Source organism: Lutibacter sp., from assembly GCF_033723435.1.
In the GTDB taxonomy this organism is placed as follows: domain Bacteria; phylum Bacteroidota; class Bacteroidia; order Flavobacteriales; family Flavobacteriaceae; genus Lutibacter.
Genome location: NZ_JAWVXC010000011.1, coordinates 1 through 52,199 on the forward strand (window position 1 = coordinate 1; position 52,199 = coordinate 52,199).

Consider the following 52,199-nt stretch of genomic DNA (forward strand, 5'->3'; position numbering starts at 1 on the left):
CCACTGTTAAGGTATTGGTAAATGGATAATCTGTCCCATTTATAGTAGCTACATAATCGTGAGTTTCATTTGTGGTAATGAATATCTGTCCATTATTTTTATCTGGACACGTTTCACTGGTTACCTGAATGTTGAAATTATCTGTAGGCAATGAAAATATAGGGCATCCAGATGTCGTTACAGTAGTTCCAGCAGGTGTATTTGGGCATAAATCATTAGTGTCAACAACTCCATCTCCATCACTGTCATCAGCACTAGTTCCTCCTCTTGGATCTAATAATTTTACGGTTGAATATAATTTATATTCGCCTGGAGCCAATGTTAATGATTCATTAACGTCTGTTACTGTTTTTTCTTGTCCTGTAAAATATTCATACCAAACACCTGTTTGTGTAAATTGAGGAGCAATAGTTTTTGTTGTAACATCAAAATTACCCACTAAAACAACATCCATACTTGGGTCTTTTAATGTTATTGATTTTACAAGCCCACTAACATTTAAACTAAAATCTGTGCTGTTAAAAACAGGTTGTTGTTTTTTAAAAGCCATTAATGTTGCCCAAGTATTGTAAATTTGTTTTCTATTTGTATCATCAAAATATTCCCAATGTATTGGTTTTCTAGATAATCTACAATCGTTACTTACGGTACCATCGGTACAAGTATTGATTGAGAAATCATATCCTAATTCCCCAAATTGCCAAATCATTTTTGGACCTGGTATAGTAAAAAAGAACATTCCAGCTAATTCTTCTCTAGCTAATGCTGTATTTAAATTTTTGACATCGTAATTTCCGCTGCTATTACCAGAAGTTAAGTTTTTGTACATTAATCGCTCTTCATCATGACTTTCCATATAACCTACAACATTAGGGTTATTCCATCCTCTATTTAAATATGACATCCAACTTATATCTGCTCCAGAAGGATATCCCATGGTGTTTTGACCGTAGCTATAATTGCTATTCCCCCAAAGCATAAAACCATAATTAGCCAATTCAGTTTCTTCTGAATTATCGGCAAAATGTTCTAAAATTAGATATTCATCATTAGATGTATTTGTCCAAATATCATTTGCATAATCTTCAAGTATTGCAATTCTTGATGCGTCATAATTTCCCCAAGCTCCAACATCTGTATTTACAGTTTGCGTAAAACCTTTAGACAAATCAAATCTAAAACCATCTACTTTAAATTCATTTACCCAATGTTCTAAAGTTTGTTTTACATAGGTTTTTGTGTACGTGCTTTCATGATTAAAATCGTATCCAACACTATATGGATGTGTAGCATCTTGATTAAAATAAGGACTATTAGCTGCAGGTTTGTTAATACTGCTATCCCAGTACATTTGCACTAGAGGACTTTGTCCGAAAGCGTGATTATAAACAACATCTAAAATAACGGCAATGCCCCTTGAATGACATTCATCTACAAATTGTTTTAAATCGTTTTTTGTTCCATAAGCTTTATCTAAAGCTCCGTGGAATGAAGGGTTATAGCCCCAGCTATCATTGCCTTCAAATTCGCTAACGGGCATTAGTTCAATTGCATTAATTCCTAAACTTTTTAAATAATCTAGCTTGGTTAAAGCAGTTTTTAAATCGCCTATATCATTGGTGTTAACTACTGTAAAATCTCTTAATAATAATTCATAAACTATTAAATTGTGTTCATTTGGTTTTACAAAATTTGTAGTTTGCCAAGTATAAGTGGGATCATTAATTAGGAATGTAGAAACAATGCCAGTGGTTAAATTTGTTGGATATGCTTTTAAGTTAGGATAAGTTGTAGTTGGTATATATTGGTCGTTATTGGGGTCTAAAATTTTTGTGCTGTAAGGATCAGCAACTTTAATATTGTAATCAATTAAATATTGGTAAGCATATTCGGTATTAATATCTAACCCAGACAAAGTGATCCAAAAATCATCACCATCTTTTGCCATTTGATAATTAGAATCTAAAGTCCAGTTGTTAAAATCTCCAAGAAGAAATACATCATTTTTTAATGGCGCTTGTAATAGAAAAGTAACCGTATTATCAGGATTTATATTTGCACCATATTTTAATCCTGTTGGTTTTGTAGCGTTTACTGTTTGGGTTTTTACATAAACATTTATGCTTGTTTCTTTAGTTTCAGCTGTTGTAGTAGTAACAGCTTTAAAGGTATGTGAACCAGTTGTTGTAAATGTATAATTAAAAGTTATAGTTTTGGTATTGGTTGCAGTTTGTTGCGATACACCATCAATAAATAGTTCTAAATCTGAATTTATGGATGATTCAGCAGAAATAGTAACGGTATCGTTTAAATTAAAGACACTTTCGTTTGAAGGGTTTGTAAAAGTTATATTTAAACCAGCGGCATAAATAGGTACAAATATGTCTGCAGATTGAGGGGAGCCAGAAGATGCTCTAAAAACAAAATCTAATTCAGTTATGGTATCGGTTGTTGCTACACCATAAAAAGTATAAACATCGGGTGTTATTATTAAAGTATAAACATCAGGATTTGAACTATCACGTGTTAGTTTAGGTTGTATAGCGTTATCACCCCAAGTTCCAATTACGTTTTGCCATTGCGTACCATTTACTGTAACTCCAGTATGTGTGTATACGTCTCCAGTATAGCCTTCTAAAGCAGTCCCAGTAGCATTAAAAGTAACTGTTATTTGGTCGTTAGCAGTAGGCAATGCAGGATTAGTAGTTACCTGAGAAAAAGCAACTGTACCAATTAAAAATAATACTAAGTGTAATAGTTTTTTCATTTTTTGAATTTAAATAATTTCTTAGGAATTAAATGGTCAATAAATAAAAATCTGCATAGATTTTTTCTATGCAGATTTTTTACTTATTAATTTATACTAAGCATAAAAGTATTTGTTAACTTGCTGTTATTGTATAAGTTGGTGCGTTTGGATCACTAAAATCTAGTACGATGTCATAAGTTCCAGCAGTAACAGGAATATTTGCTCCTCCTGATTCTAAAGTCCCGTCATTACCATCATCGCCATAGTTAACATCCCAACTATCATTGGTTCTAAACTTAATTGTTCCATCTATTAAAGTAACTCCATTTAAATACCAAACACCATCAGTTCCATAATCAGGAGTAAAACGAACATTTGGACCATCCCATCCATTTGGAGCTGCATCTCCTACTAAGCCCCAAATATCAATTGGTTCAATTGTATATACTAAATTGTTTAAATCTAAGGTTACTAAATAATTTCCAGCAGTAACAGTAATATTTGCTCCTCCGTTTTCTAAGGTTCCATCAGCACCATCATCTCCATAGTTTAGAGCCCAATCATTATTAAACCTAAATTTAATATCTCCGTCAGCTAATGTAACAACAGCTTTCCATGTATCAGAATAAGAATCATAAGACATAGGCATATCAGGTCCATCCCAGCTATTAGGAGTTGCATCTCCTACTAGTCCCCAAGTATAAGTTTCAATAGTATAGGTTAAATCAGTAATATTAAAAGTAATTTTATAAGTACCAGCATTAACAGGAATATCTGCTCCTCCAGCTTCTAAAGTGCCATCATTACCATCATCTCCATAATTTAAATCCCAAGAATTATTAGTTCTGAATTTAATAAAACCATCTGCTAAAGAAACGTATGCAACTAATACATTAGCATCACTAGTTGTATAGAAAGGCATATCAGGACCGTCCCATCCATTTGGTGTAGCACTACCTACAACACCCCAAATAGTTGATAAATCTAGTTTATCAGCATAAACAGTAGCGTTAAATGTAGTTGTATTTGAAAGTATTTCGCTAGTTGCACTTAAAACTGCTTTTACTTGTACGGTTACTTCAGAAGATTCTCCTGCTGGTAATCCTAAACCAAGTAAAATTTTATTTAACTCAACATTTTCAAAAACTTTACTTAAATTGTTACCTATGTTAATTACTTTAGGGTCACTTCCTGTGTAGGTTAAAATAACTTGATAATTTACACCTGCATTAAATCCAAAATCAGGTTCAGTCCAATTAACAGTTAAAACATCTTGTCCAGCATTATTAGGGTCTAAAACCACATCGCTAGCAGAAAGGCTTACTGTAGTAGAAGCATTAGGATCTAATACAGTTAAATCTTGGCTATCACAAGCTACTAACAAAGTAGTAGCTGTGAATAGCATTAATATATTTTTAAATATTTTTTTCATTGTGTCTAATTTAAAAGATTAATACCCAGGGTTTTGAGTTAAATTTGGATTTGCATTTAAATCAGTTGATGGAATAGGTAAAATGTTACGGAAGCTAGGTGTTGAAGTCCCTTCAGCTACTCCACCTTTCCAAGGCCAAACATAATTGCCATCTGTAAATCTACCATATCTAACTAAGTCAGTTCTTCTAGTTCCTTCCCAGTATAACTCTCTTCCTCTTTCATTAAGAATTAAATCTAAATTGATTGAAGAAACTGGAACGGCGTTTGCTCTAGCTCTAAGTTGATTTACATAAGATAAAGCAGTAGCTTCATCTCCACCTCCACCTCTAAGAACAGCTTCAGCATACATTAAATAAACATCTGCTAATCTGAATAAAGGGAAATCAGTATCTGTAAAATTACCACTAGTATCCGAACCAGCAACTCCATTTTTATCTACATTTTTAAATTTAGTAATTGCATAACCATCTGTAAAAGTTGGTACTGATTCAATTTCTAAATTTTGTCCATCAGTGTAGAACATAGCTCTATCATCTTTTTCTAAAGTATAAGTTTGATCAGCCGTATTAATGGTAACTTTATAAATACCAGCTGTTACACTAATATTACTACCATTGTCGCCAAAATCACTTCCCCAAGTATTGTCAGGTCTAAATTTAATTTCACCATCAGCCAAATTTACGTAACCTTGGTAAACGTCAGTAGTTCCAGTTTCATATAAAGTTAAATCTGGTCCATCCCAACCATTTGGTGTTGCAGAACCAACTACTCCCCAATTAGAAGCAGGACCTATAGCTGTATTTGCTGTAGCAATATCTGTAGCAGAAACATCAGCACCAAATAGATTAACTAAGTTTTTGGTGGTTCTGTTACCTCCCCAACCACCGTTGATACCAAAGTCTGCTGGATCCATACTTCCACCAACTTCCGCGTGGATTAAGAAAGTTGTTCCTCCATAAGATTGTGTATGTAAGCCATCAAATGCTATTGGGAAAATTACTCCACCTGCTGTATTATTATCTGCTAAAAACAAGTTTTTATATGCAGGTTCTAATGTGTACCCTGCGTTAATTACTTTATTTGCATAGGTAATACAATCACTATATCTAGCAGTACCTGTATAAACTTCAGCATTTAAGTACATTTTAGCTAATAATGTCCAAACAGCAGCTTGATCAGCTCTAGCATATTCATTAGATTTTGGAGCAGGCATACTGCCTTCAATATCTAATAATTCATTTTCTACAAAATTGAATAACTCTGTTCTACTTTTTTGAGGAGGGAAGAAATAACCTACCTCATCAGCTTCAGTTACAAATGGGAAACTACCAAATAAATCAACTGCATGGTAATAACTTAATGCTCTTAAAAAACGAGCTTCATTTCTGTACTCATGTACGTCAGTTAATAATTGTCCAGTAACACCTCTAGCGCTTAACTTATCATCTGTAGTTTCACGTAAAAATGCATTACAAGAAGTAATTTGATACATTATTCTATTGTATAATGCTCTTACAAACTCATTATTAGAATTCCAATCTTGTTCATGGTAATCAGGTAAACTACCATCTGCCCAGCCTATAACAGCTTCATCAGTAGTTACTTCTTGAGCTAACCAATATTGACGTAAATATTGACTAAATCCTTCGTCAATACCTGAAATATCAGGTAAACCAGCAGGACCTTGTTGTCCGCTTATTGCTAAGCCAGCATATAATTTAGCAAGCACTTGTTTATAGGCCGCAGGATCATTAAATAAATCTGAAGCTAAAACAATATCTTTATCTTTAGGAGTGGTGTTTAAATCATTTAAACACGAAGTCATAGTAAGCAAGGTTACAATGGTACCTAAAAAGAATATTTTAAAAGAATATTTTTTCATTTTTTATTAATTAAAAGTTTAAATTAACACCAAGCATATATACTATTGGTCTTGGATAAATATTATAATCAATACCTCCGCTAACTTCAGGATCTAGACCTTTGTAATCTGTAATAGTTAAAACATTTTGTACTGTTCCTGAAATAGTGAAGTTTGTATTTTCTCCTAATACACTTCCTAAATTGTAACCAACAGTTACATTGTCTAGTTTTAAGAAGGAAGCTTCTTGAATATAGTAATCAGATAAATATCTTTCAGTACCTCCATTAATGAATCCTGATTCTAATACATTAGCTACACCATTTGAAATTACATCTGGAAAAGCTGGATTTAATAATTGGAATTCAAACCCTAAGTTAGAGTCTATATTATTATAAACATAGTTTCCAATACTTCCTCTCCAAGCCATATTAAAGTTCCATTTTTTATAATTTAAATTAGTGGTAAATCCAAACGTATAATCTGCTGCAGGTTTTTTATATCTGTATTTATCAGCAATAGTTATTTGTCCGTCGTTATTTCTGTCTACATAAACGCCTTCAATCGGTTTACCATTAGCATCATATACTTGTTGGTATACAAAAAATGAATAAGGAGCGAATCCTACGGAATGTCTTTGAATGTAGTTACCAACACCACCATTAAATCCACCAACTTCAACTCCTTCGTAATTAGGGTCATCATTAGTAGTTAATTTTGTGATTTTAGTATTAGCCCATGTAAAGTTACCTCCTATGTTTAATTTTAAATCATCAGTATTGATAATATCTGAGTTTAAAGTAACTTCAATCCCTTTATTTTCCATTTTTCCAATATTTGCATTGTCAGCATTAGATAGTGAAGACCCTGCAGGGAATGGGATAAAGTTTAATAAATCTTTAGTTTTTCTAAAGTAAGCATCAACCGTTCCGTTTATTTTTCCATCAAGTAATCCAAAATCTAAACCTGCATTATAGGTTTCTGTTTGTTCCCATTTTAATGAGGCATTATATGGTTGAGCTCTATAGGTATTTATGAAGGTTGAACCAAATTGGTATTGAGCAGTAGCAGTACTTCCTAAATAAGTTGGAATATAAGGATAATAATTATCATTTAAATTTTGTTGACCTGTAATACCCCAGCTTAAACGGAGTTTTAAATTAGAAAACGTTTTAGAATCTTTCATAAAAGGTTCATCGTAAATTTTCCAAGCCAAAGCTGCAGAAGGGAAATCACCCCAACGATTTTGTTTACTAAATCTTGAAGAACCATCGCGTCTGTATGTTAAGGTTAGCAAATATTTGTCAGCAAATGTATATTTTAAACGCCCAAAATAAGATTGTAAATTTGATTCATTATAATAATCATTATTTTCATTTCCACTTGCTGCAACTCTATTATTAAATCCACTATCTTTAAAGTTTTGATAGGAATAACCTGCCATTATATCGATTGTACTATTTATAGATTTCAAATCATTAGCATAGTCTAAATAAAAGTCCATTAACTTATTATCTTTAGTTTGCTCGTAATGGTTTGTGCTTCTAAATATAGTTCCATCACTTAAAGTTGAATTTGCTGAGTTATCTACAATATCGTCGCCTTTACTTTTTGATTGATCAAAACCTAGGTTAAGGTTAGCTCGTAATTCAGGTAAAAAATGCATTTTATAGTCAAATTGTACATTACCAATAAGCCTTTTAGCATTTGAAGTATCATCTCTTTGGCTTAATAAAGCAACTGGATTTTTTGGCGCACCAACAGCAATTGGAGCTCCACCAGGCGATTGTAACCATTCAAAATATCCTCCATAAGGAGATGTACTGTCATATACAGGTTTTGTTGGGTCAAATGAAATAGCATTACCAATAGCTCCAGTATCAGCAAAGCGATTATTTACTAATGCAGCTTTTGTGTTTACATCAATTTTCAAATGATCATCAAATAATTTTGATCCAATGCTAATGGCATATGTAGCTCTTTCTAATTTTGAGGTTAACAAAGTACCAGTTTGATTTGTGTACCCAATAGAAGTTCTATAATTAAGTTTTTCAGTTCCATCTGAAACACTCAAATTATGATTTGTTCCATAACCTGTTTTAAAAATTTGATCTTGCCAGTTTGTGTTGGCATTACCTAATAAAGCTATGTCGCTTGATAATCCATTTGCATTTACATATGCTCTGAATTGAGAAGGAGATAAGGCATCAACAGTTTTAGAATTTTCATTTACTGAAAAATTAGCACTATAATTAGCTTTAAATCCATCACCTTTACCTTTTTTTGTGGTTATTATTATTACTCCATTAGATGCTCTAGAACCATAAATAGCAGTTGCAGAGGCATCTTTTAATATAGTATAAGATTCAATATCATTTGGATTAATGGTATTTAGTGGATTTCTCATTCCTGAAATACCATTATTATCAACAGGAACACCATCAATAATAAATAGCGGATCATTTGTAGCTGTTAATGAAGCTCCACCTCTAATTCGGATAGTTGATCCACTACCAGGAGCACCACCGCCAGAAGTTACTTGTACACCGGCTAATTTACCAGTTAACATTTGGTCTGGAGAAACAATGTTTCCTCTATTTAAATCTTTTGTTTTTACTGAAGTTATTGAACCTGTAGCATCTTTTACAGTTGTTACACCATAACCTACAATTACAACTTCATCTAATGACTCAGTACTTTCAACTAGAGCAACGTTAATTGTAGTGTTACTTCCAACTTTAATTTCTTGAGTTTTAAATCCTACATAAGAAAAAACCAATACATCACCTGTTTTTACTTTATCTAAGGAGTAATTCCCATCAAAGTCTGTTGAGGTACCTGTAGTGGTTCCTTTAATTAAAACGCCAACGCCAGGTAAAGCCGTTCCACCTGTAGCTTCTGTAACCGTCCCTTTAATAGTTTGTTGACCAAACATAACTAAAGGAAAGAGAAGAATGACATTTAACAAAAAAAGTCTAAAATTTTTCATTTATTTTAAGTTAATTAATAATTAAGTTTTTAATTGTTTTTACTGTTTTTATTACATTTCACTCTGTGAAGTTAAGGAGTTAACAATTATTTAACAATGACTTATATTAGTTTCTGAGTTTCGAAAACGTTTTCGTGTTTATAACTTTTTTACGCAAACGTTAGAGTTTGAGAGTCATTTTTAATGTTTTTTTCAAAAAAGTTAAGACATAGTTAATTTAATAAATTTTTAATGAAAATTATATAGTTTCAGTTATTAGTTTATATTTGTATAGATGATGAATTTTGATTGATTTTTTATATGAAACCAAGAATTACTTTAAAAAAAATAGCAAGTGAATTTGGAGTGTCTATTTCAACAGTTTCCAAAGCTCTAAAAGATAGTCATGAAATAAGTGAAGAAACACGCGAAAAAATAAAAGCATTTGCAGATTATTATAACTACAAACCAAATAGTTTAGCATTACAATTACGCAATCAAAAAACATCTGTTATTGGCGTAATTATCCCTGAAATTGTACATCATTTTTTCTCAACAGTAATTAATGGAATTGAGCAATATGCAACGAAAAAAGGTTACAATGTAATGGTCTGTGTATCTAATGAATCTTACGAAAAAGAAGTTTCTAATTTTAGTGTGCTTACCAATGGAAGTGTAGACGGTTTAATTGTTTCTATAGCCAGAGAAACTCAACAAAAAAATGATTACTCACATTTTGAAGGGTTAATAAAAGATGATTTTCCACTAGTGTTATTTGATAGGATTAATGAAAATTTAGCTTGCGATAAAGTTATTATTGATGATGCCGGTGGGGCTTATAAAGCTACTAATCATTTGATAGAGATTGGTTCTGAAAAAATTGCATTACTTACCACTCAAGATTTTATTACAGTTGGATCGTTACGAAAAGAAGGTTATTTAAAATCTTTACGCCAAAATGGAATTGAGGTAGATGAAAATTTAATTTACAAAATAGATGATACTAAAGATTTATACGAGCAAATTAAAAAAGTAATTTTTGTAAACAATCCGCCTGATGCTATTTTAGCCGTAAACGAAATTTATGCTGCAAACGCTTTAAAAATAGCTAAAGAAAGAAAGCTTTCTATTCCAAAGGATATAGCTATTATTGGTTTTACTGATGGTCTTATTTCCGAATTTACATATCCACCATTATCAGAAGTTGTACAGCACGGTTTTGAAATGGGGCAACAAGCTGCAGAGTTATTAATTAAAAGGATAGAACAAATTTCTCAAGGAGAATTTAGGAAAGAAGTAATTTCAACTAATTTAAAAATTAGAAAATCCACACTATCTACAGATTAATATAATTTTTTTATCAATTTTTTATAGAACTCAAAGGTTGTAGTTTGTTATTTAGGGTGTTTGTAATAGAATCTGACTTTTAAAAAAGTTAAAAATTCATATTAATTTAATATATTTGTCCTGTAAAAGTAATTTTACAACTACTGTTTTTCACACTTCACACAAGCAATTATAAGATTTTTCTTATAGTTGATATATTCTAACATATTTAATTTATGGAAAAACGGAAACTAAGTTTCTGGGAAATCTGGAATTTAAGTTTCGGGTTCTTGGGAATTCAAATGGGCTTTGCATTACAAAATGCAAATGCAAGTAGAATTTTACAAATTTTTGGAGCTCACGTAGAAGAATTATCATGGTTTTGGATAGTAGCACCATTAACAGGTTTAATTGTGCAACCAATTATTGGTTATTATAGTGATAAAACTTGGACGCGTTTAGGACGAAGAAGACCTTACTTTTTAACAGGTGCCATTTTAGCATCTATGGGACTTATTTTTATGCCTAATGCAGCTATGTTTACTGCCTTTTTACCTGCTTTATGGGTAGGTGCAGGTATGTTAATGATAATGGATGCTTCATTTAATATAGCTATGGAACCTTTTAGAGCTCTTGTAGCAGATATTTTACCTTCTGATCAAAGAACTTTAGGGTTTAGTATTCAAACTATTCTAATTGGTATTGGAGCAGTAGTTGGATCGTGGTTACCTTATGTATTAACAAATTGGTTTGGTGTTGCAAATAATACACAGCCAGGTGAAGTACCTTTAAATTTACTTTTATCTTTTATAATTGGTGCAATTGTGTTGTTAGTTAGTATAATTATTACGGTGGTAACTACCAAAGAGTACTCTCCTGAAGAAATGGCTCTAATTAATGCAAGTAAAGATGAAATTATAGAAGAAGAAAAAAAATCTAGTATTTTAGACATTTTTACTGATTTTAAAGAAATGCCATTAACAATGAAACAATTGAGTTTTGTTCAATTCTTTTCATGGTTTGGTTTGTTTGGCATGTGGGTGTTTTCTACTCCAGCAATAGCACATCATATTTATGGATTACCATTATCAGATTCCAGTAGTGAAGCATATCAAAATGCAGGAGACTGGGTTGGTGTTTTGTTTGGCGTTTATAATTTAGTATCTGCAATATATGCCTTCTTTCTACCTGCAATTGCAAAAAAAGTGGGAAGAAAAAAAACACATAGCATTTCTTTAGTTATAGGAGGGTTAGGGTTAGTGTCTATTTTTATTATGCCAAATCAATATTGGTTAATACTTTCTATGATTGGAGTCGGAATTGCTTGGGCAAGTATATTAGCAATGCCATACGCAATTTTAGCAGGTGCAATACCTGTAAAAAAAATGGGTGTGTACATGGGCATTTTCAACTTTTTTATAGTGATTCCACAAATAATAAATGCTTTAATAGGAGGTCCTATTGTTAAGTATTTTTATGGAGGCGATGCTATTTATGCGTTAATCGCAAGTGGAGTTTCTTTTTTAATTGCAGCCATGTTAGTTTATAAAGTTAAAGATGTAGATGATAACGTTCAATAAGTAACTAGTTATAATGAATAATAAAATAGCATTTATTTTTGATTTAGATGGTGTAATAGTGGACACTGCAAAGTATCATTTTTTGGCTTGGAAAAATTTAGCAAACTCGTTAGGGTTTGATTTTACCAAAGAACAAAATGAACAATTAAAAGGAGTTAGCAGAGTGAAGTCACTTGAAATATTACTTAAAATCGGAAATATAGAATTAACCGATGAAAAAAAACAAGAACTGCTTTTAAAAAAAAATGAAGAATATCTGTCCTATGTTAATAGAATGACTTCAGATGAGATATTACCAGGAGTAACTAATATGTTGAATTTTTTAATAGAAAACAATGTGAAATTTGCATTGGGTTCAGCAAGTAAAAATGCTCCTTTAATTCTCGATAAAGTTGGGTTGCTTAATAAGTTTACTGCAATAGTAGATGGAAATCATGTTAGCAAAGCAAAACCAGATCCTGAAGTGTTTTTATTAGGAGCAGAAAAATTAAAAATGGATCCAATAAAATGTGTAGTTGTTGAAGATGCAATTGCAGGTGTTGCAGCAGCTAATGCTGCAAATATGATAAGTATAGGTATTGGAGATTCAGATGTATTAAAAGATGCAAATTATGTTTTTGAGGATACCTCAAAAATAACTACAGCATTCTTAAAAAGCTTAATTAAAAGAAATGAATAAGAATTATATTATACCTAATGAATGGTCAATTATTGAAGAAGGGTTTAACAAAGATAATGTTAAATCATCTGAAAGTTTGTTCAGTATTGGAAATGGAGCATTAGGGCAAAGAGCAAATTTTGAAGAAGATTATTCAGGACCTTCTTTTCAAGGAAGTTATATAGGAGGTATTTATTACCCTGATAAAACAAGAGTTGGTTGGTGGAAAAATGGATATCCAGAGTACTTTGCTAAAGTGCTAAATGCACCAAATTGGATTGGGATTCAGATTAAAATTAATAAAACCAATTTAGATTTAAACACGTGTAAAATACAAAATTTTAAGCGTGAGTTAAATATGAAAGAAGGTTGGTTAAGCCGTTCTTTTAATGCAGTTTTAGCAACAGGTGAAGAAATTGAAGTAATTTCTAAACGAATTATAAGTATTGCTCATAATGAAGTTGGAGCAATAAAATACAGTGTAAAAGCAGTGAATTTTTCAGGAGAAATTACTTTTAAACCATATCTAGATGCAGGTATTGTTAATCAAGATTCTAATTATGATGAGTATTTTTGGGATATTTTAAATATTGAAAAAGGAACAAATGAAGGCTGTATTTTAGCAAAAACCTTAAAAACTAATTTTTATGTTGGTACTGCAATGTCAGTATCATTTTCCCATAATAATAAAAAGGTTGATCTAGAACAAACCACTAATGTTCAAGAAAAAAAACTAACCTATTCCTACAATTTAAAAATAAATCAAGGAGATACAGTTACTATTTATAAATATGCTAGCTACGTTACTTCTTTGAATTATAAAGAAGAGAAATTAGTAAAAGCAGGTTTAAAAAATGTACAACAAGCTAGTGAATTAGGTTTTGATATTTTATTGCAAGAACAAGTAAATTCTTGGGCAGCTATTTGGAAAACTTCTGATATAAAAATAGAAGGAGATATAAAAGCACAACAAGGAATTAGATTTAATATTTTTCAATTAAATCAAACCTATTTAGGCACAGATTCTCGTTTAAATATAGGGCCTAAAGGATTTACAGGTGAAAAATATGGAGGAAGTACTTATTGGGATACGGAAGCCTATTGTATTCCTTTTTATATGGCTACTAAAGATGCAAGTGTAGCTAAAAATCTACTTTTATATAGATATAATCAATTAGATAAAGCTATTGAAAACGCCGAAAAATTAGGGTTCAAAAACGGAGCAGCGCTGTATCCTATGGTTACTATGAATGGGGAAGAATGCCATAACGAATGGGAAATAACTTTTGAAGAAATTCATAGAAATGGAGCAATGATTTATGGTATTTATAACTATGTAAATTACACTAAAGATTTTGAGTACATTCCAAAATATGGGTTAGAAGTTATGATTGGAGTTGCCAGATTTTGGCATCAAAGAGCCAATTTTTCTGCAGCAAAAAACAAATATGTAATTTTAGGAGTTACTGGTCCAAATGAATATGAAAATAATGTAAATAATAATTTTTACACTAACTATTTGGCAAAATGGTGTATTGAATATGCTATTGAATCATTACAAAAAATAAAAACAGAGTACGCTCAGGATTATAAAAGAGTACTTGCTAAAACTAATTTAACGGAAGAAGAAACCAAGCAATGGTTGCAAGTAGCTGATAACATGTATTTTCCATACAGCGAAAAAAATAAAGTTTATTTACAACAGGATGGTTTTTTAGATAAAGAATTAATTCCAGTTGCTGAATTATCAGTAGAAGATAGACCAATAAATCAAAAATGGTCTTGGGATAGAATTTTACGTTCTTGTTATATAAAACAAGCAGATGTTTTGCAAGGAATGTTCTTTTTTGAAGATCAATTTAGTAAAGAAGAAATAGAGCGTCATTTTGATTTTTACGAGCCATTAACCGTTCATGAATCATCACTTTCACCTTGCGTACATTCTATTTTAGCGGCGTCAATTGACAGAATTCCAAAAGCTTACGAACAATATGTGCGAACTTCTCGGTTAGATTTAGACGATTATAATCATGAAGTTGATGAAGGTTGCCATATAACAAGTATGGCTGGAACTTGGATGTCTATTGTTCAGGGATTTGGAGGAATGAGAGTTAAAAATGGTCTTCTTTCATTTAATCCTCAAATTCCAAAAAAATGGAAATCATATACCTTTACTATTAATTTTAGAGGTAACGTAATAAATGTTTATAAAAGTCAAAATGAATGCAAATTCTCTAATGAATCTGGCAATGAAATGACTATTTTAGTAGACAATGAGAAGATAAAAATACCCTCAAAACAATTAATAACCGTTTAAATGAAAAAAAGTTTCCTATTAGTTATTTTGTTTTTGACCTGTAGTTTACAAGCTCAAAACATAAAAAAGATTGAGCCACCATTTTGGTGGTCAGGCATGAACCATAATCAACTTGAGTTGTTAATTTACGGCGATAATATTGCCAGTTTTAATCCTTCTGTAGATAATAAAGACATCATAGTTACAGGAGTCAAAAGAACTGAAAATAATCATTATTTATTTGTTGATCTAGATGTTTCAAAAGCAAAACCAGGGATTTTTAAAATCAATTTTTCTAAAAAAGGAAAACGAAATAATTTTTCAGTGAATTATGAACTAAAACAACGTAGTCCAAATTCAAAATTTAGAAAAGGTTTTAATAGTTCAGATGTTGTTTATTTAATTATGCCAGATAGATTTTCGAATGGTGATGTTACTAATGATTCTTCAAAAGAGGTTGTTGAAAAAGGGGATAGAAGTATAAAAGGAGGGCGTCATGGAGGTGATATCCAAGGAATTATAAATCATTTAGATTATATTAAACAGTTGGGAGCTACCGCAATATGGAGCACACCTTTGTTAGAAGATAATCAGCCAACATATTCTTATCACGGTTATGCAATTACGGATGCTTATAAAATTGACCCAAGATATGGAACGAATAAATTGTATAAAGGTTTAGCGGAGAAAGCACATCAAAAAGGGTTAAAATTAATAATGGATTATGTTACAAATCATTGGGGTAGTGAAAACTGGATGATAAAAGATTTACCAACATATACTTGGTTAAATCAATTTCCAGGGTACGCAAACTCTAATTATAGAATGTCTACACAATACGATCCAAATGCATCAAAAATTGACGCAAAATATTGTATGGATGGATGGTTTGTAAAATCTATGCCAGATTTAAATCAACGGAATCCGTTAGTTTTAAATTATTTAATTCAAAATGCTATTTGGTGGATAGAATATGCAAATTTAGATGGATTTAGGGTTGATACTTATTCGTATGCAAATAAAGAAGGTATTTCAAAATGGACTAAAGCAATTATGGATGAATATCCAGATTTTAATATAGTTGGAGAGGTTTGGATGCATAATCAGTCATCAATTTCTTATTGGCAAAAAGATAGTAAAATAGGCGCTATAGAAAGCTATAATTCATATCTGCCAAGTGTAATGGATTTTACGTTGCAAGATGCAATATCTACTATGTTTAATGAAGAAAATGCAACTTGGAATGATGGAATGATTAAAGCATATAATAATTTCACGAATGATTATTTATATCCTAATATAAACAACCTATTAGTATTTGCTGAGAATCATGATACACAACGAATTAATGAAATTTTTAAAGGAGATATTCAAAAATATAAACTGGCGTTAACTTTAATAGCAACTGTACGAGGTATTCCACAAATTTATTATGGAAGTGAAATAGGAATGCGAGGCAATAAAAATAATGGCGATGGAGATATTCGTCGTGATTTTCCTGGTGGTTGGAAAAATGACACCAATAATGCATTTACAAATTCAGGAAGAACAAAAGTTCAGAAAGAGTTTTTTAATTTTTCAAGTAAGTTATTAAACTGGCGTAAAAATGCAGAAGTAATTCAAACTGGAAAAACGACGCATTATATACCTCAAAATAATGTGTATGTTTATTTTAGATATAACGAAAAAAAATCTGTAATGGTGGTTATTAATAATAATCCAAAAGCACAAACTATATCGTTAAAAAGATTTGCTGAAAATTTAAAAAATTACACTTCTGGAACAGATATTTTAACCAACACCAAATTTGATGTAACCAAAAATGATTTGTCAGTTCAAGGAAAAACATCATTAGTTATAGAATTAAATTAAATATATAGTTCTAATTTCCAGTTGAATTTTTATTAAAAAAATAAATCATGAAGTTTAAAAACCTACTGTTAGTAATTTTTTATGGGATATCTATATCCTTGTTTGCTCAAAATGCAAATAGAAAGTTTGTGAGTTTGTCTTCAAACAAATCTTTTGTAAAAGTTCAAACAAATGATGGTTGGTATAGAATTCTGCCTTATTCTAATCATATAATTGAAACTTCGTTTATTCCCAACAACGAAACTTACAATCCACATTCAGATGCTGTGGTTTTAAAACCTAAAAATATTCCTTTTAAAGTTGTTGAAAACAAACAAAATATTACCATTACCACCAAAGGAATTAAAGCAACTATTACTAAATCTCCTTTTCAAATAAGTTATTATTATAAAAATGATTTTTTAATTTCGGAAAGAAAAGGGTATGAAAAAACTAATAAATATGAAGTAATTGATTTTAATTTAAATCCTACGGAAGTTTTATATGGCGCAGGTGAACGAGCTTTAGGAATGAACCGACGAGGTTATAAATTACAGTTATATAATCGTGCTCATTATGGTTACGAAACACATTCTGAATTAATGAACTATACTATGCCTTTGGCATATTCATCAAAAAAGTATGCAATTTTGTTTGATAATGCTCCAATTGGTTATTTAGATTTAGATAGTAAAAAGGATAATAGTCTTCAATATGAAACTATAAGTGGAAGAAAAACATACCAAGTAATTGCTAGCAATAATTGGGATGATTTAGTAAATCAATATACAACTTTAACCGGTAAACAACCTTTAATTCCACGTTGGGCTTTAGGTAATTTTTCTAGTCGATTTGGTTATCATTCCGAAAAAGAAACTGAAAATACAGTTCAAAAATTTATTGATGATAAAATTCCTGTTGATGCTGTAATTATAGATTTATATTGGTTCGGGAAAACCATAAAAGGAACTATGGGAAATTTAAAATTTTATAGAGATTCTTTCCCAAATCCCAAAAAAATGATTGCCAATTTTAATAAAAAAGGCATAAAAACAATATTGGTTACTGAACCTTTTATTTTAACAACTTCAGATAGATGGAAAGAAGCTGTAGATAAAGATATTTTGGGAAAAACAAAAGAAGGTAAACCTTATACGTTTGATTTTTATTTTGGACATACAGGTTTAATTGATATTTTTAAACCATCTGCAAAAAAATGGTTTTGGAACGTTTATAAAAACTTAGCTAAAAATTATGGAGTTGCTGGTTGGTGGGGCGATTTAGGAGAGCCAGAAGTACATCCTTCAGATTTAATTCATGTAAATGGTACAGCCGACGAAGTACATAATATTTATGGACACAATTGGGCAAAATTAATATATAATGGTTATCAAAATGATTTTCCAAATCAGCGCCCATTTATTTTAATGAGAGCGGGTTATGCAGGATCACAACGCTTTGGACTTATTCCTTGGTCAGGAGATGTTAATAGAACTTGGGGAGGTTTGCAATCACAACCAGAAATAGCGTTACAAATGGGAATGCAAGGATTAGCTTTTTCACATTCTGATTTAGGAGGTTTTGCAGGAGCAAATTTAGATGATGAGTTATATACTCGTTGGCTACAATATGGAGTTTTTCAACCTATTTATCGACCTCACGCTCAAGAAGAAGTTCCATCAGAGCCAGTTTTTAGAGAGGCCAAAACTAAAGAATTAGCAAAAGAATCTATAGAATTACGATATCAGTTATTACCTTATAACTATACTTTGGCTTTTGAAAATCATACCAAAGGAACTCCATTAATGCGACCAGTATTTTTTGAAGATACAAGTTCAAATAAATTATTTTCTTATGATAAATCGTACTTGTGGGGTAATAATTTTTTAGTAAGCCCAGTGTTAAAATCTGGAATTAATAATCAGGAAGTTTACTTTCCAGTAGATGCTAATTGGTATGATTTTTATACAGGTGAAAAAGTAATAGGTGGACAAACTAAAAATATAGTTTTGCATAAAAATTATATTCCAACTTATGTTAAAGGAGGTGCTTTTATTCCAACCATAAAAACTATTCAAAACACTACAAAATATAGCCTAAACTCTTTTAATTTAAACTTTTATTTTGACAAATCTGTTAAAGAAAGTAAAGGAATGTTATACAATGATGATGGTGAAACTCCACAAGCATTTGAAAATGGAATGTATGAAATTCTTAATTTTGAAAGTGAGTACAATAACAATAAATTAACTATTGAAATTAAAACTGAAGTAGGAAAAAATTACCATTCTTCGCCAAAAAATATTACATTAATTATACATAACATTCATAAAAAACCTAAACAAGTAAAAGGATATTCTTATACTTGGGACAAAGATTCTAATATACTTAAAGTTAAATTCACGCAACAAAATCAAAAATGTATAAAAATTAAGTTCTAATGAAAAAAATAGTTCTTATATCGTTAATAATTAGTTTATTATTTTCCTGCACTAATCAAAATGATAGTGTAAAAACTATTTCTTCCCCAAATAATAATATTGTTGTTAAATTTAAAGTAACTTCAAGAGGCGAACCTTCATACAGCGTAGCTTATAAAAATAATGAAATAATTAAAACTTCTACTTTAGGTTTTGATTTAAAAAATGCACCATCTTTAAGTCAAAATTTTAAGATTATAAATACTACTTTAAGTAATTATAATAACACTTGGAAAATGCCTTGGGGAGAACAAAGTGAAGTTGTAAACAATTACAATGAGCTTAAAATAAATCTTCAAGAAACTACTAACTTAAAAAGAAAATTAACGATTGTTTTTAAAGTTTATAACGATGGTTTAGGATTTAGATATGAATTTCCTAAGCAAAAAAATCTAAAAGAAGTATTAATTAATGATGAAAACACAGAATTTAACCTAAGAAGTAACCCAACTGTTTGGTGGATTCCTGGGGATTGGGATAGTTATGAGCATCTTTATAATACTACTAAGTTTTCAAAAATAAATGCAATTAGCAAACGAAATAATGCAAATTTAGGTGCAACTTATATTCCTGTAAATGCGGTAAATACACCTGTAACTATGAAAACAGAAAAAGGTATTTATTTGAGTTTTCACGAAGCTGCTCTAATAGATTATGCAGGAATGACTTTAAAAGTGGATACTTTAAATTTAGCAATGAAAAGCGGTTTAGTTAGTTCAGATATTAATGGGTATGCAGTTAAAAGAAACTTGCCTTTTAATACTCCTTGGCGAACTATACAAATTGCAGATAAGCCAGGAGATTTAATAGCTTCAAAATTAATTTTAAATTTAAATGAACCTAATAAATTAGGAGATGTATCATGGTTTAAACCAATGAAATATGTAGGTATTTGGTGGGAAATGCACTTGGGAAAATCCACTTGGGATTATGAATCTACACAAAATACAAATTCAGCAACTGGTAAGATTATAAAAAAAGGGACGCATGGAGCTACAACTGCAAACGCTAAACGTTATATAGATTTTGCTTCAAAAAATAATATTCATGGCTTATTAGTTGAAGGATGGAATACAGGATGGAAACATTGGATTGGTTTTGATGACCGAGAAGGTGTATTTGATTTTGTAACACCTTATTCAGATTATGATTTAAAAGAAGTAGTACGCTATGGAAAAGAGAAAGGAGTTACGCTTATAGTTCATCATGAAACTTCCGCTGCTCCAAGAACCTATAACAAGCAAATGGATACGGCTTACGCTTTAATAAAATCGCTAGACTTGCATGCAATTAAATCAGGCTATGTTGGTAAAATCATCCCAAAAGGAGAATATCATCATGGGCAATGGATGGTAAATAATTATAACAAGGCAGTTATAAAAGCCGCTAAATATAAAATTGCTATTGATGCTCATGAGCCTATAAAAGCAACAGGGTTAAGAAGAACTTATCCAAACATGGTTTCAAGAGAAGGTTTGCGTGGACAAGAATTTAATGCTTGGTCAGTTGAAGGAGGTAACCCACCAGAACATACAACTATAGTTCCTTTTACAAGGATGTTAGCTGGACCAATAGATTTTACACCAGGAATATTTAACATTAAACTAAATCCTTACAAGCCTAATAATCAAGTTAAAACTACAATTGCAAAACAATTAGCGTTGTATGTAGTTTTATATAGTCCAATTCAAATGGCTGCTGATCTTCCTGAAAATTATATAGGTAATCCAGCTTTTCAATTTATTAAAGATGTTGGTGTAGACTGGCAAGAAACAAAAATATTAAATGGTGAAATAGGTAAATATATTACCATTGCCAGAGAGGAGAAAAACACCCAAAATTGGTTTGTTGGAGGAATAACTAACGAGAATGCAAGAGACTTAGATATTTCATTTAACTTTTTAAGTCCAAATAAAACTTATGAAGCAATTATTTATGAAGATGGTACAAATGCGAATTGGAATAAAAACCCAACATCCATAAATATTAGAAAAGAAAACATAACCAACCAATCAAATTTAAAATTTAAATTAGCTCCAGGAGGAGGTTTCGCAATAAGTATTAAACCAATTAATCATTAATAATGAAAAAAATTCTTTTTATTCTTACAATTGCTGCTTTAGTTTCTTGTAAACCAGAAAATAAAAAAGCAGACAAAACAGACACAAAATTAGATTCAATGCAACCTATTTCAGATAAAGCATTAGAAAATGCAGTTATTTACGAAGCAAATATTCGTCAATATTCACCAGAAGGTACTTTTAATGCTTTTACTAAAGATATTCCTAAATTAAAGCAATTAGGCGTTAAAATAGTTTGGTTAATGCCTATTTATCCAATTTCTAAAAAAGATAGAAAAGGACCTTTAGGAAGTTACTATGCTGTTGCAAATTATACTAAAGTCAATCCTGAATTCGGAAATTTAACAGATCTAAAAAAATTAGTAAATACAGCTCATGAAAATGGCATGTATGTAATTTTAGATTGGGTAGCAAACCATACAGGAAGAGACCATCATTGGTTAACAGAGCATCCAGATTTTTACGTGCGTGATGATAAGGGAAATCCAGTAGCACCTTTTGATTGGACAGATGTTGCAAAATTGGATTACTCTAATCCAAATTTAAGAAAAGCTATGGTTGGCGAAATGCAATATTGGTTAAAAAATGCAAATGTTGATGGATTTAGATGTGATGTAGCAGCTGAGGTTCCTGTTGATTTTTGGAATAATGCTATAAAGCAATTAAAAGAAACAAAACCAGTTTTTATGTTGGCTGAAGCATGGGAACCTAAATTGCTTAAAAATGGATTTGACATGGTTTACAGTTGGGATACTCACCACTTAATGAATAGTATTGCTCAAGGAAAAAAGAATGTTAAAGATTGGGATGCAAGAATGAAGCAAATAGATACCATGTATCAAAAACAAGATATTTTAATGAATTTTGTAACTAATCACGATGAAAACTCTTGGAATGGTACAGTTAAAGAACGTATGGGAGATGCATCACAAACAATGATAGCATTATCGTATTGCACACCAGGAATGCCATTGATTTATAATGGTTTAGAATATGATATGAATAAACGTTTACGTTTTTTTGATAAAGACACTATTAATAAAACTAAAGGTAAAGTTTGGCCGTTGTTAGAAAAATTAGGAAAGTTAAAAAATTCGGATGAAGCATTAAATGGAGGTAAAAAGGCTGCTTCTTACACAAAAATAAACTCTTCAAATAATGATGATATATTAATTTTCAAAAGAGAAAAAGATAATGATAAAATAATTTTTATGGCAAATTTATCTGATAAAGAAGTAACATTTACAACAGATTTATCTGGTGAATTTTTAGATTATCTTACTCAAAAAAAGATGGTTATAAACAAGGATGAAAAACTAATTTTTAAGCCTTGGGAATACAAAATATTAGTTCCATAAAATAGATTTTAAAGTATTGATAATAAATATTTTATTGAATTTTAAAGGAATGTTTTTCACATTCCTTTTTTTATTTCTAATAGCGAAATCGTTTTAGTGAATATTTAATAGTTTTATAGGATAAATTTTGACAATATTGTAATTTTGACAACATAAATTAACGTATGAATCAACCTATAAAAAAGATAGCTGTTTTAACATCAGGAGGCGATGCCCCAGGGATGAATGCCGCAATTAGAGCGGTAGTTAGAGCTTGTACTTATTATCGTATTGACTGCGTAGGTGTTTATAGAGGTTATCAAGGCTTAATTGAGGGCGATTTTGAACAAATGTCTGCTCGTCACGTAAGTAATGTTATCAATAGAGGAGGAACTATATTAAAATCTGCTAGATCTTTAGAATTTAAAACTAAAGAAGGTAGAGTTAAAGCATATGAAAATCTTAAAAAAGAAGGTGTTGGAGCTTTAATTATAATTGGTGGAGATGGAACTTTTACAGGAGGATTAAAATTTATTAAAGAATTTGATTTTCCTATAGTTGGAATTCCAGGAACTATTGATAATGATATATATGGAACAGATAACACTATTGGATACGATACCGCGTTAAATACAGTAGTTGAAGTAATAGATAAAATTAGAGATACTGCAAGTTCTCATAATCGCCTGTTTTTTATTGAGGTAATGGGACGTGATGCAGGTTTTATCGCTTTAAATACAGGAATAGGAGCAGGAGCAGAAGAAATTTTAATCCCTGAAGAAAATATTGGTTTAGAAAAATTAGTTGATTCTCTAAAAAAAGGTAGAGAAAAAGGTAAAACTTCAAGTATTGTTGTTGTGTCTGAAGGAGATAAAATTGGTAAAAATGTTTTTGAATTAGCCGATTATATTGGTGAAAATTATCCAGATTACGATATTAGAGTTTCCGTTTTAGGACATATGCAACGCGGAGGATCTCCAAGTTGCTACGATAGAGTTTTAGCTAGTCGATTGGGAGTTGCAGCAGTTGAAACATTACTAGATAAAAAATCTGGGGTTATGGTTGGTGTAACTAATAATGAAGTTTCTAAAGTTGGTTTAGAAAATGCTATTAAAATGAATCACGAAATAAATAAGGAATTGCTCAAAGTAGCAGAAATAACATCCATTTAATTAAAAGTAAAAAATTATAAAATGTCAACAATTAAAATAGGAATTAACGGATTTGGTAGAATAGGAAGAATTGCATTTAGAATAGCAGTTAGCAGACCAAATATTCAAGTAGTTGGAATTAATGATTTGTTAGATGTAGAACATTTGGCATATTTATTAAAATATGATTCAGTTCATGGAAGATTTGATGGAACCATTGAAGTGAAAAACGGTAATCTAGTTGTTAACGGTAATGAAATAAGAGTTAGTGCAGAACGTAATCCGGAAGACTTAAAATGGGATGCTGTAAATGCAGATGTAGTATTAGATTGTACAGGTATTTTTACAACACTTGAAAAAGCACAAGCACATATTAAAGCAGGAGCTAAAAAAGTTGCAATTTCTGCACCTTCTGCAGATGCTCCAATGTTTGTAATGGGTGTAAATAATAAAGAAATAACTGCTAAAGATACAATCGTATCTAACGCTTCTTGTACAACCAATTGTTTAGCTCCTTTAGCTAAAGTTATTGATGATAATTTTGGAATAGTTGAAGGTTTAATGACTACAGTTCATGCAGCAACAGCAACTCAATCAACAGTAGATGCTCCTTCAAGAAAAGCATATAGATTAGGTCGTTCAGCAATAAATAATATTATTCCTGCTTCTACAGGAGCTGCAAAAGCAGTAACTAAGGTAATTCCAGCATTAGAAGGTAAATTAACTGGAATGGCTTTTAGAGTTCCAACTGCCGATGTTTCAGTAGTTGATTTAACCGTTAGAGTTGAAAAAAGTGCATCTATGGATGCGATTAAAAAAGCACTAAAAGATGCATCTGAAAATGAAATGAAAGGTGTACTTAGTTATACAGAAGAAGATGTTGTTTCACAAGATTTTGTTTCTGAAGCACATACAAGTAACTTTGATGCAGGAGCAAGTATTGCGTTAAACGATAATTTCTTTAAATTAATTTCTTGGTATGATAATGAGTTTGGATATTCAACTAAATTAGTTGATTTAGCAACTTATATACACGAAGTAAAGTAATTACTAAAAAGTAATAAGAATGATTTTAATAGCAGATGGTGGATCAACAAAAGCCGATTGGATTTTATTAGATCTGTTGGGTAATCAAAAATTTAAAACTAGAACTGAAGGATTAAATCCGGCAGTTTTTAGCGAAAATGCTTTGCACCAACGATTAGAAGCCAATGCTGAATTAGCGGAAGTGAAAAATGCTGTTACAGAGTTGTATTTTTATGGTGCAGGTTGTGGTACCGAAAAACCAACATTGCTATTAAAATCAATTTTTGAAAAATATTTTAAAAACGCTAAAGTTACTGTAAAAGAAGATACTTATGCAGCAGCCTTTGCGGTAACTACAAAACCAGGTATAGTTTGCATTTTAGGAACAGGTTCTAATAGCTGCTATTTTGATGGAGAACACGTTGATGTTAGAATTCCATCGCTTGGTTATGTATTAATGGATGAAGCAAGTGGCAATTATTTTGGTAAAAAATTAATAAGAGATTATTACTATAAAAAAATGCCAAAAGAAATTTCAGAAAAGTTTGAATCTGAATTTAATTTAGATGCAGATATAATAAAGAAAAATTTATATAAAGAAGCAAATCCAAATACGTACTTAGCTCATTTTGCAGAGTTTATACTTAAAAATGAACGTAATGCTTATTTTAATAAAGTATTACACAAAGGCATAAAAGAATTTTTTAAGAATAGAATTTTACCTATTGAAGAATCAAAAGAATTACCAATTCATTTTGTTGGATCCATCGCTTATTTTTCACAAGATATTATTAAAGATGTTGCAAGATACCATATGGTTAAGTTAGGTAAATTTGTTAGAAGACCTATTGATGGTTTAATTGAATTTCATAGAAATAAATTAAAGTTAGAGCAGGTCTAAAATGCGTTCTAGAGCCATTCCTCTAGAACCTTTTATTAAAATTGAAGTATTATTAATATTTATATAGTTTTGTGATTTTTTGAAAGCTTCAAAACTTTCAAATTGGAAAGCATTTTTTACGGTAACAGTAGAAAATGCTTTTCCAATTAAATACACTTTATTAAAGTTAAAAGAAGTAGCTAATAATGCAATTTTTTGATGTTCTTTCAGGCTTTCTTTGCCCAATTCGAACATATCTCCTAAAATAGCAATTTTATTTTCCGATTTCAATAAATTAAAATTCTCTAAAGCTTCTTTCATACTGCTAGGATTAGCATTATAAGCATCTAATATAATTTTATTACTGTTTTTTAAAACTATTTGTGATCTATTATTAGTTGGAATGTAATTTTCAATAGCAGTTTTAATATCTAAAGGCTCAACTTTAAAATAATCTCCAATTGTAATTGCTGCAGCAATATTTGTAAAATTATATTTTCCAATTAAATTACTGCTTATCGTTATGTTTTTAAAAGTAACTTTTACGTATGGATTAACTTCTTCTAATGCAATTACTTTTTGATTATAACTAATCTTTTTTATTCCTTCAGATTGTTGATTTTGAAGTTTGTCATCAGAATTAACAAAAACAATTCCATTCTCTTTTTTTATGAAATTATATAATTCAGATTTTCCTTTTATAATGTTTTCAAAACTACCAAAACCCTCTAAATGGGCTTTTCCAAAATTTGTGATATATCCATAATTTGGTTCGGCAATGTTGCATAAAAATTTAATTTCCCCCATATGATTTGCACCCATTTCTACAACGCCAATATCTGTTTTTGGAGTCATTGAGAGAATGGTTAATGGAACACCAATATGATTGTTTAAGTTTCCTTGAGTTGCAACGGTATTATATTTGGTAGATAATACCGCATTTATTAATTCTTTAGTTGTGGTTTTTCCATTGCTTCCTGTTAAAGAAATTATAGGTATTTCTAACTTTCTTCTATGATAATTAGCAAGTTTTTGTAATGTTTCTAAACCGTTTTTTACCTTTATAATGTTAGTGTTATCCGTTTCAATTATTTCATCTATGACGGCATATGATGCGCCTTTGGCAATTGCTTCATCCGCAAATAAATTGCCATTAAAATTTTCACCTTTTAAAGCGAAGAAAATGCTTCCTTTTCTAATTTTTCTTGTATCAGTATCTATAAGAAAACTTTGAGAGTATAAGTTATATAGTTGTTCTATTTCCATAATTTAAATATAAAAAAACCTCGCTGAATTTACAGCGAGGTTTTTATTTATTTTTGAGATATTTTAATATCTAATTTTTGTTGTTGTAGGTTTTCTTCTTTTATAAGTCATAGGACCTAGCCTATCTGTTGCGCATCTAAAACCAATATAATTTGTAGACATATATTCAGGTAAGTATCTGCGTTGTGCAGGATCTAACCAATATTCCCTATCTCTCCAAGAACCTCCTTTATATACACGTGTTTCATTACTAATTAAAGTGGTTCTCTTTTTAGTGTCATATTGTTGCATCATTAAACCACTCTCTCCTATAGCTCTTGGGTTTTCTGGAGAATTATACATTCTTGGTTTTTTGTCTAATTCATCTTCGTTTTTATTATAAAGTTTGGTAGATGCTAAATCGCCATCACGTGCATCTACATTATAAGCTTTTTCATAATTATTTCGCATGTATGCATCTCTTTTAGTAATAGGGATGTATTTTACATCTCCAGGTAAGGCTTTAGGTACTAACTTTCCATTATCTAAAGTGTCATATTCTACTGAATTATCATCTACAATAACTACTTTTCCTTCAGCATCAATCATTTTTTTTGTAAAAATATTTCCTCTAAAATAATTGAAATCGTTAGCGTCATTATCTACAATCGGTCTGTAAACATCAGCAACCCATTCAGCTACATTGCCTGACATATCATAAAGTCCAAAAGCATTTGGTTTGTAGGATTTTACTTTCATAGTAATATCTCCTCCATCACTACTCCAACCAGGCACACCACTATAATCTCCTTTTCCTTGTTTAAAGTTTGCTAATTGGTCTCCTCTATATCGTCTAGATTTATTGCGAGTATATTTACTATTCCAAGCATATTTTTTTCTTCCTTTAATATCATTATACTCCCTATTTTCAACAATTGCTTTTGCTGCATATTCCCACTCGGCCTCTGTTGGTAATCTGAATTTTGGAGCTAAAATACCGTCTGAAACTTTTACTTGTCTACCAGTAAAAGAACCTCTTGAAGGACGTGATTCACCTTTTTTACGTTTTTTATTAGATCGAAGTCCTTTATTGTAAATTGAAGAATCTCCTTCAAATAAAAGATATGGATTAGCTAAATAGGTATCTGTAGTAAAATGATCTTTACCTTCAACTTTTAAAGAATCCATTTCAAATAATGGATTTAACACGCCTTTTTTCATTAATAATTTCTCATTAACTCTATCACTTCTCCATTTACAATATTGATTTGCTTGCAACCAACTTACACCAACTACTGGGTAATCAGCATATGCAGGGTGTCTTAAATAATTTTCGGTTAATAATTCATTATTACCTAAAACATCTCTCCAAACTAAAGTGTCTGGTAATGCAGATAAATAAATCTCCTTATAATTTGGATCGCTTGGAGGAAAAACTTTTTCCATCCATTGTAAATAAAATAAGTATTCTGCGTTAGTTACTTCTGTTTCATCCATATAAAATGAACGAACTTGTTGTTTTACAGGAGTAGTATTCCAATCAAACATAACATCATCTTGAACTTCTCCCATTGTAAAAGTTCCTCCTTCAATTAATACCATTCCAGGAGGTGCTTGTTGTCCTTTGTAATTTTCACTTGAACTAAAACCACCTGCAGCTTTATCTTTTGAATTCCAGCCTGTTAATGATGATTTATTACGTGAAGATCTATTATGACAGCTAACAAACATAACTGTAGTTATTACAAGTAGTATAAGTTTTGAAACTTTAAATAAATTTTTCATATTCATTTATCAGTAATTAGGGTTTTAATGTTTTGCAATTTACATTAAATATATATTTTCACAAGAAATTTTTTCAGTAAAACTATTTAACTAAGTTTTTAACGATTGTTTTTCTTTATTATTATACGTAATGTTGTATTAAATTAAAAATAACCTATAAAATTGGTGTTACTGCAATAATGAAACTTAGAATTAGACTTTATTTTTTAATTTGTTTTTTAATTGTAAATTCAATTTTTGGACAACAAAAAATATTAAAATCATTTCAACTTAACTGGCAAAATAATGTAAGTTTTAAAGTTGGTAATAAGCAAAAAATCACCACTAGTATTGTTGCTGGAAATTTTATTGATAAAAATTTAAATCCAACATTCAACACAACATGGAAAGTTAGTGATGGCAATGTGTTGAGTTCGTTTTTAATAAAAAATGTTAAGTATCAGATAGTTTCAAAAAAAGAATTTAACTCACTTTTACTCACCAAAATACCAAATAAAATAAATGCTAGTTTTCATATAGTACATGCAAGAAATAAAACTTTAGCGGTTTTAAATTTAATTCCTTTAATTTATGAGAATTCTCAATTAAAAAAGATTGTTTCTTTTGATATTGAATATATTACTAATATAAAGGCAGGAAAAAATGCAGCAAAAACATCAACACTTAAAAACTCTGTTTTGGCAACCGGTACTTGGTATAAATTTGCTATTGATACTACAGGCGTTTATAAAATAGACAAAACATTTTTACAAAAGTTAGGAATAAATACTGCTAACATAAACCCTAAAAACATTAAAATATTTGGAAATGGCGGACAAATGTTGCCATTTAAAAATAGTGATTTTAGGTATGATGGATTACAAGAAAATTCCATTTACGTTAAAGGGGAAGATGATAATAGTTTTGACGATTCAGATTATATTTTATTTTATGGAAAAGGACCAAATACGTGGAAAAGTAAAGGTTCAGCAAGTTTACAAGACATGTACCATCAGGAAAATATTTTTTCAGATAAATCCTATTATTTTATTACAATTGGGGAGGATAATGGTAAACGAATTATAGCACAACCTCAGGTTGTAACAGCAGCAAATCAACAAATTAATACTTACGATGATTTTACTTTTTTTGAAAAAGATGAGGTAAATTTATATGCGGCAGGTCAGCAGTGGTTTGGGGATTCTTTTAATATAGAAAATACACATACGTACTCTATTCCTTTTGAAAATATTGATAATTCACAAGATATATTGGTTAGAGCTCGTGGAGTTGCGGAATCTGGGTTAGCGTCTCAATTTCAAATTTCTGTTAATAATCAACCATTATTTGATATTAATATTCCAGCTAATAGTGGCTTAACAAAAGCTTATGCTATTGAAAATTCTAAATCTGTAAATGTTTCTGGAAATGCTGTAAACGTTTCTGTAACTTACAACAATGGAGGTAATCCTTCAGCAAAGGCTTATTTAGATTACATTGAAATTTTAGGAAAAAGGAAACTAATAGCAAATGGAAAACAATTTGGATTTAGAAATTTTAATATTTCCAATTCTAATGATGTATTTGAATATGTAATTGAAAATTCAAATAATATTAGTAAAGTATGGAATGTAACCGATTATATTAATCCAACAAATATTGAAAACCAATCTACTACTTCTTCAAATTTCACTTTTAAAGTTAATGGAGGAAGTAATAAAGAGTATATAGTTTTAAATGAGGATGATTATTATACGCCTGAAATTATTGAAAATAATCTAGTAGAAAATCAAAACCTACATAGCTTAACTAATTTAGATTATATTGTAATTACTCCAGATTTTTTAAAAGATGAAGCACAACGGTTAGCAACTTATCATCAACAAAATGACAATCTAAAAGCTAAAGTAATATCTCTTAATCAAATTTATAATGAATTTTCTTCTGGCTCTCCTGATATAACTGCTATTCGCGATTTTGTTAAACATTTATATGATAATTCCACCACTAATACAATTAAATATGTTTGTTTATTTGGGGACGCTTCTTATGATTACAAAGATAGAATAGGAGGTAATAATAATATTGTACCAACCTTTGAAGCATATGATAGTTTTAATTTAGCTACTTCATTTGTTACCGATGATTTTTACGGAATGATGGATGCAAATGAAGGAGAAATGCAAAATTTTGAAAAGCAAGATGTGGCTACAGGAAGAATTCCAGTTTCAGATGCCTTACAAGCAAAGGAAGTTGTAGATAAAATATTAAATTATAATAGTGCAAATGCTTTTGGAAGCTGGAGAAATCAGATCACTTTAGTTGCAGATGATATTGATGCCTCTGGAGAAGAAACTTTAGAAATAAATTTAGAAAAATTAGCAGATACTATTGCATTTAAAAAACCAATATTTAATTTAAAAAAGATATATATAGATGCTTATCAACAAGAATCTTCAGCGGGAGGTAATAGATACCCAACGGTAAATACAGATATTTCAAATCAAGTAGAAAAAGGAACATTAGTAGTAGATTATTTTGGACATGGAGGAGAAGATGGTTGGGCTGCTGAACGAATTTTAGAAGTTCCAGATATCCAAAATTGGAAAAATGAAAATAAATTACCATTATTTGTAACAGTAACCTGTGAATTTTCACGATTTGACAATCCTTTGCGAAAAACGGCTGGAGAATATGTTTTATGGAATTCTAAAGGAGGCGCAGCATCATTAATTTCTACAACTCGAGAAATTTTTATAAGTGTTGGAGAAGCTCTAAATAAAACGTTAATGAAACCACTTTTGCAATTTAATAATGAAAATTATTCTATTGCCGAAAGTTTAATGATTACAAAAAATCAGTTTTCAACTAATCAACGTTATTTTATCTTTTATCTAGGCGATCCAGCAATGCGTTTAAATGTACCAAAACCTTCAGTTAAATTAACTAAAATGAACGATGTTTTATTAACGCAAAGTATAGATACTATTAAGGCGCTTTCTCATATTAAGTTTGATGGAGAGGTAACTAATTTGTCTGGTTCAAGAATAAACGATTTTAATGGAGAGTTTGAAGTTACGGTTTATGATAAACCAGTTTCTAAAACAACTTTAGATAATGATCATCATAATATTACGATGCAATTTGACGCCATTGAAAGTAAAATTTTTAGTGGCAGATCTAAAGTAGAAAATGGCTTGTTTACTTTTGATTTTGTAGCGCCGAAAGATCTGAAAATAGCATATGGAAAAGGTAAATTAAGTTTGTATGCATTTGATGCTGTTCAAGATAAATCTGGAGCAAATTTTAATGTAGTAGTAGGAGGTATAAATGCCAACGCTCCAGAAGATAACACAGGCCCAACCATACAATTATATATGAACGATCTAAATTTTGTAGACGGTGGAAACACTAATGAATCTCCATTATTTATAGCAGTTCTTCAAGATGAAAATGGAATAAATACTTCGTTAACAGCAGTAGATCATGATATAGTAGCAATTTTAGATAATGATGAAGCAAATCCAATTGTATTAAATGATTACTATCAAACCGAATTAAATAACTATAAAAAAGGGCAGGTAAATTATCCGTTTAGAAATTTAGCACCAGGGTTACACACAATAACATTAAAAGCTTGGGATACATACAATAATCTTACCGAAGCATCGTTTACCTTTTTTGTAGTTGATGATAGAGATTTAGTTTTAAGTAATGTGCTTAATTATCCAAATCCGTTTGTAAATTATACCGAATTTTGGTTTAATCACAATAAACCAAATGAAGAATTAAATGTTCAAATTCAAATTTTTACAATTTCAGGTAAATTGGTTAAAACAATTAATGAAACGGTACAAACCGTTGGAAACTTAACTAGAAGTATTTCTTGGAATGGTCTAGATGATTTTGGAACAAAAATTGGAAAAGGAGTTTACGTATATAAATTAAAGGTTAGTTCACTTAATTCAAATACAACGGCACAAAAAACAGAAAAATTAGTAATACTTCAATAATAATTAAGATATTTGTTAAGAAAAATTACCCAATAAATGAAAAAAATAATTGTATTATCTTTAATGATTTTAGTAACCTATACTAAAAGTAACGCACAAGATACCCCAAATCCAATTACAACTGCAGCTCCTTTTTTATTAATAGCACCTGACGCTCGAGCGGGAGGTATGGGTGATATTGGTGTTGCAACTTCACCAGATTCGTATTCTCAACATTGGAATCCTTCGAAATTTGCATTTATGCCGTCACAATTTTCAATAGGGGTTGTGTATACTCCTTGGCTAAGACAGTTAACTAGCGATGTTTTTTTAGGTGGCTTTTCGTTTGCAAACAGAATTGACGATAGAAGTGCTTGGGCTACAAGTTTAAAATATTTTAATTTAGGACAAATTGATTTAACAGATATAAATGGCGCTCCGCAAGGAACGGAAAAATTAAATGAATTTTCATTAGATGGGTCCTATTCCTTAAAACTAAGTGAGACCTATGCAATGGGAGTTACTATGCGATATATTCGTTCAGATTTAGGAATTAAATCCGCAAACTCAACTATAAATCCAGTAAATACTTTTGCTGTAGATATTTCAGGTTACTTTCAATCGGATGAAACTAATTATGGAAACTTTAATGGTGTTTGGCGCGGAGGTTTTAATATTTCTAATATTGGACCAAAAGTATCGTATTCTGATGATGGCCAAGATAATTACATCCCTACAAATCTTAAAATTGGTGGAGGTTTTGATTTTATTTTAGATAGTTTTAATAAGGTAAGCGTAAACTTAGAGATTAATAAGCTACTAGTTCCAACACCTAGTGTTTCAATTAAAAATGATGGGAATCCACCTTACAGACAGGAAGATGTGAGCTTTTTTAGTGGAATATTTAAATCTTTCGGAGATGCTCCAGGAGGATTTAGTGAAGAGTTAAAAGAATATACTTGGGCACTAGGAGCTGAATATATGTATGATAATTCTTTTGCTCTTAGAGCAGGGTATTTTAATGAAAGTGATTTAAAAGGAGCTAGAAAATATTTTACAATAGGTACTGGATTTAAATTTAAAAGCACAAGATTAGATATGTCATATTTATTTAATGCTTCTGATATTAATAACCCATTAGAAAATACACTTCGTTTTTCTCTATCTTTTGATTTTGGAGAATTATTTGAAGTAAATTAATCGTTAATTTTTTTGTTAATGAAAAAAATTGAAATAAAAACAGCAATCACTGTTTTTGATTCGTTTGATGAACTTTTAGAAGATGATAAAAGTTTAATGAATGATGCTATAAAAGCAAGACAAAATGCTTACGCTCCGTATTCTAAATTTAGTGTCGGAGCTGCATTATTATTAGAAGATGATACAATTGTTATAGGCAATAATCAAGAAAATGCTGCGTATCCTTCGGGGATGTGTGCAGAACGAGTAGCAATTTGGAATGCATCTTCTCAATACCCAAATAAAAAAGTAATTAAATTAGCTATTTCTGCTAGTTCTTCTACTCATATTGTAAAAGAACCTGTAGCTCCTTGTGGTGCTTGTAGACAAACATTATCAGAGTATGAAATGAAGCAAAAAGAGCCGATAGAAGTATTTTTTATGGGAGAAGAAGGTAAAATTATCAAAACTTCATCAGTATTAGACTTGCTTCCAATAGCTTTTGATAAATCATTTTTATAAGTTTTTTGAAAATGGATATTACTTCCAAGGAAAATTTGTATAATTTAGTATCGCTATTTTATAAAAAATTATTGGCAGATGATTTATTAAAGTCATTTTTTATAAAATTTGAAAACCCTCAATTTTTAGAAGAGCATTTACAAACATTGGTTAAATTTTGGAGTCAAGTATTGTTCTATACAGGTGATTATCAAAATAATGCAATGCAACCGCATTTTGTTATTCATCAAAAAACACCTATTAAAAAAGAACATTTTAAACAATGGTTATTTCATTTTAATAATTCGGTAGATGAATTATTTAAAGGAGATAATGCTCATGCAATAAAATCAAGAGCAGTATCCATAGCAACAGTTATGGAAATAAAAATAGTAGAAATGCAAAAGAAATAAATACTAAAACTTTATATTTACCAGTTCAAATTCAGTATTATATGCCTATGTATTCAAAAATAACAGGAATGGGAAGTTATATTCCTACTATAGTTAAAAAGAACGAAGATTTTTTAGAAAACGAATTTTTAAATGAAGATGGTACGCCAATGAATTACCCTAATGAGGTAGTTATTGATAAATTTAAAGCCATTACCGGAATTGAAGAAAGACGTTATGCAAGCTCAAATTTAAACTCTTCTGATTTAGGTTATTTGGCTGCTAAAAAAGCAATTGAAGACGCAGGAGTTAATCAAGAAGAATTAGATTATATTATACTAGCTCATAACTTTGGAGATGTTAAAAACTCTGCAATACAAAGTGATATATTACCTAGTTTAGCATCTAGAGTTAAGCATAGACTAGGAATTAAAAATCCTAATTGTGTTGCGTATGATATATTATTTGGTTGTCCAGGATGGATTCAAGGAGTTATTCAAGCAGAAGCATACATTAAAGCAGGAATGGCAAAAAAATGTTTGGTAATTGGCTCAGAAACATTATCAAGAGTTTTAGATATGCACGATAGAGATTCTATGATATATTCTGATGGTGCTGGAGCATGTGTTATAGAAGCTACAGAAGAAGAAAATTCAGTTGGAATATTGAGTAGTGCGGCACAAACGGATACATTTGATGAATGTTATTATTTATTTTTTGGAAATTCATTTGATAAAACTGAAAACCCAGATGTTAGATACATAAAAATGTTTGGTAGAAAAATTTATGAATATGCGTTAAATAATGTGCCAAACGCAATGAAAAAAGCTTTAGATAAAAGTAATGTAGCTATAAAGGATGTGAAAAAGATTTTTATACATCAGGCTAATGAAAAAATGGATCAGGCAATTGTTAAACGTTTTTATAGATTGTATAAAATGCCTATGCCTAAAAACATTATGCCAATGAGTATTCATAAACTTGGAAACAGCTCCGTAGCAACTGTACCAACGTTAATTGATATGGTTAATAAAGGTTTGGTAAAAGATCAAGAAATAAATAAAGGCGACGTAGTTATTTTCGCATCAGTTGGTGCAGGTATGAATATTAACGCAATAGTTTATAAATATTAAGTAAAGCAAATTAGTATAAAAAAACTCTCTAATATTAGAGAGTTTTTTTATGTTTTATTTTAAAACTTCAATTATAGTTTGCCCAGTACATCCATCGGGTTCATTAATATTTAATAACGATGAAATTGTTGGTGCTATATTTGTAATAGGATAATACACATTAGAACTTCCTTTTTTAATACTGTTTCCATAAAAAATTAATGGAACATGAGTGTCATAATTATAACCAGATCCGTGTGTGGTTCCTTTTTTGCCGTAACTTACAACTCCAGGTGTTGGTACAAATAAAATATCTCCAGAAAGTTTTTGGTTATATCCATTTTGAATAGTTTGCATTAATCCTGATGAAAAATTAGCTGTTTGTAATGTATGGGCTGTAACTGATTTGTACACTTTATCAAAGTTAATAATTTCATCTGCAATAATTTGAGCTACTTTATTAACGTCTAATCCTAAGGCTTTTATTTCTTCTTTGTTTAAAAATATTTGATAGTTAGAAATGTTTTCAACTATTTTATCAGAATTGAAATATTTTAGGGTAGTGGCTTTTACATACTTTTTAAACTCTTCTGATTTAAAATATCCACTTGGAATTTTTAAATCGTTTAAATAAGAAGGGTTTGGAACAGCAGCATGATCTGCGGTTAAAAACAATGTATAATTTCCTTTTCCTACATGTTCATCTAAAAAGTTCAATAACGTTTCAAGTTCTTTATCTAATCGAATATAAGTATCTTCTAATTCTATGGCATTGGTACCAAATTTATGTCCAACATAATCTGTGCTTGAATAGCTAATTGCTAAAAAATCAGTGTAATTACTTTTTCCTAAATTTTCACCAGTAATTGCAGCTTCAGCAAAATCGGTTGTAATTGAATTACCGAAAGGAATTGCTTTTAACAAATCAAAATTATTATTGGTTTTTCTTAATTCTTTTAAGTTATATGAAAAAGTTGGCGTTGTTTTTCCTTTAAATAAACCTTCGTAATTATTGTTATCTGGTAATGATTCTGTGTAGGTAGAAATATCGTTAATGGTATTCCACGTTTGGTTTAAATAGTTATCTGCTTTTCCTGAATTATTAAAATTAACTACCCATTGTGGTAAAGTATTCATATAAAAAGTACTTGTTATAAATTTTCCAACATTATTTCCTTCAAACCAATAAGCTGCAGTTGCAGTATGGCCTGCAGGTAATATTGCGGATCTGTCTTTGAGTGCAATACCAATAGTTTTTCCGTGCATATTTTGGGCTAATCTTACTTGATCTGTTATGGTGGTAGTTAGCATTCTTTGAGGAGATTTGTTACCTCCATAAGTTGCTCCTACAGTTTTGTAATTAGCATCATTTACACAATAAATAGATTTTTTTTGATATTTATCATACCAATCGTTTGATATAATTCCGTGGTTTGTTGGAGTTGTTCCTGTGTAAATTGAAGTATGACCAACTGCAGTATATGTAGGAATATAATTGTAATGTGCATTTTTTAAATCATAGCCATTAGTTAGTAACCTTTTAAAACCACCTTCTCCAAATTTATTATAAAATTTAACTAAATAATCATATCGCATTTGGTCAACAACAACACCAACTATAAGTTTAGGTCTTTTTTGAGTAATTTCACTTTGTAAATTGTTTTGTTTTACAGCAGTTGCAGTTAAATTAGATTTTACCGAAATACAATTTGTAAACAAAAGACTTACAGTAATTAATAAAAATATTTTCTTCATTTTTAAAATTATTTTAGTTACTTAATAATGCTTCAAAAGTATGGCTTTTTTTAAACCTGTTTGTTTTTTTTGTTACAAAAATATTTTACCTAACATTAATTTAATATTTTAGCCAAAAAGAAATTTTAATGAACTATATAGAGCATATTGGAAAGTATTTTATTATGCTAAAGCAAGTATTTAAAAAGCCACAAAAATGGTCAGTTTTTAAAGAAATGCTTTTTAGAGAAGTTGAAGATCTAGGTTTAAAATCATTAGGTATTATTACTTTTATTTCTTTTTTTGTAGGAGGAGTTGTAGCTATTCAGACCGCTTTAAATGTTGATAGTCCATTTATTCCAAAGTATTTAATAGGTTTTGCTACTAAAAGATCTATGATTTTAGAGTTTGCGCCTACTTTTATGAGTATCATTCTGGCTGGTAAAGTAGGATCTTATATCTCGTCTAGTATTGGAACTATGAGGGTTACAGAACAAATAGATGCTTTAGATGTTATGGGGATTAATTCACTAAATTATTTAGTTTTACCCAAAATTATAGCAGCATTGTTTTTTTATCCTTTATTAATATTATTAGCCATGTTTTTAGGAATTGTTGGAGGATATTTTGCGGGAGTTTTAACTGCGTTGTTTTTTAGTGAAGACTATATTTATGGAATACAATTAGATTTTAACCCCTATTTTGTTAAGTACGCAGTTATAAAAACGTTAGTATTTGCCTTTGTTATTGCTACTATACCATCATACCATGGTTATTATGTTAAAGGTGGTTCTTTAGAAGTTGGTAGAGCAAGTACCCAAGCAGTTGTTTGGACCAGCGTAGTAATTATTTTGTTAAATTATTTCTTAACTCAAATGCTTTTAGGATAAATGATTGAAGTAAAAAATTTATATAAAGAATTTGATGGTACTCCAGTTTTAAAAGGAATATCTACAACTTTCGAAAAGGGTAAAACCAGTATGATAATTGGGCAAAGTGGTTCTGGAAAAACCGTTTTTTTGAAATGCTTATTAGGATTACATAAACACGAAAAAGGTTCTATAATATTTGATGGGAGAGATTATGAGGATTTAAAAGATAAAGAACATAGACAATTAAGGCAAGAAATGGGAATGGTTTTTCAAGGAGGCGCTTTATATGATTCCTTAACAATAGAAGAAAATGTAATGTTTCCATTAAAAATGTTTACCAATAATTCTTTTGAAGACATGTTAGAAAGAGTAAATACAGTTTTAAAGCGTGTTAATTTAGAAAATGTAAACAGTAAATTTCCAGCAGAACTTTCAGGAGGAATGCAAAAACGGGTGGCAATTGCAAGGGCAATTGTGATGAATCCTAAATATCTTTTTTGTGATGAACCAAACTCTGGATTAGATCCAAATACCGCAACAGTAATTGATAATTTAATACAAGAAATTACTAAAGAATACCAAATGATAACTATTATAAATTCACATGATATGAATTCGGTAATGGAAATTGGAGAAAAAATTGTGTTCCTAAAAAACGGGGTAAAAGCATGGGAAGGAACGAATAAAGAAATATTTAAAACTGAAAATGAGGCGATTGTAGATTTTGTGTATTCCTCTAACTTATTTAAAAAAGTTAGAGAGGTTTATTTAAATGAAACTAAATAGAAAATAAGGTTGTTTTTTAAAAAATAACCTTATATATTTGCAGCCGCTAAAAAGGAAAAAGATGACCTGGTAGCTCAGTTGGTAGAGCACCTCCCTTTTAAGGAGGTGGTCCTGGGTTCGAGCCCCAGCCAGGTCACAATAGCTTCTCAAAACAGAGAAGCTATTTAGTTTAAAATGGTGAGATACTCAAGTGGCCAACGAGGGCAGACTGTAAATCTGCTGCGCAAGCTTCGGAGGTTCGAATCCTCCTCTCACCACAAAAAAATCGAGCAATTTGCTCGATTTTTTTAGTTTACAACCAAAGTATCTAGTTTAAGCCTAATTTTAAGCCAATTTTTTAATTGAAGTTTTTGTTGTTCTTTATTGGTAATAGAATCGTACCATTGAGTTTTAAACACCGTTAATGTGTCTATTTTATTAAAGTTAGTTTCTATTTGTTTTGCGTAACTCAAATTTGACAATCCAGTATAATTTATTTTAGCTTCTTTACTTATTTGTAAAAAAGGAATTTGGTTATTATAATAGTTGGTTAATTCTGTTTCTAAAACATTTATTTTAGCGTCTTTTTCTTTTATGGTTTCATCTCTTAAAGTAATTATTTTATGATTTTGTAAGTATAAATCTGTTAAGTTTTGTACTTCTTTGCGTAAATCGGAATCATCTTGTCCTTGTTGAATAATTAGTTGTGTATTTTGTAAGCCATAATCGGGTAATTTAGCTCTCCAATCCTCTATTTTTTCATTAGATAGTTTGGTGCCGTACACCACTAATTTTATGCTTTTATTTTCATAATTTATGTTATTATCTACTTCATCAATAATACTTATACCACTTTTTTTAATATCATCAATTAATTGTTGAGCAGACTGTTTGAATTGATTTTGATTAAATAAATTAATAAATAGATAAATGCTTCCTGTAAAAATTATTAAGGCAACAAAAGATGCTAAACGTGCTATTCTTTTTCTTTTAGTAGAATTAATATATTTAAGCATTGGAAAGCGTAAATATTTTACAATTACAAAAGTTGCCAAAGCAATAAATATGGTGTTAATAGTAAATAAGAAAAGTGCGCCACCAAAATAGCTGAAATTCCAAGTTGCTAACCCGTAGCCTGCAGTACAAAGAGGAGGCATTAATGCAGTTGCAATAGCTACACCTGCAATAGTATTAGTTTGTTTACTTCTTCTGCTTAGTGCAACTATTAATGCAAGTCCACCAGCAATTGCAATAAAAACATCGCGTACATCAGGAGCAGTTCTTGCTAAAATTTCTGGAGTTTCGTTTCTAAATATTGGAATTAAAAAAAACAAAAATGAGGTTCCTATACTTAATCCCATCATAACTCCTAAGTTAATTAGAGAACGCCTTAGGGTGTCAATATCATTAATACCAATAGATAAGCCAACACCTAAAATTGGCCCCATTAAAGGCGAAATAAGCATCGCTCCAATTACTACTGCCGTTGAACTTATATTGAGTCCAATAGAGGCTATTAAAATTGAAAATACAAGTACCCAAGCTGTGTGGCCTTTAATGGAAATATTGTTTTTTATATCTTCAATAGTTCCTTTTTTATCGGTATCATGTCTAATATCCAATAAATGGTATAAAAAATCTTTTATAACTGCCCAAACTGATTTAAACTCAACTTCTGAGTTTGGATTGTTGTTTTGCTCATTTTTGGGGGTAGATAGTCCATTTTTGGTTTCCATAGTATTGTTTTTAATTAAACATAAGTATCGCCAAATTCTTTTTTTACATTTTGTGTTATTTCTTTAATATCTTGTTCGTTACTTTTTGGGCAAATAAGTAATACATCTTCTTTTTCAACAATAATAAAATCTTTTAAACCCTGTATTACTACTTTTTTTCCAGATTGTGTAGCTAGCATATTGTTCTCAGAATCTCTATAAATAACATTTGCGCCAATACTTGCATTTTGTTGATTATCTTTTGGCAATTTTTCATATAAAGATCCCCAAGTTCCAAGGTCGTTCCAACCAAAATCAACCGGTAAAACAAACACATTATCAGCTTTTTCCATGATACCAAAATCGATAGAAATATTTTCAGATTTTTTATAATTAGTTTTAATAAATTCCTTTTCTGAAGAAGTGTTATAGTTTGTGTTTCCTTCTGCAAAAAGATCATACATTTTAGGCAAATGTGTTTTAAAGGAGTTTATAATGCTTTTTACACTCCAAACAAAAATTCCAGCATTCCAAAGATAATTTCCACTTGCTAAAAATTCTTTAGTCTTTTCTAAATTAGGTTTCTCTGTAAAATTTATAACTTTTTTAATAGAATCTTCTGAATGTTTAAATTGAATATATCCATAACCTGTATTTGGTGAGTTTGGAGTAATTCCTAAAGTGAATAATGCATCATTATTTTTGCAAAAATTAAAAGCTGTGGAAACGTTATTTAAAAATTCAGATTCATTTTCAATCCAATGATCAGAAGGAGCTATTATGATTACTGCATTAGGGTTTTCTTTGTAAATTTTTAAAGCGCTTAATAAAATACAAGGTGCTGTATTTCGCATTTCGGGTTCTAAAACTATTTGTTTAGTTGCAATTTCTGGAAGTTGTTTTTGCACTAAATCTGCATAATTTTCATTGGTAGCAATAAAAATATTTTCAGAAGGAATTAAACTTTCAAACCGTTTAAATGTTTGTTGAATTAAAGTATTTCCTTTACCTAACATATCATGAAATTGTTTAGGTAATTTTTTAGTGCTTATTGGCCAAAAACGAGAGCCAACACCACCAGCCATAATAACTGCGTAATAATTTTTGTTCATTTTAATTTTTTTATAGAGTAATTTCGGCATTTTGATTGAATAAATATACTTTTTTTGAAGCAATTTCTACACATTCAAAACGCGTTCTTCTTTTTATCCCTTTTTTGTAATTTTTGTTTTTAAAAGTAAAAATACTTCCTTCGGGTATTTCGAATATAAAATTTTTATCAGAAGTATTGTTGTATTGATTAAGTTCAAAAGTTAATTTCACATCTGAACCAGTACTTGCCTTTGGATTTTTTAAATAATTAGCTAGGCTAGGAAGTAATTTTTTAGGAAATATTGTTGGTTGTAAAAATGGTAACATTAAATGTTGAAAATTTAGTTTCCATTCTTTTCCGTGAGGTTTTACCGTTTTATGTTGTTGATGCGTTACAAAATGGGCAATTTCGTGTATAAGCGTTAGTAAAAACTGGTATTTATTTAAACTGTTGTTAATAGTTATTTGTAGAAATCCATTTTTAGTTTTTCTAAAATCTCCGTGTTTGGTAGTTCTTTTATTTACTATTTTTATAGTAATTGGATTTTTTCTAAGAATTTCTTCCACTAACGAAATAGAATTTTCGGGTATATATTTGTGTAAATCCTCTATCATAAATTAGGGAGTTGTTGAAGAAACTTGTAATATTTTTCCGTTATAAAATTTGTTTCCAGTTAAAGCAAAATTAAAAATATATGCTGCCATTTCAGCTGCAGTAATTGATGCTTTATATCCTGGAAATGCTTCTTCTAACATTTCGGTTTGTACGGCTCCTAAAGCTAAAGCATTAAAAGCAATTTGTTTTTCTTTAAATTCTTCTGCTAATAATTCCGTAAGTGTTAATAAAGCGCCTTTAGATGAACTGTAAGCTGCTAATCCAGGGAACTTAACACTTCCTTGAATGCCACCAATACTACTAATATTTACTACGTGACTGCCTTTTTTTAAAAAAGGAATAATTTGACGAGTTAGTTCAGCAACTGCAAAAACATTCACTTTGTAAACTTCTAAAAAATCATCAGAGGTTAATTTTTCAAAAGGTTTATTAATTAGTTTTCCTGCGTTATTAATTAAAATATCAACGGTTTTCCAATTATTGGTAATAAATTCGGTTACTTTATTTATTTCTTTTTCATCCGCTAAATCTACTGCAAGAGTTGTAATATTTTTTAAAGAAAGTGAACTTAATGTTTTTGTATTGCGCGAAATAGCTAATACATTATAATTGTTTTTTGCGAAAATTTGTGCCAATTCAAAACCAATTCCTCTGCTTGTTCCTGTAATAATTACGTTTTTCATTTACTAGTTAAAATTAATGTGTTGATAAGCCCCAATATCGGCAGGCGAGGAGCGAAGTATTCCTAAAATATCATAAGGTACTAATTGACTTGCTGTTTCCTCTGCATTTTGAATTCCATCAGAATTTTCTCCAATAATTAATTCGTTGTTATTGGGATTTTTAAAGTCGGCATTGCCATTTAAAATATTGTTCATGTAAAAACTGGTGTCTTCAAAATTATATTCAGCAATATCTGCATAGGTTTGGTTAAAATCGTTAAAACGAAGTAAATTATTTTTAAAATTATAATTAAAGTCGGCTCCTTCAGCTTTGTCTAAAATAAACTCAATACTATTATTACCATCAATAATACAATTGGTAAAATTGGCAGCTTGTAAATTTCTAGGTTCAATTACTTCGGTTCCATCTTTTATGTAAGTGAAATAATTATTAATTAAAACACTAGGAAATTGTCGTAAACTTTGATTCCAAAAATTAGCAAAAGTGGCATGCACAAAATTATAAGTTCCACCAACAGTACAAGCTAATGAAGATTGCCCACTATTATTTACTACTAAATTTTCTCCGTAAATATTAGTTTCTCTGCCTAAAATTCCAAAATTAGAACTATTATATATTTGAGAGTTTTTAATGGTTAGTGTTGGGTTATTATTTCCTATAGAATCAATTATTATTCCTGCTGAAGCATTTTTAATAATAGTATTCTCGATTAAATTATTTTTGCTTCCTGCACGTAACCAAATGGTTCCCCATTGACCAGGAACATTACTAAACTCTGGTTCTAATCTATCACTTTCAATATTAATGGTGTTATTGGTTTCACCATTCATAATCAGAGTCGCGTTTTTATCAATTATTAATCCAGAATTGGCATGAAAATAAATGTTGGCTCCAGCATTTACGGTAAGTGTTTTACCATTTGGAACAGCGCAATAACCATAAATTACATAAGGTTTTTCATTAGTAAAAGTTGTGTTGTCATCTAAATAAAACCCATTAACTTTAATTTCATTTCCTTCAGAATCTAACCCAATTTTAAGATTCTCCACTAAACCATTTGCATCTTTTGAAGGATATAAAAAATGTGCGTCTTGTACTAAAGTAACTAGTTTTACATCTTGTAATTTATCGCCGCTATCAAAAACAATAGAATCGGTATAAATTGGATTTGTAACTTGGTTAAAATCAATAGTAGTTTCAACAAAAACATACATACTATCTTTAGCTAATATTTCTACATCTTGAAATTGTTTGCCTGGAATTCCATCCACATTTAATCTGTATAATGAATTTTCTCCTCTTCCTAATTTTATGCTGGGAATAGAAATGGCATGGCTGCTTTTATTATAAACTTTTAAATTATAAGTGCTTGAACCAATATTTGTAAAAACGGTGTCTAAAAAAACAGTATCTTTTGAAAAAACAAGATTACCACTGCTTAATTCTGCAGAAAAATCTTTTCGGCAGGATGTAAAAGCAATTATACTAATTATTACTACAATTAAAAATTTACGCATTTTTAGAATGTTTTTATAAAAGTATAAATAATTAGTAATAGTTTATTTTTTTATTAATTGAATTTCATACAATTTACTCCAAAGTTTTCCAGTAACAAAAAGGCGATCATGTTCTTTATCATAAGCAATGCCATTTAAAACTTCATCAACATTATCAATAACTTGTTCATGTTCAATTTCAGTTTTTAAACTATTTAAATTTGCTACACCATCTACTTTTCCTGAAGTTGGGTCGATAATAATTAAAGAGTTTAATTGCCATCTATTGGCATAAATTTTTCCATTTATATATTCTAATTCATTTAATTCTTCAACTTTTTGTGTATTAGTATAGGCTTCAATATAACTTTCTTCAGCAAGTGTATCTGGATTTAAAAACCAGATATTTTCAGTTCCGTCAGATTTTATTAATCGAGTTTTGTTGTGTGTAAGTCCCCAGCCTTCTCGGCTTTTTTTGTAATTAAAAGAACCTAGTTTTTTAAAAGTAGCCAAATCGTAAATAAACCCAACACCACTTTGCCAAGTAAGCTGATATATTTTATTGTTAAAAATAGTCATTCCTTCTCCAAAATATTTTTTATCTAAATCAACTTGTTGTAATACTTTACCAGTTTTTATTTCTACTTTTCTGATAGAGGAAGAACCTTTTCGGCCTGTGCTTTCATATAAATAACCATCATGATATTCTAATCCTTGCGTATAAGCTTTTGGATCATGAGGATAAGTGTTAATAATTTTACAAGTATAAAGTACTGGCGCAGAATCGGCCATAAAGTAAACCGGTTTTTCTACTTTTTTAGTCTTGTTTTCATAAAATACTAATGCAGAAATAGTATGCTTCCCTAATTTATATTTTGAAATAGGAATAGTTAAGCTTGAGTTTTCGGTTTTCAATTTTTTAGAATCGATAAAAAACTGAACGGAATCAATTTTTTTGTCATTTTTTTCTGACAATGAAATGGTTAAGCTTTTATTTACTTGAATTTTTTTAGGAGTTTTTAAAACAAATTTATATTCACTTTTGCATGAAATAAGCGAAATAAATATAATTAAACTATAAAAGGACTTGTTTAGCATAATAACTATGGAATTTTTTTAATTTTGTATAAATAAAATAAATTATTTGTTTGAAGTTTCAAAAATATAGTTAAATTTGCAGTCTCAAAAATAAAAATAGAATTAAAACGAGTTCACGATGAAAAAAGGGATACATCCAAAAAATTATAGAGTTGTTGCATTTAAAGATATGTCTAATGAAGATATTTTTTTAACTCGCTCTACAGTTAATACTAAAGAAACTATTGATGTTGATGGCGTTGAATACCCTTTAGTAAAATTAGAAATTTCAAGAACTTCACATCCTTTTTATACAGGTAAAACTAAATTAATTGATACAGCAGGACGTATTGATAAATTTAAAACTAAATATGCTAAATTTAAAAAATAAGCTTTAGTATTTTAAAATATTTAAAATCCTCAATGAAAATTGAGGATTTTTTTTGTTGCCTTTCTTACAATGGTTCTTAACTAAATTAATGTATTTATCTGTTATATAGTTTGTTATAATAATTATGATTTAAACATTGATGAAAAATTAGTATATTGCATGTAAAATTATTCGCATGCCAATATACATGGATCGTCATGATGTTTCTGAAACTGTTACAGCCGAAAATGTAGCACAATTGCATCAACAAGACTTAAAAGTTGAGCATAAGTTTGGCTGTAGAGGCTTAACATATTGGTTTGATGAAAAAAGAAAAACCGCTTTTTGTTTAATTGAAGCTCCTAATAAAAAGGCCGTTCAAAATATGCATAATCATGCACATGGAGAGTTGCCTCATAGAATAATAGAGGTTAATGATAAAATTGTTGAATCTTTTTTAGGTAGAATTGAAGATCCTGTTAAAGCTCAAAATACGGAACTAAACATTATAAATGATCCTGCTTTTAGAGCTATTATGGTTATAAAAACCAGCAGTTATTTAAATAGACTAGAGGGAAATCAGTTTAGTTTATTTATGCAAAAATTTCATAATAGTGTACTAAAATCCATAAAACATTTTAACGGAAGAATTGTAAAGAGAGACAATAATAATTATTTAGTTTCTTTTAAAATGATAAGTAACGCGGTTTCTTGTGCATTAAAAATCCAATACAATTTTAAATTTACAACTCCTAAATTTGATTTAAAAAACAGGAAGATTAAAATTGCTTTAAGCTCGGGTGTTCCAATTTCTGATGAAGGTGATTTTTTTGAAGAAGCAATTAATTTAGCAACAAGAATGTGTGAAGTTGTTAAAGATCAAATAGTTATTTCTAATGAAGTAAAAACTTTGTACGAAAGTGAAAACAGAAATGCAATTATTGATAAAGACTTGGTTAGAACATTAAAAATTTCAGAAGAAAAGTTTCTTACTTCGTTGATGGATTATGTAGATATTATTTGGAATAACCCAAATTTTAATGTAGATGATTTTAGTAAAGAGTTAGGGTATAGTAAATCGCAATTATATCGTAAGTTAATTGGTATAACAGGTAAAGCACCTAATAACTTTATAAAAGAATATAGGCTACATAAAGCTCTAGATTTACTTCATAAACAACACGGTAATATTTCTGAAATAGCCTATGAATCAGGCTTTAATAGTCCAGCCTATTTTTCAAAGTGTTTTAAGGATAAATATGATATTCTTCCTTCAAAATATTTACAACAACACATAGGATAGAGATTCATTTTTAGCTAAATGGTCCAAATTTGTACTTTTTTGAATTAAAAGTAGCGGTGTTTTTCTTTATATATTCTTAAAATGGGCTGTGATAAAATTACTAACCTAAAAATTAAATATTATGACAAAAACACTTTATGAACGCTTAGGAGGAAAAGAAGGTATTACTAAAATTGTAGAGGATACTGTGGAGGCACATATGAATAATTCAGCGGTAAATGCTAGATTTTTACCTTTAAAGGATAAACCAGAACAATTAGCAGTGATTAAACAACATACTATTGATTTTTTTAGTGCTGGAAGTGGAGGACCAAATATATATAAAGGTAAAGATATGGTAAATGCTCATACGGGGATGAATATTAGTCCAGCAGAGTATATGCATGTTATGGATGATATATTTACCGCTTTAGACAAAAACACTATAGATGAAGATTCAAAAAAAGATGTATTAGCTATTCTTTGGTCATTAAAAGGAATGGTAATATCTAAATAAAAATTACAATTTATATAGTACATAATTAATTAAAAATCCCATTGTTTTTGAAACAATGGGATTTTTAATTTTATAAAATAAAACAGTATTTGCAATTAAGCTAACATAGTAACAGGATTTTCAATATACTGTTTTAAGGTTTGTAAAAATGCCGATCCAGTTGCGCCATCAACAGTTCTATGATCACAAGCTAAAGTAACTTTCATAGTATTTCCAACTACAATTTCTCCATTTTTAACTACGGGTTTTTGAACTATAGCACCAACAGATAAAATTGCAGAATTTGGTTGATTAATAATGGATGTAAATTCTGAAATACCAAACATTCCAAGGTTAGAAACTGTAAAAGTACTTCCTTCCATTTCTGCAGGTGTTAATTTTTTTGATTTGGCTCTAATAGCTAAATCTTTAACTTCTGCTCCAATTTGAGTCATACTCTTTTGGTCAGTAAAAGGAATAACAGGTACTACTAATCCATCTTCAACTGCAACTGCAACACCAATATTTACATAATGGTTAATACGTGTTTTATCTTCAAACCACTGTGAGTTTACTTTTGGATGTTTTTTTAATGCCATAGCACTTGCTTTTACTACTAAATCGTTAAAAGAAACTTTAGTTTCAGGTAATTCATTAATAGCTTTTCTAGATGCAATAGCATTATCCATATCAATTTCCAACATTAAATAATAATGTGGAGCCGTAAATTTAGATTCAGCCAAGCGTCTTGCTATAGTTTTACGCATTTGAGAATTAGTACTTTCCTCAAAATTTTCTTGTCCAGAAATAACTGGCTGTGTAATAGTAGTATTTGCTGAGGTTGCACTTGGAGTGAAGTTTTCTACATCACGTTTTACAACTCTGCCATTATCTCCAGTTCCCTTAATATTAGCTAAGTTTATACCTTTTTCTGAAGCTATTTTTTTAGCTAGTGGAGAAGCAACTATTCTGCCTCCAGTTGAAGTTTGTTCTTGAGAAACATTTACTTGAACTGGTGCTTCAACTGTATTTTCTTTTGAGCTATTGTTTTCAACTACAGTTTTTGTTTCTTCTTTTTTTGGAGTTTCAACTGAAGCGTTATGCGATTGATTAAAATCTTTAATTAATGCTTCTACATTTTCACCCTCATCACCAATAATTGCAAGTAATGAGTCTACAGGAGCGCTTTCCCCTTCTTTTAAACCAATATGTAATAAAGTTCCTTCATTAAAGGATTCGAATTCCATAGTAGCTTTATCGGTTTCAATTTCAGCTAAAATATCTCCTTCGGATATTTTATCTCCCACTTTTTTTAACCACTGAGCAACTACACCTTCAGTCATGGTGTCGCTTAAACGCGGCATTGTAATAATTTCTGCCATTTTATTTATGTTTTAAAAACGGATAATCTTCTTGTTCATAAACAACGTCATACATAAGTTGTTTTTCTGGGAATGGGGATTCTTCAGCAAATTTTTGACATTCTGCAACATGGGTTTTTACTTCATCTTCCCATTCTTTAATTTCTTTTTCTGTTGCGTATTTTTTTGTTTTGATTATATCTAAAACTTGTGTTATTGGATCAATTTTTCGGTATTCGTCTACTTCTGCTTTAGTTCTATATTTCTGAGCATCACTCATAGAATGTCCACGATATCTGTAAGTTTTCATTTCCAATAAAGTTGGACCATCTCCTCTACGAGCTCTTTCTATTGCTTCTTCCATAGCTTCGGCAACTTTAACAGGATTCATTCCGTCTACTGGTCCACAAGGCATTTCATAACCTAAACCTAATTTCCAAATATCTTCATGGTTTGCAGTTCTGTTAACCGATGTTCCCATAGCATAACCATTATTCTCAATAATAAAAACTACAGGTAATTTCCAATTAATTGCCATATTAAAAGTTTCGTGTAAAGAACCTTGTCTTGCCGCACCATCACCAAAGTAAGTGAGAGTTACACCATCTCTTTCAAAATATTTATCGGCAAAAGCCAAGCCAGCACCTAAAGGAATTTGTCCTCCAACAATACCGTGACCTCCATAAAAATTATGCTCAGGAGAAAAAATATGCATTGAGCCACCCAATCCATGAGAAGTTCCAGTGTCTTTACCTAATAACTCGGCCATAACTTTTTTAGGATCAACTCCTAAGCCAATTGGCTGTACATGGTTTCTATAAGCAGTTATCATTTTATCATTTTCTTTCATAACGTGTAATGCACCTGCTAAAACAGCTTCTTGACCGTTATATAAATGTAGAAAACCTCTTATCTTTTGTTGAATATAAAGTGCGGCTAGTTTGTCTTCAAACTTCCTCCAAAACAGCATATCTTTATACCATTTAATATAGGTTTGTTTCGTTATTTTTTTCATTGAACTCTAAATTTTAGATTTTTAGTAGAATTGCAAAAATACTATTTTGTTGCATACCATAAAATAAAGCGTTCTATTTTTTACGATAATGTTTTCGTTATTGTTTTGAAATATTTAAAAAGCACTCATAAAATATAATATAAATTGATGGTATTTAGAGGTTTAAATAATTTTTTACTATATTTGAATTGAATTTATAACCAATTATAGTAAAAAAACTTCCATTTACATAGTTTTTATAGCAAATAATTAATTAGTTGATTAAGAGTAACAGATGTTACTTATATTTGTAATAGAAATTTTCTGTCAAGTGTCCCCACACCAAAGTGAATTTCCCCATAAAATCAAATTAAAATAGATGTTAAAACCCTTCTTTGTTGATAAACAGAGGGATGATTTAAATAATTTATAGATAAAAGTAAAATTATTATCTGTTTTAACTTATAAGTGTTTTAAGCCGATACTAACTAATTAAAAAGATATAAGTTCCCAAGCAAAAATCAATCATTATGAAAAGAAAATTACAATTACTCGTTTCGAAAAAATATAATAGGTTCTTTTATTACTTAAGCCTATTAGTATTTTTTGGGTTAGTATTTACTTCTAATTCATTGTTTTCTCAAACTCTTCCAACTTTGGATAATCCATTCCCTCCAGGATATCCAGATCTTAGAGATTGTAGCTATAGTTGTACAGCAAATAATGTACAAATTCAAAATGTATATCTTAGTGCAACTGACTTAAATGGAACACCTTTAGAGGATGTTGTTCCTACTTGTAATGCAGGGCAAGATAGTTATGATGTGATAATTTGGATGAATTATACACAGAATCAAGCTACTGATATAGATGAAGTAAGGATTTTTGGCACATTAACTATTGATGGTGTAAAACACGACATAAATCATTATATTGGAACACTTGCATCCACTAAAGGAAATCCAAATGGAGGTAAGGTTCCAATTACTACTACAACTCTAAATTGGACTTGTGGTTCAACTTTAGCATTTGATAATATATTAGTCGTATATGAATCATCAAAAATAGCTGATGAAACCACAACCTACGATTGTAAAAGTTATAAATCTTCACAATGTTATTTTGGAAACTCAACCTATTTTGCAGCACCTTTGGCTGTTCAATATGTTTATGAAGTTGATTGTACAGATGATACAGGTAGTAATTTAGTTAGTTTCGCATCAACTACAAATGGAGGAACACCTCCTTTTACTTATGCTTGGACGTTTAGTAATGGAGGAACTTCTACAGACGCAAATCCAACACATACTTACTTAATATCAGATGTAAATCCAAATGCAACATTAACCGTAACCGATTCAAAAGGAGTAACCAATTCATTTACTTATCCAGTACCAATTAATATTCCTGCTCACCTTACGGCTTCTGTTACTAGCCAAACAAATATAGATTGTAATGGAAATTCTAGCGGTTCTGCTACCGTTACAGCTACAGGAGGAACTCAACCTTATACATATTTATGGTCGCCTTCAGGAGGAACCTCTGCTACAGCTTCTAACCTTGCAGCAGGAAATTATACTTGTACAGTTACAGATAATAACTCATGTTCAGCAGTTGTGCAGGTAACAATCACAGAGTCTGTAGCACCATCCGCACCGACAAGTACAGGAGACATCACCGAGTGTGAAGCAAGTCCAATCCAGACATTAGATGCAAATGACGCATTAGCATCTAGCACAGGGGTAACTTGGTACGATGCAGCGACAGGAGGTAGTGTAGTAG

37 protein-coding genes and 2 tRNA genes are annotated in these 52,199 nt (G+C 30.1%); 24 read left to right on the forward strand and 15 right to left on the reverse strand.

Annotated elements, in window-relative coordinates; genetic code table 11:
* From R3342_RS12625 to R3342_RS12640, 4 genes are all read right to left on the reverse strand, one after another.
* The coding region (locus R3342_RS12625) for an alpha-amylase family glycosyl hydrolase (RefSeq protein WP_318940720.1) at window positions 1-2,767 on the reverse strand (2,767 nt) is incomplete at its 3' end.
* A 115-nt stretch (window positions 2,768-2,882) separates the two neighbouring features.
* Complete coding sequence (locus R3342_RS12630; RefSeq protein WP_318940721.1) at window positions 2,883-4,181, reverse strand: SusE domain-containing protein; 1,299 nt, start codon at window positions 4,179-4,181, stop codon at window positions 2,883-2,885.
* Between the two features lie 18 nt (window positions 4,182-4,199).
* The gene (locus R3342_RS12635; RefSeq protein WP_318940722.1) at window positions 4,200-6,065 is read right to left on the reverse strand and encodes a RagB/SusD family nutrient uptake outer membrane protein; all 1,866 of its coding nucleotides are present in this window, start codon (window positions 6,063-6,065) and stop codon (window positions 4,200-4,202) included.
* A gap of 10 nt (window positions 6,066-6,075) precedes the next feature.
* Window positions 6,076-9,033, reverse strand: coding sequence for a TonB-dependent receptor (locus R3342_RS12640; protein WP_318940723.1), 2,958 nt, complete (start codon window positions 9,031-9,033; stop codon window positions 6,076-6,078).
* A gap of 300 nt (window positions 9,034-9,333) precedes the next feature.
* On the opposite strand from R3342_RS12640, the gene R3342_RS12645 reads away from it, so the two are divergent.
* The 11 genes from R3342_RS12645 to R3342_RS12695 all read left to right on the forward strand — a co-directional run bounded on the left by R3342_RS12645 (window position 9,334) and on the right by R3342_RS12695 (window position 25,699).
* Complete coding sequence (locus R3342_RS12645; protein WP_318940724.1) at window positions 9,334-10,359, forward strand: LacI family DNA-binding transcriptional regulator; 1,026 nt, start codon at window positions 9,334-9,336, stop codon at window positions 10,357-10,359.
* A 215-nt stretch (window positions 10,360-10,574) separates the two neighbouring features.
* The gene (locus R3342_RS12650) at window positions 10,575-11,918 is read left to right on the forward strand and encodes an MFS transporter (protein ID WP_318940725.1); all 1,344 of its coding nucleotides are present in this window, start codon (window positions 10,575-10,577) and stop codon (window positions 11,916-11,918) included.
* A 13-nt stretch (window positions 11,919-11,931) separates the two neighbouring features.
* Window positions 11,932-12,597: a beta-phosphoglucomutase gene (gene pgmB / locus R3342_RS12655; RefSeq protein WP_318940726.1), complete on the forward strand. Its 666-nt coding sequence runs from the start codon at window positions 11,932-11,934 to the stop codon at window positions 12,595-12,597.
* Window positions 12,590-14,893, forward strand: a complete 2,304-nt coding sequence (locus R3342_RS12660) for a glycoside hydrolase family 65 protein (protein WP_318940727.1) — start codon at window positions 12,590-12,592, stop codon at window positions 14,891-14,893. Before pgmB ends, R3342_RS12660 begins: the two co-directional genes overlap by 8 nt.
* Entirely contained in the window at window positions 14,894-16,744 is a 1,851-nt protein-coding gene (locus R3342_RS12665; protein WP_318940728.1) for a glycoside hydrolase family 13 protein, read from the forward strand. It begins immediately after the preceding gene.
* 47 nt (window positions 16,745-16,791) lie between these two features.
* Complete coding sequence (locus R3342_RS12670; RefSeq protein WP_318940729.1) at window positions 16,792-19,164, forward strand: TIM-barrel domain-containing protein; 2,373 nt, start codon at window positions 16,792-16,794, stop codon at window positions 19,162-19,164.
* Window positions 19,164-21,284: a glycoside hydrolase family 97 protein gene (locus tag R3342_RS12675; RefSeq protein ID WP_318940730.1), complete on the forward strand. Its 2,121-nt coding sequence runs from the start codon at window positions 19,164-19,166 to the stop codon at window positions 21,282-21,284. The genes R3342_RS12670 and R3342_RS12675 overlap by 1 nt, the downstream gene beginning before the upstream one ends.
* 2 nt (window positions 21,285-21,286) lie before the next feature.
* Window positions 21,287-22,642, forward strand: a complete 1,356-nt coding sequence (locus tag R3342_RS12680; RefSeq protein WP_318940731.1) for an alpha-amylase family glycosyl hydrolase — start codon at window positions 21,287-21,289, stop codon at window positions 22,640-22,642.
* A gap of 164 nt (window positions 22,643-22,806) precedes the next feature.
* Entirely contained in the window at window positions 22,807-23,793 is a 987-nt protein-coding gene (gene pfkA / locus R3342_RS12685) for a 6-phosphofructokinase (RefSeq protein WP_318940732.1), read from the forward strand.
* Window positions 23,794-23,814: 21 nt separating this feature from the next.
* On the forward strand, window positions 23,815-24,819 hold the full coding sequence (gene gap / locus R3342_RS12690) for a type I glyceraldehyde-3-phosphate dehydrogenase (protein WP_318940733.1): 1,005 nt from the start codon (window positions 23,815-23,817) through the stop codon (window positions 24,817-24,819).
* Window positions 24,820-24,838: 19 nt separating this feature from the next.
* On the forward strand, window positions 24,839-25,699 hold the full coding sequence (locus tag R3342_RS12695; RefSeq protein ID WP_318940734.1) for an N-acetylglucosamine kinase: 861 nt from the start codon (window positions 24,839-24,841) through the stop codon (window positions 25,697-25,699).
* On the opposite strand, the gene R3342_RS12700 is transcribed toward R3342_RS12695, so the two are convergent.
* Both R3342_RS12700 and gldJ read right to left on the reverse strand, forming a co-directional pair.
* Complete coding sequence (locus R3342_RS12700) at window positions 25,685-26,944, reverse strand: UDP-N-acetylmuramoyl-tripeptide--D-alanyl-D-alanine ligase (protein WP_318940735.1); 1,260 nt, start codon at window positions 26,942-26,944, stop codon at window positions 25,685-25,687. The genes R3342_RS12695 and R3342_RS12700 overlap by 15 nt on opposite strands.
* 63 nt (window positions 26,945-27,007) lie before the next feature.
* Complete coding sequence (gene gldJ, locus R3342_RS12705) at window positions 27,008-28,708, reverse strand: gliding motility lipoprotein GldJ (RefSeq protein WP_318940755.1); 1,701 nt, start codon at window positions 28,706-28,708, stop codon at window positions 27,008-27,010.
* A gap of 179 nt (window positions 28,709-28,887) precedes the next feature.
* Here gldJ and porU point away from each other — a divergent pair, with 179 nt between their 5' ends.
* The 5 genes from porU to R3342_RS12730 are packed head-to-tail and all read left to right on the forward strand — an operon-like array spanning window position 28,888 to window position 35,884.
* Window positions 28,888-32,700 (forward strand): type IX secretion system sortase PorU, encoded by a 3,813-nt coding sequence (gene porU, locus R3342_RS12710; RefSeq protein ID WP_318940736.1) that lies wholly within the window; start codon window positions 28,888-28,890, stop codon window positions 32,698-32,700.
* Between the two features lie 36 nt (window positions 32,701-32,736).
* On the forward strand, window positions 32,737-33,879 hold the full coding sequence (porV, locus tag R3342_RS12715) for a type IX secretion system outer membrane channel protein PorV (RefSeq protein ID WP_318940737.1): 1,143 nt from the start codon (window positions 32,737-32,739) through the stop codon (window positions 33,877-33,879).
* A gap of 18 nt (window positions 33,880-33,897) precedes the next feature.
* Window positions 33,898-34,380, forward strand: coding sequence for a cytidine deaminase (cdd, locus tag R3342_RS12720; RefSeq protein ID WP_318940738.1), 483 nt, complete (start codon window positions 33,898-33,900; stop codon window positions 34,378-34,380).
* 11 nt (window positions 34,381-34,391) lie between these two features.
* Window positions 34,392-34,772: a group III truncated hemoglobin gene (locus tag R3342_RS12725; RefSeq protein ID WP_318940739.1), complete on the forward strand. Its 381-nt coding sequence runs from the start codon at window positions 34,392-34,394 to the stop codon at window positions 34,770-34,772.
* A 47-nt stretch (window positions 34,773-34,819) separates the two neighbouring features.
* Window positions 34,820-35,884: a 3-oxoacyl-ACP synthase III family protein gene (locus tag R3342_RS12730; protein ID WP_318940756.1), complete on the forward strand. Its 1,065-nt coding sequence runs from the start codon at window positions 34,820-34,822 to the stop codon at window positions 35,882-35,884.
* 54 nt (window positions 35,885-35,938) lie between these two features.
* On the opposite strand, the gene pafA is transcribed toward R3342_RS12730, so the two are convergent.
* The gene (pafA, locus tag R3342_RS12735) at window positions 35,939-37,618 is read right to left on the reverse strand and encodes an alkaline phosphatase PafA (RefSeq protein WP_318940740.1); all 1,680 of its coding nucleotides are present in this window, start codon (window positions 37,616-37,618) and stop codon (window positions 35,939-35,941) included.
* 128 nt (window positions 37,619-37,746) lie between these two features.
* Here pafA and R3342_RS12740 point away from each other — a divergent pair, with 128 nt between their 5' ends.
* The 4 genes from R3342_RS12740 to R3342_RS12755 all read left to right on the forward strand — a co-directional run bounded on the left by R3342_RS12740 (window position 37,747) and on the right by R3342_RS12755 (window position 39,512).
* Window positions 37,747-38,487, forward strand: coding sequence for an ABC transporter permease (locus tag R3342_RS12740; protein WP_318940741.1), 741 nt, complete (start codon window positions 37,747-37,749; stop codon window positions 38,485-38,487).
* The gene (locus tag R3342_RS12745) at window positions 38,488-39,255 is read left to right on the forward strand and encodes an ABC transporter ATP-binding protein (RefSeq protein WP_318940742.1); all 768 of its coding nucleotides are present in this window, start codon (window positions 38,488-38,490) and stop codon (window positions 39,253-39,255) included.
* Window positions 39,256-39,318: 63 nt separating this feature from the next.
* A tRNA-Lys gene (locus R3342_RS12750) sits at window positions 39,319-39,391 on the forward strand.
* Between the two features lie 40 nt (window positions 39,392-39,431).
* Window positions 39,432-39,512: transfer RNA gene (locus R3342_RS12755), tRNA-Tyr, on the forward strand.
* Between the two features lie 30 nt (window positions 39,513-39,542).
* Here the strand turns inward: R3342_RS12755 and R3342_RS12760 are convergent.
* Genes R3342_RS12760 through R3342_RS12785 form a run of 6 tightly spaced genes read right to left on the reverse strand, consistent with a single transcriptional unit; the run spans window position 39,543 to window position 45,935 of the window.
* Complete coding sequence (locus tag R3342_RS12760) at window positions 39,543-40,970, reverse strand: DUF389 domain-containing protein (RefSeq protein WP_318940743.1); 1,428 nt, start codon at window positions 40,968-40,970, stop codon at window positions 39,543-39,545.
* Window positions 40,971-40,984: 14 nt separating this feature from the next.
* Window positions 40,985-42,061, reverse strand: a complete 1,077-nt coding sequence (locus R3342_RS12765) for a mannose-1-phosphate guanylyltransferase (RefSeq protein ID WP_318940744.1) — start codon at window positions 42,059-42,061, stop codon at window positions 40,985-40,987.
* Between the two features lie 10 nt (window positions 42,062-42,071).
* The gene (locus tag R3342_RS12770) at window positions 42,072-42,656 is read right to left on the reverse strand and encodes a SprT-like domain-containing protein (protein ID WP_318940745.1); all 585 of its coding nucleotides are present in this window, start codon (window positions 42,654-42,656) and stop codon (window positions 42,072-42,074) included.
* Window positions 42,657-42,659: 3 nt separating this feature from the next.
* The gene (locus R3342_RS12775) at window positions 42,660-43,340 is read right to left on the reverse strand and encodes an SDR family oxidoreductase (protein WP_318940746.1); all 681 of its coding nucleotides are present in this window, start codon (window positions 43,338-43,340) and stop codon (window positions 42,660-42,662) included.
* A gap of 3 nt (window positions 43,341-43,343) precedes the next feature.
* Window positions 43,344-44,858 carry a hypothetical protein gene (locus tag R3342_RS12780; RefSeq protein ID WP_318940747.1) on the reverse strand — a complete coding sequence of 505 codons (1,515 nt, stop codon included), beginning with the start codon at window positions 44,856-44,858 and terminating at the stop codon, window positions 43,344-43,346.
* 42 nt (window positions 44,859-44,900) lie between these two features.
* On the reverse strand, window positions 44,901-45,935 hold the full coding sequence (locus R3342_RS12785) for a glutaminyl-peptide cyclotransferase (protein ID WP_318940748.1): 1,035 nt from the start codon (window positions 45,933-45,935) through the stop codon (window positions 44,901-44,903).
* Window positions 45,936-46,053: 118 nt separating this feature from the next.
* On the opposite strand from R3342_RS12785, the gene R3342_RS12790 reads away from it, so the two are divergent.
* The 3 genes from R3342_RS12790 to R3342_RS12800 all read left to right on the forward strand — a co-directional run bounded on the left by R3342_RS12790 (window position 46,054) and on the right by R3342_RS12800 (window position 48,083).
* Complete coding sequence (locus R3342_RS12790; protein WP_318940749.1) at window positions 46,054-46,305, forward strand: type B 50S ribosomal protein L31; 252 nt, start codon at window positions 46,054-46,056, stop codon at window positions 46,303-46,305.
* A gap of 175 nt (window positions 46,306-46,480) precedes the next feature.
* The gene (locus R3342_RS12795) at window positions 46,481-47,587 is read left to right on the forward strand and encodes a nickel-binding protein (protein ID WP_318940750.1); all 1,107 of its coding nucleotides are present in this window, start codon (window positions 46,481-46,483) and stop codon (window positions 47,585-47,587) included.
* Between the two features lie 121 nt (window positions 47,588-47,708).
* Window positions 47,709-48,083: a group 1 truncated hemoglobin gene (locus R3342_RS12800; protein ID WP_318940751.1), complete on the forward strand. Its 375-nt coding sequence runs from the start codon at window positions 47,709-47,711 to the stop codon at window positions 48,081-48,083.
* A gap of 95 nt (window positions 48,084-48,178) precedes the next feature.
* Here R3342_RS12800 and R3342_RS12805 read toward each other — a convergent pair whose 3' ends face one another.
* The gene (locus R3342_RS12805; protein ID WP_318940752.1) at window positions 48,179-49,444 is read right to left on the reverse strand and encodes a pyruvate dehydrogenase complex dihydrolipoamide acetyltransferase; all 1,266 of its coding nucleotides are present in this window, start codon (window positions 49,442-49,444) and stop codon (window positions 48,179-48,181) included.
* A 1-nt stretch (window position 49,445) separates the two neighbouring features.
* Window positions 49,446-50,438, reverse strand: a complete 993-nt coding sequence (gene pdhA, locus R3342_RS12810; protein ID WP_318940753.1) for a pyruvate dehydrogenase (acetyl-transferring) E1 component subunit alpha — start codon at window positions 50,436-50,438, stop codon at window positions 49,446-49,448.
* Between the two features lie 509 nt (window positions 50,439-50,947).
* On the opposite strand from pdhA, the gene R3342_RS12815 reads away from it, so the two are divergent.
* Window positions 50,948-52,199, forward strand: a 1,252-nt coding sequence (locus tag R3342_RS12815; protein WP_318940754.1) for a PKD domain-containing protein, incomplete at its 3' end; no start/stop codon positions are given.

Bases quoted from the DNA above. Each gene is read 5' to 3' on its own strand.
- R3342_RS12800 (WP_318940751.1), top strand. From the start codon at position 47,709: ATGACAAAAACACTTTATGAACGCTTAGGAGGAAAAGAAGGTATTACT.
- pgmB (WP_318940726.1), top strand. From the start codon at position 11,932: ATGAATAATAAAATAGCATTTATTTTTGATTTAGATGGTGTAATAGTG.
- R3342_RS12650 (WP_318940725.1), top strand. From the start codon at position 10,575: ATGGAAAAACGGAAACTAAGTTTCTGGGAAATCTGGAATTTAAGTTTC.
- R3342_RS12805 (WP_318940752.1), bottom strand. From the start codon at position 49,444: ATGGCAGAAATTATTACAATGCCGCGTTTAAGCGACACCATGACTGAA.
- R3342_RS12725 (WP_318940739.1), top strand. From the start codon at position 34,392: ATGGATATTACTTCCAAGGAAAATTTGTATAATTTAGTATCGCTATTT.
- R3342_RS12740 (WP_318940741.1), top strand. From the start codon at position 37,747: ATGAACTATATAGAGCATATTGGAAAGTATTTTATTATGCTAAAGCAA.
- R3342_RS12785 (WP_318940748.1), bottom strand. From the start codon at position 45,935: ATGCTAAACAAGTCCTTTTATAGTTTAATTATATTTATTTCGCTTATT.
- pdhA (WP_318940753.1), bottom strand. From the start codon at position 50,438: ATGAAAAAAATAACGAAACAAACCTATATTAAATGGTATAAAGATATG.
- R3342_RS12660 (WP_318940727.1), top strand. From the start codon at position 12,590: ATGAATAAGAATTATATTATACCTAATGAATGGTCAATTATTGAAGAA.
- R3342_RS12730 (WP_318940756.1), top strand. From the start codon at position 34,820: ATGTATTCAAAAATAACAGGAATGGGAAGTTATATTCCTACTATAGTT.
- R3342_RS12795 (WP_318940750.1), top strand. From the start codon at position 46,481: ATGCCAATATACATGGATCGTCATGATGTTTCTGAAACTGTTACAGCC.
- R3342_RS12765 (WP_318940744.1), bottom strand. From the start codon at position 42,061: ATGAACAAAAATTATTACGCAGTTATTATGGCTGGTGGTGTTGGCTCT.
- pafA (WP_318940740.1), bottom strand. From the start codon at position 37,618: ATGAAGAAAATATTTTTATTAATTACTGTAAGTCTTTTGTTTACAAAT.
- R3342_RS12630 (WP_318940721.1), bottom strand. From the start codon at position 4,181: ATGAAAAAAATATTTAAAAATATATTAATGCTATTCACAGCTACTACT.
- cdd (WP_318940738.1), top strand. From the start codon at position 33,898: ATGAAAAAAATTGAAATAAAAACAGCAATCACTGTTTTTGATTCGTTT.
- R3342_RS12790 (WP_318940749.1), top strand. From the start codon at position 46,054: ATGAAAAAAGGGATACATCCAAAAAATTATAGAGTTGTTGCATTTAAA.
- R3342_RS12665 (WP_318940728.1), top strand. From the start codon at position 14,894: ATGAAAAAAAGTTTCCTATTAGTTATTTTGTTTTTGACCTGTAGTTTA.
- R3342_RS12695 (WP_318940734.1), top strand. From the start codon at position 24,839: ATGATTTTAATAGCAGATGGTGGATCAACAAAAGCCGATTGGATTTTA.
- porU (WP_318940736.1), top strand. From the start codon at position 28,888: ATGAAACTTAGAATTAGACTTTATTTTTTAATTTGTTTTTTAATTGTA.
- R3342_RS12640 (WP_318940723.1), bottom strand. From the start codon at position 9,033: ATGAAAAATTTTAGACTTTTTTTGTTAAATGTCATTCTTCTCTTTCCT.
- R3342_RS12760 (WP_318940743.1), bottom strand. From the start codon at position 40,970: ATGGAAACCAAAAATGGACTATCTACCCCCAAAAATGAGCAAAACAAC.
- R3342_RS12745 (WP_318940742.1), top strand. From the start codon at position 38,488: ATGATTGAAGTAAAAAATTTATATAAAGAATTTGATGGTACTCCAGTT.
- R3342_RS12770 (WP_318940745.1), bottom strand. From the start codon at position 42,656: ATGATAGAGGATTTACACAAATATATACCCGAAAATTCTATTTCGTTA.
- pfkA (WP_318940732.1), top strand. From the start codon at position 22,807: ATGAATCAACCTATAAAAAAGATAGCTGTTTTAACATCAGGAGGCGAT.
- R3342_RS12680 (WP_318940731.1), top strand. From the start codon at position 21,287: ATGAAAAAAATTCTTTTTATTCTTACAATTGCTGCTTTAGTTTCTTGT.
- R3342_RS12645 (WP_318940724.1), top strand. From the start codon at position 9,334: ATGAAACCAAGAATTACTTTAAAAAAAATAGCAAGTGAATTTGGAGTG.
- porV (WP_318940737.1), top strand. From the start codon at position 32,737: ATGAAAAAAATAATTGTATTATCTTTAATGATTTTAGTAACCTATACT.
- R3342_RS12775 (WP_318940746.1), bottom strand. From the start codon at position 43,340: ATGAAAAACGTAATTATTACAGGAACAAGCAGAGGAATTGGTTTTGAA.
- R3342_RS12675 (WP_318940730.1), top strand. From the start codon at position 19,164: ATGAAAAAAATAGTTCTTATATCGTTAATAATTAGTTTATTATTTTCC.
- R3342_RS12670 (WP_318940729.1), top strand. From the start codon at position 16,792: ATGAAGTTTAAAAACCTACTGTTAGTAATTTTTTATGGGATATCTATA.
- R3342_RS12700 (WP_318940735.1), bottom strand. From the start codon at position 26,944: ATGGAAATAGAACAACTATATAACTTATACTCTCAAAGTTTTCTTATA.
- R3342_RS12635 (WP_318940722.1), bottom strand. From the start codon at position 6,065: ATGAAAAAATATTCTTTTAAAATATTCTTTTTAGGTACCATTGTAACC.
- R3342_RS12780 (WP_318940747.1), bottom strand. From the start codon at position 44,858: ATGCGTAAATTTTTAATTGTAGTAATAATTAGTATAATTGCTTTTACA.
- gap (WP_318940733.1), top strand. From the start codon at position 23,815: ATGTCAACAATTAAAATAGGAATTAACGGATTTGGTAGAATAGGAAGA.
- gldJ (WP_318940755.1), bottom strand. From the start codon at position 28,708: ATGAAAAATTTATTTAAAGTTTCAAAACTTATACTACTTGTAATAACT.